We start from the raw sequence: 57,671 nt of genomic DNA, 5'->3' as shown, positions 1-57,671 counted from the left end.
CGTCCATCCTACGGGGGCGCACCGACTGCGAGGCACCGGTCACGGCCGCCCCCGCGGGGCCGCCTGCGCGCGGCCGTCCCCGCGGAGCGGCTCAGTACGCCGGGAGCGTGCGCGGGCCGAGGTCGTCGCGGGCGGGCGGCGGGGCCAGGCGCACGGAGGCGCCGAGCACGCTCAGGCCCTGCGGGGCGACCACCACCGGCTCCAGGGTGACCGCGACGACCTCGGGGTGGTCGTCGACCAGCCGGGACACGCGCAGCAGCAGCTCCTCCAGGGCGGGCGTGTCCACGGGCGTCGAACCGCGCCAGCCGAACAGCAGCGGCGCCGTCCGGATCGAGCGGACCAGCGCGGCCGCGTCCCGGTCCGTGACCGGGATCAGCCGGTGCGCCGTGTCCCCGAGCAGCTGCGAGGCGGCCCCGGCCAGCCCGAAGGAGAGCACGGCCCCGGCCGCCGGGTCGATGACGGCCCGTACGACGGTGTCGACGCCGCGCGGCGCCATCCTCTGCACCACCGGCCGCACCTCCTGCGGCCTGCCGAACAGATCGGTCAACTCGGCGTACGAACGCCGCAGTTGTTCCTCGTCGGTCAGGTCCAGGCGGACGCCGCCGAGGTCGGCGCGGTGCCGCAGGTGCGGGGCGGTGGCTTTGAGGGCGACGGGGTAGCCGAGGACGCGGGCGGCGGCCGCGGCGTCGTCGGGGGTGGGGGCGGGCAGGGCGCGGTGGACGTGGACGCCGTACCGGGCGAGCAGTTCGCAGGTCTCCTCCGTGCCGAGCGTGAGGCCCTGCCCGCGCGCGAGGAGTCCGCCGATCAGCGCCGCGGCCCCCTTCTCGTCGATGTCGTCGTACTCGGGCACCTTGCCGGGGTCGGCGGCCTCGCGGCGCCACTGGGCGTACCTGACGGCTTCGGCGAGGGCGCGGACGGCGCGTTCGGCGGCGGGGTAGGCGGGGATGAGGTGGGCCCCCTCGGGGGCCCGTACCGCGGCGGGCGGCCGCTCCCCGGGCCGGAACGGGTGGCCGGGCGGGGTACCGGGGGCGGGCTGGGGCGCGGTGCTCGCGGCGGCCGACAGGGCCTCGGCGAGCCCGCCTAGCTCCACGTGCACGACCAGGACCGGTTTGGCGGGGACCGCGGCGGCGGCCGACCGCAGGGCCTCCGCCAGCGCCGCGTCCTGGGCCGGGTCCTCCCCCACCGCGGGGATCGCGGTCACGACCACCGCGTCGCAGGCGTCGTCGGCGAGCGCGCGCGCGAGGGCCGCGCGGAAGTCCGCCGCCGAGGCCGCCGTGGTCAGGTCCAGCGGCGGGTGGGGGCGCAGGCCCTCGGCGAGGCAGGCGTCGTAGGTGAGCAGCCCGAGGGACTCGGAGTTGCCGAGGATCGCCACCCGGGGTCCGGCGGGCAGGGGCTGGCGGGCGAGCAGCAGGCCCGCGTCCACCAGTTCGGTGATGGTGTCCACCCGGATCACCCCGGCCTGCCGCAGCAGCGCGGAGACGGTGGCGTGCGGCAGCCGCGTCGCCCGTACGGTGTGGCCCTGGGGGGCGGTGCCGTGCCGCGCCCCCTGCACGACGACCAGCGGTTTCGCCGCCGCCGTGCGCCGCGCGAGGCGGGTGAACTTGCGCGGGTTGCCGATGGACTCCAGGTACATCAGCACGACGTCGGTGTCCGGGTCGTCGTACCAGTACTGGAGGACGTCGTTGCCGGACACGTCGGCCCGGTTGCCGGACGAGACGAAGGTCGACACGCCGGTGACGCCGGTGACCCCTCCCCCGCGCCGGTGCAGCCGGGACAGCAGGGCGATGCCGATGGCACCGGACTGGGCGAACAGCCCGATGCGTCCGGGGCGCGGCATCTCGGGGGCGAGGGAGGCGTTGAGCCGCACCCGCGGGGAGGTGTTGATGATCCCGAAGGCGTTGGGCCCGATGATCCGCATGCCGTACGCGCGCGCGTGCCGCACCAGGGCGCGCTGGCGCTCGCGCCCCTCGGGGCCGCTCTCGGCGTACCCGGCGGAGACCACGACGAGGCCCTGCACGCCGTGCTCGCCGCACTCGGCGACGACCGCGGGGACGTGCTCGGCCGGGACGGCGACCACCGCGAGGTCGACGGGCCCGTCGATGTCCCGCACCGAGCGGTGGGCGGGCACCCCGTCGAGTTCCTTCCACTCCTCGGGGAAGGCCCGGTTGACGGCGTACAGCCGGCCGGTGAAACCGGCGTCCCGGATGTTGCCGAGGATGCTGCGGCCCACGCCGCCGGGTGTGCGGCCGGCCCCGACGACGGCGACCGAGCCGGGCGTCAGCAGCCGCTGCACGGACCGCGCCTCGGCGCGCTGCTCGCGCGCGTACTGCACGGCCAGCGAGCGGCCGGTCGGTTCGAGGTCGAGCTCCAGGCGGACGACGCCGTCCTCGAAGCTGCGCTTCTGGGTGTACCCGGCGTCCGTGAACACCTTGATCATCTTGGTGTTGGCGGGCAGCACCTCGGCGGCGAAGCGGCGGATGCCGCGCTCCCGGGCGACGGCGGCGATGTGTTCGAGGAGGGCGGAGGCGACGCCGCGGCCCTGGTGGGCGTCCTGGACCAGGAAGGCGACCTCGGCCGTCTCGGACGGGGCGGGGCCGGCCGCGGACGGGTGGGCCGGGGCCGGCACGGCCGCGCCGTCGGCGCCGATCCGGTCGTAGCGTACGGTGGCGATGAACTCGCCGCCGACCGTGGCCGCGAGTCCCACCCGGTCCACGAAGTCGTGGTGCGTGAAGCGGTGGACGTCCTTGGCGGACAGGCGGGGGTAGGGCGCGAAGAAGCGGTAGTACTTCGACTCGTCCGACACCTGCTCGTAGAAGCTGACCAGCCGGTCCGCGTCGTCGACGGTGATGGGGCGGATGCGCGCGGTGCCGCCGTCGCGCAGCACCACGTCGGCCTCCCAGTGGGCGGGGTACTCGTGCCGGTCCGGCGAGGTCTGCATGGGCCCCAGCGTAAGGCTCGCGTCCGGCGACGGCGCGGGGCAGGCTGTGGGGGACGGAGGTTCGGGCCGAGGCCGCGGCCCGAACGCCGCCCCGGAGGGACGCGCGTCCCTCCGGGCATGCTTCACGATATGGGAAACTGGTCTAGACAACCCTGAACACCGAAGGGCAGCAACACATGGCTGAGCGCCGCGTCAACGTCGGCTGGGCCGAGGGCCTCCACGCCCGCCCCGCCTCCATCTTCGTCCGAGCCGCCACGGCCGCAGGCGTCCCGGTGACGATCGCCAAGGCAGGCGGCACCCCCGTCAACGCGGCCTCCATGCTGGCCGTCCTGAGCCTGGGCGCCCAGGGCGGCGAGGAGATCGTCCTCGCGTCGGACGCCGAGGGCGCCGACGCCGCCCTGGACCGGCTGGCGAAGCTGGTCTCCGAGGGCCTGGAGGAGCTCCCCGAGACCGTCTGACGCCCCTGCGCGGCTGAACCGGCGCGGTTTTCGCGGGGCCGGCCGCGCACGGTCGGATTTCCGGTCGGCGGCGGGGACGCCGTCGATTCCGGGACGCCGTCCCACACCCCCGAAGGGCTCGTCCGAATTACCGGGCGAGCCCTTCTGATTTTCCACTTCCGGGCAGCAGGAAAAATCCCCCCGGATTTCCTGCTCTTTGTATACGGCCTCCTTGTTAATGCCGCAGGCTCGGCATGTTTACGGGAGGTTGCGAATTCCTCACACGCTCCGGGCGGTCCGCGCCCGGGGCGAACCGCAGCCGGTGCGCGGCGGCCGCGCGCTCGTTGTGCAGCGCCGTCAGCGCCCGCGCGCGTTCGCTGTCGCCGCGCGCCACGGCGTCCACGATCGCCCCGTGCTCCGCCCAGGTCTCCACGGGGCCGGCGGGCGCCTGCACGGTGTACATCCAGGCGATCTTGTGGCGCAGCTGGGTCAGCGTCGCGGTCAGCGCGGGGCTGCCGGAAGCCTGGGCGAGCGTCTCGTGGAACCAGCCGCCCAGGGAGCGCAGGTCCTCGCCGCCGCCCCGGCGGGCGCGCTCCTGGCCGATCCTCACCAGGCCGCGCAGCACCTTCAGATGGGCCTCGGTGCGCCGCTGGGCGGCCCGGGAGGCGCCGAGCGGCTCCAGGAGCCCGCGCATCTCCAGCAGGTCGGCGGCCTCCTGCTCGGTGGGTTCCGCGACGCACGCGCCCGCGTGCCGCCGGGTCACCACGAAGCCCTCGGCCTCCAGGGTGCGCAGGGCCTCGCGCACGGGGACGCGCGAGACGCCGTAGCGGCGTGCGAGAACTTCCTCGGTGAGGCGGCTGCCGCGCTCGTGGACACCCGCGACGATGTCGTCCCGGATGGCCGTGCACACCGAGTGCGCCGGAATACGCATGACCGACCTCCGCCTTAATCCCCGTGAAACGCCGACGATGGACGCGTGTTCCGTGACTCTATTGCAATGAGCCGGAATTTCCGACGGCGGCCCGGAAATCATGGATATTTTTTGGACATCCGGCCGTACGGAACGCCGAAAGCCCCGGCTCGGGGAGCCGGGGCCGCGGGAGACGCAACCGTCCGCCGCCGGACGCCCACGGGAGCGTGCGGCGCCGGGCCTCGCGCGCGGGGCGGACCCCGTGCACGGGGGCGTGCGGCGTCAGAGGTCCACGCCGTGCGAGCGGAGGTAGGCGACCGGGTCGATGTCGGAGCCGTACCCGGCGGCCGTGCGGGCCTCGAAGTGCAGGTGCGGCCCGGTGACGTTGCCGGTCGCGCCGGACAGGCCGATCCGCTGGCCCGGGAGCACCGTCTGGCCCACCGAGACGCCGATGGACGACAGGTGGCCGTACTGGGTGTACGTGCCGTCGTGCATCCTGATCACGATCTGGTTGCCGTACGCGCCGCCCCAGCCGGCCTCGACGACGGTGCCGGCGCCGACCGCCTGGACGGGGGTGCCGCCGGCCGCGTGGAAGTCGACGCCGGTGTGGGTGCCGGAGGACCAGACGGCGCCGCCGGCCCGGTAGCCGGTGGAGACGTAGGAGCCGGCGATGGGCGGCACGTAGGTGTCCAGACGCTTGCGCTCGGCCTCGCGGGCGGCGCGCTCCTTGGCCTCGCGCGCCTTCTTCGCCGCCTCGGCCGCCTCCTTGCGCGCGATCTGGGCGGCCCGCTTCTCGGCGGCGGCCTCCTCGGCGGCCTGCTTCTGGGCGGCGGCCTGGGCCTCGATCTGGGCGGCCATGGAGTCCCCGAGGGCGAGGACGGGGGTGAGGCCGGTCTGCTCGGCGGCGGGCCCGGCGGCGAGGGCGGGGGCCGCGGCGGCGCCGATGACGCCGGTGGTGGTGAGGGCCGCGACGCCCGCCGCGCGGGCGGTGGTGCGGTGCGGCCGGCCGGAACGGCGGTGCCTCCCGGTGGCGCGGGTGAACGCCATGAAGTGCGCTGGTCCTTTCCTTCCCTCTCGCCTGCCGGGTTAGCTGACGGGTTCGGAGCAGGAAGGTCTCCTACGGGCCCCCTCGCGTTCGCGCGGGCGCCCGATTCACCCCGGGGGGACTGCTGGTCCCCTCCGGCCGCGGAGGCGGCGGGAGGAGGGTGGGTCCCCGGCTCCCCCGGCTCGCGCCGTACGGGGATTCGGCGATGGCTGCCCGCTGCCGCGGGTGCGGCGCACTGCCTGACGGACAGCCCGGAAGACGTTAAACGCGCCGGCTTCCGAACCCCAAACACGACGCGGGTTTTGTAGCGCATCCCACAGGCCGGACAGGCAACCTCCGCCCCGATCCGGACATATCCCTACATAAGGGAGCCCTGGTGACGTATCCGCCGCCAGGGCTCCCGCGCGCGCGTGCCGCTACTCGGCGGACACCACGGTGACCTCACCGATGCCGAGGGCCTCCACCGGCTCCTTGATCTGCGCCGCGTCGCCGACGAGGACGGTCACCAGGCGGTCCACCGGGAAGGCGTTCACGACCGCCGCGGTGGCCTCCACGGTGCCGGTCTCGGCGAGCCGGCGGTACAGCGCGGCCTGGTAGTCGTCGGGCAGGTGCTGCTCGACCTGGTCGGCCAGGGTGGCGGCGACGGCCGCCGCGGTCTCGTACTTCAGCGGCGCCACGCCCACCAGGTTCTGCACGGCGACGTCGCGCTCGGCGTCGGTGAGCCCCTCCTCGGCGAGCGTGCGCAGCACCGTCCACAGGTCCCGCAGGGCGGGCCCGGTGTTCGGGGTGTCCACGGAGCCGCTGATGGCGAGCATCGCGGCGCCGGTGCCCTCCGGGGAGGACCTGAGGACCTGCCCGAACGCCCGCACGCCGTAGGTGTAGCCCTTCTCCTCGCGCAGGACGCGGTCCAGGCGGGAGGTGAGGGTGCCGCCGAGGCAGTACGTGCCGAGCACCTGCGCGGGCCACACGCCATCGTGCCGGTCCGGGCCGGTGCGGCCGATCAGCAGCTGCGTCTGGACGGCGCCGGGGCGGTCCACGATGACGACCCGGCCGGTGTCGTCGGCGATCACCGGGGGCACCGGCCGCGGCTCGGCCGGGGAGCCGGTCCACGCGCCGAGCGTGTCGCCGAGCAGCGCGTCGAGGTCGATGCCGGTGAGGTCGCCGACGACCACGGCGGTGGCCGTGGCGGGGCGGACGTGCTTCTCGTAGAAGGCGCGGACGGCCGCGGAGTCGATGTTCGCGACCGTCTCCTCGGTGCCCTGGCGCGGGCGCGACATGCGCGAACTCGCCGGGAACAGCTCCCTGGAGAGCTCCTTGGCGGCCCGGCGGGCGGGGTTGGCCAGCTCGTGCGGGATCTCGTCGAGCCGGTTGCGCACCAGCCGCTCCACCTCGCCGTCCGCGAACGCGGGCGCCCTGAGGGCGTCGGCGACCAGCCCGAGCGCCTTGGCCAGGCGGGAGGCCGGCACCTCCAGGCTCAGGCGTACGCCGGGGTGGTCGGCGTGCGTGTCGAGGGTGGCGCCGCAGCGCTCCAGCTCGGCGGCGAACTCCTCGGCGGAGTGCTTGTCGGTGCCCTCGGCGAAGGCCCGCGCCATGATCGTGGCGACGCCGTCGAGGCCGGCCGGCTCGGCGTCCAGGGGGGCGTCGAGGAGGACCTCGACGGCGACGACCTGCTGGCCGGGGCGGTGGCAGCGCAGGACCGTCAGGCCGTTGCCGAGCGTCCCGCGCGTGGGGGCCGGGAACGCCCAGGGCCTGGGCTCGCCTCCCTCGGGCCGGGGGTGGAACTCCATCGTGGCGAGCTCGGTCACTTCGCCGCCTCCTCGTTGTCGTCGGTGGCCGCGGCGTCCGCTTCCCCGGCCTCGGTGGCGATCGGCTCGTAGACGAGCACCGCGCGGTTGTCGGGGCGCAGGCGGGCCTTGGCCACCTCCTGGACCTCCTCCGCCGTCACCTCCAGCACGCGCTGGACGGCGGTCAGGGCGAGCTGGGGGTCGCCGAAGAGGACCGCGTACCGGCACAGCTCGTCGGCGCGGCCCGCGACCGTGCCGAGCCGGTCCAGCCACTCGCGCTCCAGCTGGGCCTGGGCGCGCTCCATCTCCTCGGCCGTGGGGCCCTCCTCGGCGAACCGGGCGAGCTCCTCGTCGACGGCGGCCTCGATGACGGGCACCTCGACGTCACCGGACGTCTTCACGTCCAGCCAGCCCATCGAGGGCGCCCCGGCCAGCCGCAGCAGGCCGAACCCGGCGGCCACCGCCGTGCGGTCGCGCCGGACGAGCCGGTTGTACAGGCGGGAGGACTCGCCGCCGCCCAGGACGGTGAGCGCCAGGTCGGCCGCGTCGCACGCGCGCGTGCCGTCGTGCGGCAGGCGGTAGGCCGCCATCAGGGCGCGCGCCGGGACCTCCTCCTCGACGACCTCGCGCAGCTGCCGGCCGATGATGTCGGGCAGCGAGCCGTCCCGGGGCTCCGGCTTGCCGTCGTGGGCCGGGATGGAGCCGAAGTACTTCTCGACCCAGGCGAGCGTCTGCTCGGGGTCGATGTCGCCGACGACCGACAGCACCGCGTTGTTCGGCGCGTAGTACGTGCGGAAGAACTGGCGGGCGTCCTCCAGGGTCGCCGCGTCCAGGTCGGCCATCGAGCCGATCGGGGTGTGGTGGTAGGGGTGGCCCTCCGGGTAGGCCAGGGCGGTCAGCCGCTCGAAGGCCGTGCCGTAGGGGACGTTGTCGTAGCGCTGGCGGCGCTCGTTCTTGACGACGTCCCGCTGGTTCTCCATGGACTCCTCGTCCAGCGCGGCCAGCAGCGAGCCCATGCGGTCGGCCTCCAGCCAGAGGGCGAGCTCCAGCTGGTGGGCGGGCATGGTCTCGAAGTAGTTGGTCCGCTCGAAGCTGGTGGTGCCGTTCAGCGAGCCGCCCGCGCCCTGGACGAGTTCGAAGTGGCCGTTGCCCTTGACCTGGGCGGACCCCTGGAACATGAGGTGCTCGAAGAGGTGAGCCAGGCCGGTGCGTCCCTCGACCTCGTGGCGTGAGCCCACGTCGTACCAGAGGCACACCGCCGCGACCGGGGTCAGGTGGTCCTCGGAGAGCACCACGCGCAGGCCGTTGGCCAGGCGGTGCTCGGTCGCTGTCAGGCCCCCGGAGCCTGCCTGGGCTGTGGCCGTGTGACCCATGGGCATGTACGTCCCTTCGATCGCGGATGCGGTGGCTGAGACCGCGCCTTTCCTGCCGTCCTGCCACTGTATGCAAGCGTGCGGGCCGCCGGTGAAGTTCCCGGCCGCCGTACGCCGAGAGCGAGAACGGGGCGATCCGGCGCGAGGGCGTAGCCTGCGGGCAGCGCCGGGCCGGGCGCCCACCCCGGGTCCTGGTCCCGCGCTGTCAGTGCCGCGGTCCACAATGGTCCGCGTCAGACACCGTTCACGCTTCAGCAAGGAGCCGGCAGCGATGGCCCGCCGTAGCACGAAGACCCCACCGCCCGACGACTCGTACGAGGAGAAGATCCTCGACATCGACGTCGTCGACGAGATGCAGGGCTCCTTCCTTGAGTACGCGTACTCGGTGATCTACTCCCGGGCCCTGCCGGACGCCCGCGACGGCCTCAAGCCGGTGCACCGCCGCATCGTCTACCAGATGAACGAGATGGGTCTGCGCCCCGACCGCGGCTATGTGAAGTGCGCCCGCGTGGTCGGCGAGGTCATGGGCAAGCTGCACCCGCACGGCGACGCGTCGATCTACGACGCCCTGGTGCGCATGGCCCAGCCCTTCTCGATGCGCGTCCCGCTGGTCGACGGCCACGGCAACTTCGGCTCGCTGGGCAACGACGACCCGCCCGCCGCCATGCGGTACACCGAGTGCCGGATGGCCGAGGCCACGAGCCTGATGACGGAGTCCATCGACGAGGACACCGTCGACTTCCAGCCCAACTACGACGGCCAGGAGCGCGAGCCGGTGGCGCTGCCCGCCGCCTTCCCGAACCTGCTGGTCAACGGCGCCTCGGGCATCGCCGTCGGCATGGCCACGAACATGCCGCCGCACAACCTGCGCGAGGTGATCGCGGCCGCCCGCCACCTGATCCGGTACCCGAACGCCGACCTCGACGCCCTGATGAAGCACGTCCCGGGCCCCGACCTGCCCACCGGCGGCCGGATCGTCGGCCTGTCCGGCATCCGGGACGCCTACGAGACGGGCCGCGGCACGTTCAAGATCCGCGCCACGGTCTCGGTGGAGGACGTCACCGCGCGCCGCAAGGGCCTCGTCGTCACCGAACTGCCCTTCACGGTCGGCCCCGAGAAGGTCATCGCCAAGATCAAGGACCTGGTCGGCTCGAAGAAGCTCCAGGGCATCGCCGACGTCAAGGACCTCACCGACCGGGAGCACGGCCTGCGCCTGGTCATCGAGATCAAGAACGGCTTCGTGCCGGAGGCCGTCCTGGAGCAGCTCTACAAGCTGACTCCGATGGAGGAGTCCTTCGGCATCAACAACGTCGCCCTGGTGGACGGCCAGCCGCTCACGCTGGGCCTGAAGGAACTCCTGGAGGTCTACCTCGACCACCGCTTCGACGTCGTCCGCCGCCGCTCCGAGTTCCGCCGCGGCAAGAAGCGCGACCGCCTGCACCTGGTCCAGGGCCTGCTCACGGCCCTGGTGGACATCGACGAGGTCATCCGCCTCATCCGCTCCAGCGAGAACTCCGCGCAGGCCAAGCAGCGCCTGATGGAGCGCTTCTCACTGAGCGAGGTCCAGACCCAGTACATCCTGGACACGCCGCTGCGCCGCCTGACCAAGTACGACCGCGTCGAGCTGGAGGCGGAGCAGGACCGGCTCACCGAGGAGATCGAGGAACTGACCCGGATCCTCGAGTCCGACGCGGAGCTGCGCAAGCTGGTCTCCTCCGAACTGGCAGCGGTGGCCAAGAAGTTCGGCACCGACCGCCGTACGATGCTGCTGGAGTCGTCGGACACCCCGGTCGCCGTGCCGCTGCAGGTGGCGGACGACCCGTGCCGGGTGCTGCTGTCCTCCACGGGCCTGCTGGCCCGTACGGCGAACGCCGACCCCTTCCCGGCGGACGCCCGCGCCAAGCGCGTCAAGCACGACGTGATCGTCTCGGCGGTGCCGGCCACGGCCCGCGGCGAGATCGGCGTGGTGACCTCGGCCGGCCGTCTGCTCCGCCTGAACGTGATCGACCTCCCCCAGCTCCCGGAGACGACGGCGACGCCGAACCTCTCGGGCGGTGCGCCGCTCGCGGAGTTCGTCTCCCTCCAGGACGACGAGACGGTGGTCTGCCTGACCACGCTCGACGAGTCCTCGCCGGGCCTGGCCCTCGGCACCGAGCAGGGCGTGGTCAAGCGCGTGGTGCCCGACTACCCGGCCAACAAGGAGGAGCTGGAGGTCATCACGCTCAAGGAGGGCGACCGGATCGTCGGCGCGGTGGAACTGCGCACCGGCGAGGAGGACCTGGTCTTCATCACGGACGACGCGCAGCTGCTGCGCTTCCAGGCCTCGCAGGTGCGGCCCCAGGGCCGTCCGGCGGGCGGCGTGGCGGGCATCAAACTGACCGAGGGCGCGAAGGTGATCTCCTTCACGGCCGTCGACCCGGCCGCCGACGCGGTGGTGTTCACGGTCGCGGGCTCGCGCGGCACGCTGGACGACTCCGTGCAGACCACGGCCAAGCTGACCCCGTTCGACCAGTTCCCGCGCAAGGGCCGCGCCACCGGCGGCGTCCGCTGCCAGCGGTTCCTGAAGGGCGAGGACTGCCTGGCCCTGGCCTGGGCGGGCGCCGCCCCGGCCCGCGCCGCCCAGAAGAACGGCTCCCCGGCCGAGCTGCCGGAACTCGACCCGCGCCGCGACGGCTCGGGCGTGTCCCTGCCGAAGACGGTGGCGGTGGTGGCGGGGCCCGCCTGAGCCGGAGGGCTTCGCGGGGCCGGGGTTTCGGGCGCGGGCCCCGGTCGCCGGGAGCCCGGGCGCGGGTCCCGGGCGCGGGTCCCGGGCGCGGGTCCCGGTCGCGGGTCCCGGTCGCCGGGGGTCCCGGAGCCGGGGACCGGCCCGCCCTAGTGGCTCCGGTCGTCGGGATCCTCGTCGTAGGGGTCCAGGTCCTCGGGATCCCGCTCGTAGGGGTCCCACGCCCCGGGGTCCTGATGGCCGGGATCCTGTTCCCGCCCTTCGGGGTCCCGGTCCCGTTCGTGTTCCTCGGGATCCTGGACGAAGCGCAGGACGCCCCACATGCCGTGCTCGTCGGCGTGCGAGGTCTCGTTCCTGCACTCCTCCAGCTCCTTGCCGAGGGCCGGCGCGTCGATGCCGGAGCCGATGAGGACCAGCTGCGTGAGGCGTTCGCCGCCGGGCGCCCACGGCTCCGGGTAGAAGCGCAGGAACCGGCCCACGGCGTGGATCGCGTACCGGTTCCGGGGGTCGTGAGGACCGAAGTCGACGTACCCCTTGATCCGGTACAGACCCTCGGGCCGGCTGTCGAGGAACGCCATCAGCCGCCGCGGGTCGAGGGGCGCCGCGGAGACGAAGGACACGCTGTCGTAGGCGGTGTGCAGGTGCCCGGCGTGACCGTCCGCGCCCTCGTCCTGACCGTGGTCGTGCAGGTCGTCGAAGGACAGCTGCCCGACCCGCTCCTCGCTCGGCCTGCAGTCGAAGAGGAACTCGGGGTCGATGCGGCCGTAGGCGGCCGGCACCACGGCGGCCCGGTCGGCGAGGGACCGCACGAGGCCGAGCACGCGCTCGCCGTCCGCCGCCCGGTCGAGCTTGTTGACCACGACGAGGTCGGCCAGGGCGAGGTGCCGGTCGATCTCGGGGTGCTTCGCCCGGGTGTCGTCGAACTCCGCGGCGTCGACGACCTCGACGAGCCCGCCGTACACGACCCCCGGATGCTCGCTGGCGAGCACCATGCGCACGAGTTCCCGCGGCTCGGCGAGCCCGCTGGCCTCGATGACGATGACGTCGATGCCGGTGGCGGGCCGCGCGAGCCGCTCCAGGTACAGGTCGAGCTCACCGACGTCGACGGCGCAGCACAGGCAGCCGTTCCCCAGGGAGACGGTGGAGTCGCCGAGCGCGCCCGCCACCGCCATCGCGTCGATCTCGATGGCGCCGAAGTCGTTGACGACGACGCCGATCCGGCTGCCGCCGCTGTGGTGGAGGAGGTGGTTCAGCAGAGTCGTCTTCCCGGAGCCGAGGAATCCGGCGAGCACGACGACCGGGATCTGCCGCGGCCCCGGGTGTGCCCCCGTACCGGCACCGGCGCCCGGACCCGGTCCCGCGGCCGGATCCCCTGCCGGAGCCGGTCCCTCGTCCGGGCTCGGGGCCGGGCCTGGGCTCGGGCTCGGGCCGGCGCTCTGAGTCGGGCTCGGCTGGCTCACTGTGCGACCTCTCTCACGCCGTCGCGCACACCGGTGCGTGCCCGGCGTAGCTGGGGAACGGAATGCCGACCCAGGATACGAGCGGGGAGGGACCCCGTGACGTGGACGATCGCCGACGACGCTCGCGGGGCGCACGCCGCTGCCGTCCTGGCGCCCATCGCCTCGCCCCGTATGCCCCACGGTGAGCGAGACGGTCCCGCCGTCGCTCGTACGGCGGGCTGATCGCCCGCGCCCCGGAGGAGCACGGGGAGCGGCCGCTGCGCATGCGCCCGGGCATCCTGTACGCGGGGCCCGGCCCCCCGTTGCCCCTGCCGGAGCAGTGCCCGGGCGCGGCCGGAGAGCACCCGGGGCACATCAGGTTAGGCTCACCTTCGTGAGTACGTGCTCAACCGTCTCCCAGGACCTCGACGAGCCCCTCGCGGGAACCGCGGCCACCGCGCGGACCTGGCTGCTGCTGGAACAGCCCGGTCCCTGGGGCGCCAAGGCGCTCACCGCCAGCCACCTGGATCCCGTGCTGGGCCGCGCCCTGGAGGCGGCCGCGAAGGGCACGGGCGTACGCATCGCGCTCATCCGCCGCCCCGGACGGCACGCCGACTGCGGCGCGCCCGCCGAACGCCGGGTGTACGCGGCCCACACCGTCGCGGGAAACGCGTGGCTGCACGGCGCCACCGTCACCGACCCCGGGCGCCTGCTCGACCTCGACTTCGCCGCCCTCGGCAGCGGCGATCACCGCACCTTCGGCTCGGTGCTCCGCGGCGCGCCCCACACGGGCGATCCGCTCGCCCTCGTCTGCACCAACGGCAAGCGCGACCGCTGCTGCGCCCTCCTCGGCCGCCCCCTGGCGGCCGAACTCGCCGCCTCCGGGTTCCAGGGCGTCTGGGAGGTCACCCATCTGGGTGGTCACCGTTTCTCGCCGACGCTGCTCGTCCTGCCGTACGGATACGCCTACGGCCGGGTCGGGGCCCCGGCCGTCAAGGAGATCCTGCACGAAGTGCGGGAGGGGCGGATCGTCGTGGCGGGATGCCGCGGGAACTCGGCCTGGGAGCGCCCCGGCCAGGCGGCCGAACTGGCCGTGCGCACGGCCTCGGGCGAGGACGGGGCGGAGACGCTGGGCGTGGTGCGGACGGACGGCGCGGCCCCGCGCTGGGAGGTGACCGTCGCCCACACCGACGGGCGTCACTGGCGGGTCGTGGTGGCCCAGGGCCGGTCCCGGCCGCCCCGCCCGGAGAGCTGCGGCGCGTCGGTGCTGGGCTCACCGGCACGGATGGACGTGGTGGAGGTGCGCGAGCTCGCGGTGGCGACGGCGCTGGCGAGCTGACCGCGAGGCCTTCCCCGCCGGCCCGGCCTCCCCGCCCGCACCGCTTCCCCCTGCGTCTCCCAGGGCCGCTTCCCGCTCCCCCACCGCGGTTTCCCGCTCGCCCCGCCTCCCGGCCCGTCGACCGGGAAGGCGGCGGCCGGGAGATCCGCGCCACACCCCGTCACAGCGGCTGGACACCCCCACGTACCGTCATGGGTATGAGCCCCACTCCCCCCGCACGCCGCCTGCGCCTCGGCCTGCCGCGGCGGGTGTTCTCGCAGGTGCTGCTGATGCAGGTGGCGATCGCCGCGGGAGTCGCGGTGCTCGCGACCGGGTTGTTCCTCGCGCCGCTCGGTGACCAGCTGGACGACCAGGCGATGCGCCGGGCCCTGGCGATCGCGCAGACCACCGCGCAGCGGCCGCGGCTCGCGGAGGACCTGCGCAGCACCCCTCCGACGGCGTCCGGGCCGGTGCAACGGGAGGCGGAACGGATCCGGAGGGCCACCGGGGCGGAGTACGTCGTGGTCATGGACCGGCGGGGGGTGCGCTGGTCGCACACCGATCCGCGGCAGATCGGCGGCGTCGTGTCGACCGATCCCAGCCGGGCCCTGTCCGGCCGGGAGGTCATGGTCATCGACGACGGCACCCTGGGCCGCACCGCCCGCGGCAAGGTGCCGCTGCGCGACAGCACCGGCACCATCGTCGGGGCGGTGTCGGTCGGCATCGCGTACGACAGCGTCCGGGCCCGCCTGATCCACGCGATCCCCGAGCTCCTCGCATACGCCGGGGGCGCCCTGGCCGTCGGTGCGCTGGCCGCCTGGCTCGTCTCGCGCCGGGTCCAGCGGCAGACCCGCGACCTGGCCTTCTCCGACATCGCGGCGCTGCTCGCGGAGCGCGAGGCGATGCTGCACGGCATCCGGGAGGGCGTCGTCGCCCTCGACCGCGCCGGCCGCATCCGCCTCCTCAACGACGAGGCGCAGCGCCTGCTGGGTCTGGGGGACGAGGCCCTCGGCCGGTCCCCGGACGAGGCGCTCGGCGGGGGGCGCACGGCCGACGTCCTGGCCGGCCGGGTGACGGGCACCGATCTGCTCATGGTCCGCGGCCAGCGCGTCCTGGTCGCCAACCGGATGCCCACCGGTGACGGCGGCGCCGTCGCCACCCTGCGCGACCGTACCGAGCTGGAGCAGCTCGGCCGGGAGCTGGACTCGACGCGCGGCCTGATCGACGCCCTGCGCGCCCAGGACCACGAGCACGCCAACCGCATGCACACGCTGCTGGGGCTGCTCGAACTGGAGATGTACGACGACGCGGCGGAATTCGTCGGGGAGGTGGTCGGCGACCACCGGGCCACCGCCGAACAGATCACCGAGAGGATCCAGGACCCGCTTCTCGCCGCGCTGCTGGTGGGCAAGGCCACGGTCGCGGCCGAGCGCGGCGTCGCCCTGCGCGTCTCGGACCGGACCCGGCTCCCGGACCTCCTGATCGACTCCAGGGGGCTCGTCACGATCGTCGGCAACCTCGTGGACAACGCGCTCGACGCCGCCGCGGGCACGCCGCACGCGCGCGTGGAGGTCGAATTGCGTGCCGAGGGGCGGACCGCGATCCTCCGGGTGCGCGACACAGGACCCGGAATTCCGGTGGACCGGCGCGAGTTGGTCTTCACGGAGGGGTGGTCCACCAAGACGCCGCCCGCACACCGCCGGCGCGGCCTCGGGCTCTCCCTGGTGCGCAGGCTCGCCGAGCGGCAGGGCGGCAGCGCGACGGCCGGCGAGGCGCACGGCGGGGGCGCGGAGTTCACCGTCGTCCTGCCGGAGGCGCTGACCGAGCCGGACCCGGTACCCGCCCCCGCCGTGCCGCCGGCCGCGCGGGCCGTCACCGAGGAGGAGTCGCGATGATCGAGGTCCTGGTCGTGGACGACGACACCCGGGTCGCCCGGGTCAACACGGCCTACGTCGAGAAGGTGCCGGGTTTCCACGTCGCCGCCGAGGCCCACAGCGCGGCGGAGGCGCTGCACAGGCTGGAGACGCTGCCCGGCCTGGACCTGGTCCTCATGGATCACTACCTGCCCGACGAGACGGGGCTGGCGGTCGTCCAGGAGATGCGCCGGCGCGGCCACCAGGCCGACGTGATCATGGTGACGGCGGCGCGGGACGTGTCCACCGTCCAGGCGGCGATGCGGCACGGTGCTCTGCAGTACCTGGTCAAGCCGTTCGCCTTCGCGGGTCTGCGCGCCAAGCTGGAGGCGTACGCGGAGTTGCGCCGCACCCTCGACGGCGGCGGCGAGGCCGAACAGGCCGAGGTGGACCGCATCTTCGGCGCCCTGTCCACGCCGTCGGAACCGGAGCTGCCCAAGGGGCACTCCCCCACCACGGCGGAGCTGGTGCGGCAGTCCCTGTTGAGCGCCGACGGCCCGCTGTCCGCCCAGGAGATCGCCGAGCGGACCGGGGTGAGCCGTCAGACCGCCCAGCGCTATCTGAAGCTCCTGGAGCGCACGGGACGGGCCAGGCTGACCCTCAAGTACGGCGAAGCGGGCCGCCCGGAGCACCGTTACGTGTGGGCGACCCGCGCCTGAGGCACGGCCCGTGGAGGCGGGGGGAAGGGACCGTTCCCGGGCTCTTCGTACGGGCGCCTGCCGCCTGCGGCTCCGCGGCCCCCGCCGTGTACGGCTCACCCGGTCCGGCCCCGACCCCACGATGCCGGAGCTGAGCACCTCGAGCGCCCGCGCCGGGATCCCGGCGCGGGCGCTCGAGGCGTCACGCCAGGCCCGCGGCCCCGGCCCGTACCGGCCGCCGCCCGAACCCGGTGCGGCGCCTACGCGTCGATGCGCGACCGGTCCAGCGTCGCCGCCGAATTGGAGATGAACTCCTTGCGGGGAGCGACCTCGTTGCCCATCAACAGGTCGAAGATCTGCTCCGCGGCTTCCAGGTCGGTGAGGTTGATCCGGCGCAGCGTGCGGTGGCGCGGGTCCATGGTCGTCTCGGCCAGCTGGTCGGCGTCCATCTCCCCGAGGCCCTTGTAGCGCTGGATGGAGTCCTTGTAACGGATGCCCTTGCTCTGGAACTCCATGAGCTTGTCCCGCAGCTCACGGTCCGAGTACGTGTAGACGTACTTGTCCTGCCCCCTCTTCGGCTGGACGATCTCGATGCGGTGCAGCGGCGGGACCGCGGCGAACACCCGGCCCGCCTCGACCATGGGCCGCATGTAGCGGTGGAACAGCGTCAGCAGCAGCGTACGGATGTGGGAGCCGTCCACGTCGGCGTCGGTCATCATGATGATCTTGCCGTAGCGGGCCTGGTCGATGTCGAAGGTCCGGCCGGATCCGGCTCCTATGACCTGGATGATCGCGCCGCACTCGGCGTTCTTCAGCATGTCCGTCACGGACGACTTCTGGACGTTGAGGATCTTGCCGCGGATCGGCAGCAGCGCCTGGAACTCGGAGTTCCGGGCGAGCTTCGCCGTACCCAGCGCGGAGTCGCCCTCGACGATGAACAGTTCGCTGCGCTCGACGTCGTCGCTACGGCAGTCGGCGAGCTTGGCGGGCAGCGAGGAGGACTCCAGGGCCGTCTTGCGGCGCTGCGCGTCCTTGTGCTGACGGGCGGCGATGCGGGTGCGGGCCGCGGCGACGGCCTTCTCCAGGACGACGCGGGCCTGCTGGGCGGCGTCGCGCTTGGTGGACGTCAGGAACGCCTTGAGTTCCTTGGTGACGACGTTGTTCACGATGCGGCGGGCAGCCGAGGTGCCGAGGACCTCCTTGGTCTGGCCCTCGAACTGCGGCTCGGCGAGGCGGACCGTGACGACGGCGGTGAGGCCTTCCAGGGCGTCGTCCTTGACGATGTCGTCCTCGGCGACACGCAGCATCTTCTTGGCGCGCAGCACCTCGTTCATCGTCTTCGTGACGGCCTGCTCGAAGCCCGCGACGTGGGTGCCGCCCTTGGGGGTGGCGATGATGTTGACGAAGGACCGGACCGTCGTGTCGTAGCCGGTCCCCCAGCGCAGCGCGACGTCGACGCCGAGCTCGCGCGTGACCTCGGTGGGCGTCATCTGGCCGCGCTCGTCCAGGACGGGGACCGTCTCCTTGAAGCTGCCCTGCCCGGTGAAGCGCAGGACGTCGCAGATGGGCCGGTCGCTCGCCAGGAACTCGCAGAACTCGCTGATGCCGCCGTCGAAGCGGAAGGACTCCTCACCCTTGCTGCCGCCCTCGCCGAGACCGAACTCGTCACGGACGACGATGGTCAGCCCGGGCACCAGGAACGCGGTCTGGCGGGCGCGCTGGTGCAGCGTCTCCAGGGAGAGCTTGGCGTCCTTGAGGAAGATCTGGCGGTCGGCCCAGTACCGCACGCGCGTGCCGGTGCGGTTCTTCGGGATCTTCTTGGTCCTGCGCAGCCCGCTCTTGGCCTCGAACCTGGCGTCCGGGCCCAGCGCGGCGAAGGCGCCGGGGACGCCGCGCCGGAAGCTGATGGCGTGGGTGTGGCCGCCGCGGTCCACCTCGACGTCCAGCCGGGCGGAGAGGGCGTTCACCACGGAGGCGCCGACGCCGTGCAGACCGCCGGAGGCGGCGTACGAGCCGCCGCCGAACTTGCCGCCGGCGTGCAGCTTGGTCATGACGACCTCGACGCCGGACAGGCCGGTCTTGGGCTCGACGTCGACCGGGATGCCACGGCCGTTGTCCCGGACCTCGACCGATCCGTCGTCGTGCAGGATCACCTCGATGTGATCGCAGTAGCCGCCGAGGGCCTCGTCCACGGAGTTGTCGATGATCTCCCAGAGGCAGTGCATCAGACCGCGGCTGTCGGTCGAGCCGATGTACATGCCCGGGCGCTTCCGCACGGCCTCGAGCCCTTCGAGGACGAGCAGGTGCCGCGCGGTGTAGTTGGAACCGTCCCGGTCTGCTCCTGCCAGCAGCGCTGTGGACGGCACGGACGTATCGGCGGTCACGCGGTTCGCTCCTCGCTGAATTTCAGATGGGGCCCCTGTGGGTAAGGGCGCGGCGTCGTTCACCGGTCAGAGGGTACCGAGGCCTGGTAGAGCCGTTGTAACGCCACCCTCGACGGGAACTCAGACTAGTCCAGGATCGCATACCTGTTCGATCCCTCGACGGGGTGAAGCACACATCACGTTCCTTTCGAGGCATGAACCATTTAGGCTCCGGGCACGTCCTCATGAACAACCGGCAACCCGGCCGGGAGGACCGACCACTGACCGAACGCGCGAACCCGTACGACACAGAGACACGCAATACGGCACATTCGCCGCCAACCGGCAGCGCCCAGCCGCCTCGTGAAGATTTTTTCAAGGAAAAGCCTCGAGCGGGAACGTTTTGGGGCTGGTTGGATGTTGACCCTGGTACGACAGCTCGTCGAGCTAGAGAAGAGGCGACGTGACTACTGTTCTGACTTCCGCAAGCCCGCTGACGGCCGCTGATCGCTGCGACCGCTGCGGCGCCCAGGCATACCTGCGCGTCGTCCTGCCGAGCGGCGGAGAACTGCTCTTCTGCGCCCACCACGGCCGCAAGTTCGAGCCGGAACTCAAGAAGATCGCCGCTGAGATACAGGACGAGACGGAGCGGCTGACGTCCGTTCCCGGCATCGCCTCCGACGAAGAGCGCTGACCCTTCCCGTAGGACGACGAGCCAGCCCGGCACAGGCCGGTGGACGGGCGGCCGCCTCCATTGCCCGGAGGCGGCCGCCCGCACTCGTCCTCCCTCGCCGGATCCCTCAGGCTCCGTCGGACGTGCTCCCGCCGCCCTGTACAGCGGCCTCCCACCCCAGCGTCCGCACGATGGCGGACACACGCGTATACACCCCGGGGCTGTCCGGCCGTCCGCAGCCGTTGCCCCAGGAGACGAGTCCGATCAGCTTCCCCCGGGCGACGAGCGGCCCGCCGCTGTCCCCCTGGCAGGCATCGCTGCCGCCGGCCTCCTCCCCGGCGCACACCATGGTGTCGGCGCGGTACGCGCCGTCAGCACTGTCCGGATACGCCTTCTCGCAGAACGCGTCGGGCAGCACGCGCACATGTGCCGCGCGCAGGCCGTCCGGGTAGTCGTCGGCGCCCGTGACATCCCCCCATCCGTAGACGACGGCCTGCGTCCCGGGCTGATAGGCGGCATCGCCCGCGGCCGCCATCTCGATGACCGAGCCGGACGGCAGCGGCCCGGCGAGGGTGAGCACGGCGAAGTCCCCGTCGTTGCTGACGTCGTCGTAGGACGGGTTCACCCAGACGGAACGTACGGGGATCTCCTGGCCCTGGTCCGAGGACAGATCCGTACGGCCCGCGACGACCACGAGATCGCGCACTTGCTCCAGCCGGGCCCCCAGGGCTTTCTCACCGAGGCAGTGGGCCGCGGTGAGCACGGTGGTCGGCCCGACGGCCACCCCGCCGCAGAACTGCCCCGCCCGGGTACCCCCGAACTGGCTACGGCTGGACAGCGCCACGGTCCAGGGACTTCGGGACACGTCCACCGGGAAACCCCCGACGACGAGGCTGTCGGCGGGTGCGGCGGCGGACGTGAGCGGTATCACGGCCGACACGGCCGCCAGGACCAGCGGCCGGGCCAGGGCCCGGGCAAGGACGCGACGCATACGGGCTCCTCACACTGAGATGGTCGTCGACAACCCAGCGTGATTCCGCCCGGCACACTCCGCATCTGCGCGGCGGCACGAGGGCCCGCCCCCTGACGCCTTCCGTTCCCGTCGCGGCATCCCGGTCCGGGAATGCCGCGACGGCCCTCGGGATCCGCGAGGTCCGGACGGCGGCTTCGGGGCCGGAGAGGCTGCCGCGTGAGCGGGACGCGTACTCCCGGCTCATGCAGCGGAGCGGCCGGCGAAGAGGCGTACCGGATGGCCTGCGTCGAGGGGAGACGCGGGCCGGCGACGCGTGACGGCCGCGAGCCGGCCCGTGCCCCGCACACCGGTCGCGGCGCTCCCTCCCGGTGATCGCGTCCGGCGCGCGGCCCGCCGAGGACCGGGCCCCGCGCCGGACGCGGGAAGGGTGGCCTCTCCGCCGGCAAGCACGAGAAGTCGGCCATCGCCCCCGGTCGAGGACGCGACCCGTTACGCCGTGCTCCTGCACCTGGGCGGCGATCGCGGCGCCCGGAGGCGTCCGGAACGCGCACTGGTCACCGCGGTCGGACTCCGCCGCCCCCTCTCAGGCGCTCCCCGGCCCGGGGCCGTGGGGAGGAGGGATGGGCGCTCATGGCATGTCCACCGTCACCATCGGCGTCCCCGTCCCCTTCCGCGATTCGGCCGGCCCTGGCAGCGCGGTTCGCGCGAGAACGCCGACGGCCCGCTCCGGCGGTCCTTCCCCGAGGGCGTCGGCTCGCCGGTCCGCCCTGGGGCATCCGGACGTCGTCGCCGACCCCGACGGCCGCTCACGCGAAATGCCCGGCCGGGAGATCCCGGCCGGGCATTTCGCGTGAACCTCTCGCGGCCCGAGCGACACGGCCATGCGCTGCGCCGGCCTCGGGAACGCCCACCGGGGGGCGAACCTTCCCGGCCGGTACGGCCGGGACCTAGTCGAGGTAGTCGCGCAGCACCTGGGAACGCGACGGGTGGCGCAGTTTCGACATGGTCTTGGACTCGATCTGGCGGATGCGCTCGCGCGTGACGCCGTACACCTTGCCGATCTCGTCGAGGGTCTTCGGCTGACCGTCGGTGAGGCCGAAACGCATGGAGACGACGCCCGCCTCGCGCTCGGAGAGCGTGTCGAGGACGGAGTGCAGCTGCTCCTGCAGCAGCGTGAAGCTGACCGCGTCGGCCGGAACGACCGCCTCGGAGTCCTCGATGAGGTCACCGAACTCGCTGTCGCCGTCCTCACCCAGCGGGGTGTGCAGCGAGATGGGCTCCCGACCGTACTTCTGGACCTCGATGACCTTCTCCGGGGTCATGTCGAGCTCCTTGGCCAGCTCCTCCGGGGTGGGCTCGCGGCCCAGGTCCTGGAGCATCTGGCGCTGCACGCGCGCGAGCTTGTTGATGACCTCGACCATGTGCACCGGGATGCGGATGGTGCGGGCCTGGTCGGCCATTGCGCGGGTGATCGCCTGACGGATCCACCAGGTGGCGTAGGTGGAGAACTTGTAGCCCTTGGTGTAGTCGAACTTCTCGACCGCGCGGATCAGGCCGAGGTTGCCCTCCTGGATGAGGTCCAGGAAGAGCATGCCGCGGCCGGTGTAGCGCTTGGCCAGGGAGACCACCAGGCGGAGGTTGGCCTCCAGGAGGTGGTTCTTGGCCCGGCGGCCGTCCTCGGCGATGATCTCCAGCTCGCGCTTGAGCTTCGGCGCCAGCTTGTCGGAGTTGGCCAGCTTGTCCTCGGCGAACAGGCCCGCCTCGATGCGCTTGGCCAGCTCGACCTCCTGCTCGGCGTTGAGCAGGGGGACCTTGCCGATCTGCTTGAGGTAGTCCTTGACCGGGTCGGCGGTGGCTCCGGCCGCGGCGACCTGCTGGGCGGGCGCGTCGTCCTCGTCCTCGTCGGACAGCACGAAGCCGGCGCTCTCGGCGCCCTCGGGCTCGTCCACGACCTTGGCGTCCTCGAGGACCTCGTCGTCGAGCAGCTCGACGTCGTCCTTCTTGGCGGTGGTCTTCTTGGCCGCCGTCTTCTTGGTCGCGGTGGTCTTCTTCGCTGCCGTCTTCTTGGCGGTGGTCTTCTTGGCCGCCGCCTTCTTGGCAGGCGCCTCTTCCTCGGCGGCGGCAGCGGTGCCGGCGGCAGGCGCCGGGGTGGCGGTGGCGGTGGCCTTCCTGGTGGTCACCGTCTTCGCCGCGACCGTCTTGGCGGCGGTGCGCTTCGCGGGGCTCTTCGCTGCGACGCTCTTGCGGGTGCGCTTGGGCTCTGCGGCACTGACCATCAGCGTCACACCCTCTTCCTCGAGGATCTGATTGAGGCTGCGCAGTACGTTCTTCCACTGAGTGGCCGGAATCTGGTCAGCTTCGAAGGCCCGACGCACGTCATCGCCGGCGATCTGCCCCTCAGCCTTTCCCCGCTCGATGAGCGCCATGACAGAGACGGACTCGGCGATCTCCGGCGGGAGCGTACGGGATGTGCTGGCCGACACGAACAACCTCTCGGAACGTTGGAAAACGGCTTCCGGCCCCATCCAGGACGGACAGGAGCCGACCGCCGGCTTGGGGATGGGCCGACGGCGCGGGCGGGGGCCGGGAGATCCACAGCGCCATGAACGGCGTCCGTATTCCCTCCGCGGCTGTCACCTCTTAGGTCATCGCGTTGTTCCCACGAGCGTTACGCCTAATCTTCGTGGCCCGAGTCACACCCCGTAAGCGTTCAAAATTGGTCAGATACGGGCAGACACGGTCATCGACAGCTACGGCCGTCCCACCTCGACAGTCCTACGATCTTGCGATCGCGCCGTGTCGCCGGGCCCCGCGGGATCCGTCGCGATCCCGCGGGGCCCGGCAGAGGACGGCCGTCGGGCGAGTGCGGCCACGGGAGGGGGCCGGCGCACTCGGTCGCGCCGCCCGCGGAACGCGGTCAGTGCTCCCGCGGGGCGGGCACCACGCGTTCCACCTCGGGGTGGACCGTGAGCAGTTGGCGCATGGCCGCCTCGGCCGCCCCGCCGTCGCCGGCGGCGAGGGCCTCGACGATCCGGCCGTGGTGCGCCAGCGAGGCGTCGCTCGCCCGGTCACAACCCGTGACCGGGCCGCCGGAGACCTGGAGGGCGGCGGACACGATGCCGGAGAGGTGCTCCAGCATGCGGTTGCCCGCGATCTGGATCAGCAGCGCGTGGAACTCCATGTCGGCGCGCGAGAAGGTGAGCGCGTCGCCCTGACCCATGGCGTGACCCATGATCTCGACCATGTCGGCGAGGCGCTGCTGGACGTCCTCACGTCCGTGCCCCGCGGCGAGGCGCGCGGCGAGCGGCTCGATCGTCCAGCGCAGCTCGCTCAGCTCACGGCGCTGGTCGTCACGCTGCGGCCCGAAGGCCCGCCACTCGATGATGTCGGGATCGAGAAGGTTCCAGTCACTGACGGGCCGCACCCGCGTACCGACGTTCGGGCGGGCGCTGACCAGCCCTTTGGCTTCCAGGACGCGGAGCGACTCGCGGACGACGGTGCGGGACACCTCGAAGCGCTGTCCGATCTCTTCGGGCACCAGCGGCCGGTCGGCGCCCAGGTCACCGGAAACGATCATTTGACCGAGCTGCTGTACGAGTTGGCCGTGCAGCCCGCGTCCGCGGTTGCCCGCGGCACGTCGGCCCACACGGCCCAGCTCGGGGTCCGCGCCCTCCCAGGCGGGGGGTCCGACGCGGTCGGCGACGGACGCCTCGGCGTAGGGGTAGCGGTCGAGTTCGCCCGGGCTCGCGAGGCCGGAGTCTGCGGAGCGGGCGGCGGTCATCATGGTGTGCGCAAGGGTACTCACGGATCCTTTGTCGGCGTCGTCCCCAATTCCCTTGAGTTCTTTGGTGAAAAGCACACGAAAGGGTGATCGCTCACCTCGTCGCAATTGACGCCTTATCGGAAAGAAATGAGTCTCCCGTCGGGGAGTTGTGATCACTTAAAGGCAACAAAGCGACACAGAGGGTCATCAGTGACCCCTGTTGCGCAGAGTGGTGAGCAAATACGCACAGAACAGTGCGGCCAATGACAACATCAGCGCACTGCCCATGGGTTGGGCGATCATCCGCAGCGCGGCGGACAGATAGCGCTCCCCCCCGAAGGGCCACTGCGCCAGGAACACTTCCCGCAGCCGCACCGGAAACCCGGCCGCGGTCCGCACCGACGGCCCCTCCCAGACCCTGTGCACCAGGGGGACGACGAGCACGGGAACGGCCACCACCGCCGCGAGACCGGCCGTGGTCGACCGGAAGACACCCGCCGCCAGGACGCCGGCCCAGGCGCATCCGATCACCAGGCCGACCCAACCCGCGCCCAGGGAAAGCCAGTCGGCGGGAACCCTCACGAGTTCCGGCCCGTAGAAGAGGTAGAGCACTTCGGCGTCGCAGCCCACCGTGAGGACGGCCAACACCGCGGCGGTGGCCGCGGAGACGAGAAGCTTGGCGGTCAGCAGCCCCAGCCGACGGGGCACGGTGCCGCGGTCCGCCGCCAGGGCGGGATGGCGGAACTCGTCGCCGAAGGAGAGCGCGCCGAGCAGTCCCGCGCCGAGCGCCGCGGGCGGCAGGGGGGCTTCCCGCGGCCACGCGGCGAACAGGAGCGGCTGCGGTGTGTGACCGGCGCGGCCCAGGATCACGGCGGTGACGGCGGACACGACCAGCACGGCGGCCGAGGTGAGGAATCCCGTGCCGATACCGGTGGCGCGGCGGAACTCGTAGCGCAGGGGGCGGAGCGGGCCGGGAGCGGAGCGCACGGAGACGGGCGGCGGGAGGAAGGACGAGGGCCGGGCCTCGAGGGCGTGCGGGGCCGGGGCCCGCCCGGGACGGGCGGCCGGCAGGTGCGGGTCGCCGGGCGCCCGGGCGCCGTCGGAGGCGGGTGTTTCCGGGACGCCCCGTGGCTCGCCGTCGACGGGCCGGGCCTCATCGGCGGACGGGCGGGGTCCGCCGGCCGAGGGGCCCGGAGCCCGGGGGGACGGTCGTGGGTCGCCGGGCGGCGGCTCCTGGACCCCGGCGGACGGGCGCGGTGTGCCGAGCGGCAGCGCCTGTCTTCCGGCGGGCAGGCCCGGATCGCCGGTGCCCGGCCTCCGCTCCCCGGTGGACGGGCACGGTGCGCCGGGGAGCGGATCCCGTTCCGCGGCGGACGGGTCCGCTTCACCGGTGAGTGGCTCCGGGCCCCCGGTGGAGACGTGCCGCACGCCGGTCGCCCGACGCGCGCCGACGGCCTCCCCCGGCTCCTCGGCCGGCGTACGGCGTGTGCCGGCCGTCCGCCGCGGCTCGGGCGACCGGCCGCCCTCCGCATCGGCGGGCGGCGGTTCCACGGGCGGCGCCCCCGCGCCCGGCCCCATGTCCCCGACCTCGTCGGCCAATCGATGGACGAGAATGCCGTGGCGGAACGCGGCCTCCCCGACGTCGGCGCAGGTACTGCCGTACACGGAGAGGCGGTTGCCGCTCTCTCGTACGACTTCGACGGAGCGCTGGGCGGCGCGCGCCTCCTTGGCGAGGAGAGCGGCGAGGCGTGCGGCGTGCGGGCTGCGCACGGCGACGCGGGGACGCAGCCGGGTACGGGCGAAGTCCGCCGCCTCCTGGTCGGCGACGAGCCTGCCGTGGTCCAGCGTGACGACGCGGTCCGCGGTGCGCGCCGCCTCCCTGGGGTCGGCGGTGGTGAACAGGACCGTGCCGCCCTGGGCCGCGTACGCGCGCAGCATGTCGTGCAGCCAGCGGGCCTCGCGGGCCGAGAGCCCGTCGGCCGGATCGTCGAGCACGAGGGTGTGCGGGTCGGCCAGCAGGGCACAGGCCAGGCCGAGGCGGCGGTCCATGCCGCGCGAGAGGGTGCCGAGGCGTTCCTCGCACAGGCTCACCAGGCCGACCGCTTCCAGGACTTCGTCGGCACGCCGGACCGGAACGCCGACGGCGGCGCACAACAGGCGCAGATGACCGCGTACCGTGCGGGCCGGGTGTCCCGGTAGATCGCCCAGCAGCACGCCGACTTCGCGCGCGGGATGGGCGATGCGGTGCAGGGGACGGCCCCTGAAGTGGGTGACGCCACGGCCCTGTTGGAGTTCGAGCATGAGTCTGAGCGCCGTCGTCTTGCCCGCGCCCGGTGCTCCGAGCAGTGCGGTGACGCGGCCCGCGCGCGCCTCGAAGGAGACGTCGTCGACGGCGGGAGGAAGCTCTTTGCGGGGGTTGCTGGTCAGTCCGAAGGCCTGGATCATTCGCAGCAAGATAGCGTGCTATGTCCGGTTTTTCGGTCACGCGAGGCCCGCTTCGCGCTGGACGACCGGCCATGTCGGGCCCCTGCGCCGTTCGCCTTCCGGGGCGGGTCACGCCGTACGCGGACGTCGGCGCCGGTGGGTGCGCACGGCCGCGCTCGCGCCGCCCGAGTCCCGTACCGGAAGCAGCCTCCCCGGCCCCGGGACGCAGGCCCGGCGTCACACCTCGGGGCGCAGCATCGGGGGGTTGAGCAGCGTGGCGCCACCGGCGCGGAAGAGCTGAGCGGGACGGCCGCCCTGACGGGTGGTCGTACCGCCGGTGGGGACGAGGAAGCCCGGCGTGCCCGTCACCTTGCGGTGGAAGTTGCGCGGGTCGAGGGCGACACCCCATACCGCCTCGTAGACGCGGCGCAGCTCGCCGACGGTGAATTCGGGCGGGCAGAACGCCGTGGCCAGCGACGAGTACTCGATCTTGGACCGGGCCCGCTCCACCCCGTCGGCCAGGATCCGGGCGTGGTCGAAGGCGAGCGGCGCCACCGGCTCGCCGTCGCGCCCGTACCCGCCCTGCTGCAGCAGTTCCTCGACCGGCGCCCAGCGCGCGTTGCTGGCGTCGCCGCCGGCCCGTGGGGCGGGCAGGTCGGGGGCGAGGACGAGGTGGGCGACGCTGACCACGCGCATCCGGGGATCGCGTCCGGGGTCGCCGTACGTCGCCAGCTGCTCCAGGTGGGCACCGTTGTCCTGGGCGGGTACGGACGGGTCGTGGACGCTCAGCCCGGTCTCCTCGGCCAGCTCGCGCGCCGCCGCCTGCGCCAGGTCCTCGTCGGCCCGGACGAAACCACCGGGCAGAGCCCAGCGCCCCTGGAACGGCGGTTCGCCCCTGCGGACCGCCAGCGCGCACAGGGAATGGCGGCGTACGGTCAGCACGACCAGGTCCACGGTGACGGCGAAGGGCGGAAAGGCTGACGGGTCGTAGGGCATGCGGCGATCATAGTCGTCTGCCTGACGATAAACACTCCCTTCGCCGGCCGCATCGGCAGTTGATCGATTTCGGTCGGGAAGGGGTCTCATCACCTGCTTCCGTTTGTCATGCGATGCCGTGTTCCGCCAGGTCATCCGCCCAATTGCAGTCCGTCGGCCGCCTCCTCGACCAGTGCGAGGCCGAGGCGGCTGACCCGGACGGAGAGGGGGGCTTCCGCGACGCGCAGCCCGGTGAGGGCGATCTCGCCCAGGGGGGCGCTGCGCACGGGCCGCAGTGCGACTGTCCCGGAAGGGACGTCGGGGCGGATCCCCGCGAGGGTGGTGACCAGCAGGACGGCGGCGGCCGCCGCCGTGGCCGCGGGACGGCAGGCCGCCGGGTGCGGCAGGGGCGCGCTCCCCTCCGCGCGCTGTTCCCCCGCGTACATCTCGGGCAGCCGGTGGCCGAAGGTCCCGGCCGCCGCCAGTACGCCCCGCAGCAGCGCGCTCGCCTCCTTCTCGTAGCCGGCTCCGCCCAGGCCCGCGACGGCGATCGCCGTCTCATGGACCCGTACGGCGCCGGCGCGGTGGCCGAAAGGGTTGTATCCGGCTTCCCCGGCGCCGAGTCCGCGCAGGCCCCAGCCCGAGTCCATGACCGGACTTCCGAGGAGCCGGGCCAGTTGTCCGGTCCGCGCCTCGTCGAGGAGCCCGGGCGCCCGCGTGCCCCCGCCCAGCAGGCCGGTGTCGAGGAGGTGGACCGCGGCCGCGCCCAGGTACGGGACGAGGCGCCCGTCCGGGGTCCGGGCAGCCGCGGGCCGGCCGCCTCCCGGACCGTCGATCCAGAGCTCCTCCCGGAACGCCGTCCGCAGTTCCTCGGCCCACTCCCTCAGCGCGGCGCCGCCCGGCCTGCCGCAGGCGTCGAGCAGATCGGCGCCGAGCAGTGCGGCACGGTGGGCGTGGGCCTGGGTCTCGCAGCGGAGGGGGCCGCCGGGCTGCGGGTCCGGCAGATACGTCCCCTTGCCCACGGCCGTCCGCAGCCAGACCAGACAGCGCTCCGCCGCCGGCAGCAGCTGCTCCGTCTCGTGCTCGGGGAGCCCCCAGCGGCGGGCCTCCGCGAGGAGCGCGGGAAAGAGCAGGGTGGCCTCCGTGCCGGTGCAGCCCGGCGGCAGGTGCGGGCCCGCGTCCCGGCGCGGCCCGGGGATCATGCCGAACCGCGGTCCGGGATCGCGGAGTTGGACACGGGCCAGGGTGCGCAGGGTGCCCGCGGCCAGGCGGGTGCCGAGGGGCAGCGCCATCCGGGCCGCGGCGAGCGCCTCGGCGGGTGCCAGGCCGCACCGCCAGGGCGCCCCTGCCGCGAGGTGGGTGTCGGCGGGATGTGCGGGATCGCGCAGCAGGAGGGACCGGAGGTCCTCGATGCTGGTCCGCAGCAGCGCGGCGACTGCGGGGTCGTCGCCCGTCGCGCGTGCGGCGGCGAGAGGGCCGGTCGCCGCGTGGCCCGCGGCCCGGAGGCGGCCCGCGCCGTCCAGCCGTACGCGCAACTCCACGCTCGCGCTGCCGCCGGGAGGTATCTCGAACTCCCACCGCAGGAGGCCGGCGGAGGCCAGCGCGTCGGCGGGCGGCGGGTCGGCCGTCACGGACGAGCTGCCGGTGGGGCCGGACCAGCGCAGGCCAAAGGCGTGGACGTCGGCGGACAGTTCGGGCCCCGCGGCGCCGGACGCGATCGCGCCCAGTTCGGCCAGGTCCGTGCCGAGTGCCACCTCGACCGGCAGGCGCAGCGGGCGGGGTGCCGAGCTGCGCAGCGTGATCCGTTCCGTGCCGTCCGCGTGCCGGGTTCGCTCGACGACGACGTCCGGATCCGGTCCCGCCGGGGAGGACGCCCGGAGGGTCGCCACGAAGCGGACGCTGTCGGCGGCGACCATCCTCGCCTGGACCACGAGCGGTTCCCGGCCGGCCACGCGAAGCCGGCACCGGGAGAGCAGACGCCGGCCTGCCCGGTAGAAGCCCTCCAGTCCCCGCCCGGTCAGCTGACCGTGTTCCGCCGAGATGGCCAGGCCCGGAAGGGCGACGCAGATCATGGCGGTGTGGGTGGACGGCAGGTCGCCGGAGCGGCGGGGCGACGGGAGGGCGGCACCCCGGGGCGGGACGCCGTCGGGAGCGGCGCGGAGCGGACGCGGGGCCCGGTCGGCGGCCGGAGGCAGGACGGCGCTCGGGCCGGGGGACCGCGCGGGTCCGCGTGCCGCGGGGTGGCCGGCCGTGGAGGGCGGAGTCGGCTGGTGCATGGGAGTGCTTCCTTCGTGCTCGGTACGCCCCCGGCATGGGCGACGCCAGCCGGGAGCCCCGGCGGGACGTGGGCGGTGCGGTGTCACGGCCCGTCCAGGCGTTCCACCACTCAGGTGAACGGAACCGGCCTCCTTCGGGTAACGCCCGCAGCCGTGCGAGCGGTCCGGCTGGTCGTTGCGGTACGGTTCGCCGCCGTCGGTTCGCGCAGGCCTCCCGCCGCCCGGGTCCTGGCCGGACAGCGGCGGAGTCGCGGGCGGGTCCCGGTGGACCGGGGACGCGTTGCTCGCCGCCGTGCGGCGGCCCGTGTCGGCGGCGTCGGCTCCGGAGCCGCTCATTCCTCTCCCGCGGTGCCGTGACCTCCCGCGGGGACTCCCCCCGGACCGGAGCCGCGTCGGCGCACGATCCCCTCCGCGCGCCGACGACCACGACCGGGACGAGTGCCGCCGGCGGGCGTGCGCGGACGGGAGGCGGTGGTGCCGCGCTCGCGGCCCTGCGGCTGCGCACGGCGAGGACGGCCGTCGGCGGTTCCGCTGGAACGCGTACCGCTGGGGCGGCGGGGAGGGGTCTCCTGCCCGGGTCCGGCCGCCCCGTGTTCCACCGGATCCACGGCGTCCTCCCTCCGATCGGGTCCGTCGCTTCCCGCGCGCTCGCGGCCCGCGCCCTCCGCGGATCCGCGGCCCCCGCTTTCCGCGCGCCCGCGATCCTCGCGTTCCGTGCGCAGGCAGCGGCGGACCGACTCCGGGTCGAGGCCCTCGTTGCAGGCCTGGTGCAGGAGCCGGGCGAAGAGGTAGTCGGGGTCCGCGGCCAGGGCCATGGCGAGGGCTTCCCGGGCCTCCAGCTCGTCGCCGGTGGACCAGGCGACCCAGCCGGCGAGGGTGAGGGGCGCCGCGGCGTGTTCGCCGTAGGGTCCGACGCAGCGACGGGCCAGCGCCCGCCAGAGACGGAGGGCGGGACCGGCCTCGTCGCCCTCCATCCACTCCGCCGCGCGGTCGCGGGTGGTGCGGTCCTGCAGGCCGAAGATCAGGGCCGCGGCCTCGTCGTGTCCGATCAGTTCGTCGTCGCGGAGGTCGGCCGTGAGCGTGCCGGAGACGGGCGGCGCCCCGGCGAGGCGGTCCATGATCCGCTCGGCGAGCGCCAGCGTCTCGCCGGCCACCCCCGCGCGGCTCGCTTCGTCGAGGATCCTGGGGACCAGCGCCATGCCGGCCGTGTCCAGGGCCGCCTCCTGTTCGAGGGCGGCGGAGGTCTCCCAGGGGAGCAGCCTGACGCGCAGCTCCCGCAGGGTGCCGCGCACCTGGATCCCGGCGTAGGTGGCGGCGGCCGCCAGCACGGAGGTGCCGGGCAGCCCCATCGGCGTTCCCTCGGCCGGGCAGCACGACTCGTTCTCGCAGCAGTACGACCACAGGCGTCCGTCGGAGACGCACAGCGCCTCGACCACCGGCACGTCCAGTGCCCCGCATTCGACGCGCAGCTTCTGGGCCAGGGGCCGCAGTCGTTCCATGACCTGCCGGCCCGACTCGCCCTCGGACGGTTCCTGGCAGACATAGGCGACCATCTGCTCGGGCCGGGCGCCTCTGCGCTCGCTGCCGGTCACCAGGCCGTGGGCCAGCTGCCGGGCCGCGAAGGCCCAGTCGTCGGCGTTGGCGGGGATGCCCAGCCGGGCCCGGCCCCCGAACCTGCCCCGCCCGCCCCTGTCGTGCAGGGCGACCAGGACGATGCTGTCCTCGGGCCGGTATCCGAGCAGGTAGGGCAGGGCGTCGGCGAGTTCGGCCGGGGTGCGCAGGGTGACCTGGTGCTCGGCGCCGTGGCCGTCGTAGGTGGTGCAGGCGAGGTGGTCCGCGGGTCGGATGCGCTGGTCGTACCGGGCCGGCGCGTCCCGCTCGCCGGGCGTGGCGGCGCCCGGGGGCACCTCGGGTCCGGCGGGCCTGTCGCGGAGGCCGGGTCCCTCGTGCCGCTCCGGCCCCCCGCGCCCGGTGATGTCGCCGCTGTCGGCGGGTCCGGTCGTTTCGCTGTGGTTCGTCATGCGCCGACGATCTCGCGGATCGCGAAGTTCCGCTTGACCTGTGGACAACTCCGATCAGGGACACGTCACCCTCGGCCGGCCTCGGGTCGCCCGCGGGGCCACGGGTGCCGCGGCCGCCACGGCCGGTCCCGGCGAAGCCCGGGCGTCGAAGCCTTGGAACCGACGGCCGGCGGAGCCAGGACGCCCGGCCCTCGCTGCCCGGCGCCGCCCGGACCGTCCCGCACCGCTGCCCGCGCTGTCAGTGCCGTCCTGTTGTATGGAACGCATGGAGCACACGAGCAACGCGGATCTCCGGACAGCCGCCGACGCGGTCCTCGCCCGTCTCGTCGGAGACGACACGGCCCGGCTGCGCGAGGACCAGTGGCGGGCCATCGAGGCGCTGGTCGCCGAGCGGCGCCGGGCGCTGGTCGTGCAGCGCACGGGCTGGGGCAAGTCCGCGGTCTACTTCGTGGCGACGTCGTTGCTGCGGGCCCGGGGCAGCGGCCCGACCGTGATCGTCTCGCCGTTGCTCGCGCTGATGCGCAACCAGGTCGGCGCGGCGGCCCGGGCCGGCATCCACGCGCGGACCATCAACTCCTCCAACACCGAGGAGTGGGACGCCGTCCAGGCCGAGGTCGCCGCGGGCGAGGTCGACGTCCTGCTGGTGAGCCCCGAGCGGCTGAACAACCCGGACTTCCGCGACCAGGTGCTGCCCAAGCTCGCCGCGGCGACCGGACTCCTGGTCGTGGACGAGGCCCACTGCATCTCCGACTGGGGCCACGACTTCCGCCCGGACTACCGGCGGCTGCGCACCATGCTCTCGGACCTCCCGCCCGGTGTGCCCGTGCTCGCCACCACCGCCACCGCCAACGCGCGCGTGACCGCCGACGTCGCCGAGCAGCTCGGCACCGGGGGCACGTCGGACGCCCTGGTGCTGCGCGGCCCGCTGGACCGGGAGAGCCTGAGCCTGGGCGTGCTGCGGCTGCCGGACGCCGCCCACCGGTTGGCCTGGCTCGCCGACCACCTCGGCGAGCTGCCGGGTTCCGGGATCGTCTACACGCTCACGGTGGCCGCCGCCGAGGAGGTCACGGCCTTCCTGCGGCGGCGTGGGCACGCCGTCGCCTCCTACACCGGGAAGACCGAGAACGCCGACCGGCAGCAGGCCGAGGACGACCTGCTCGCCAACAGGGTCAAGGCCCTGGTCGCCACCTCCGCCCTCGGCATGGGCTTCGACAAGCCCGACCTGGGCTTCGTCGTGCATCTCGGCTCGCCGTCCTCCCCCATCGCCTACTACCAGCAGGTCGGCCGCGCCGGGCGCGGTGTCGAGCACGCGGAGGTGCTCCTGCTGCCGGGGAAGGAGGACGAGGCGATCTGGGACTACTTCGCCTCGCTGGCCTTCCCCGCGGAGGACCTGGTGCGCCGCACGCTCGACATCCTCGCGCGCGCGGAGGGACCCGTGTCGCTGCCGGCCCTGGAACCCCTGGTGGAACTGCGCCGTTCCCGGCTGGAGACCATGCTCAAGGTCCTCGACGTGGACGGAGCGGTCAAGCGGGTCAAGGGCGGCTGGATCGCCACCGGGCAGCCGTGGACGTACGACGCGGAGCGGTACGACTGGGTCGCGCGGCAGCGGAAGGCCGAACAGGAGGCGATGCGCGCGTACGCGGCGACGACGGGCTGCCGGATGGAGTTCCTGCGGCGGCAGCTCGACGACGAGAGCGCCGGTCCCTGTGGTCGCTGCGACAACTGCGCGGGTCCGCGCTTCACCGCCGACACGTCCGTCGGCGCACTCGACGCCGCGCGCGTCGATCTGGGCAGGGCCGGCGTCGAGGTGGAGCCCCGCCGTATGTGGCCGACCGGGCTCCCGGCCGTCGGCGTCGCTCTGAAGGGCCGCATCCCGGCCGGTGAGCAGGCCGCGCCCGGGCGGGCGCTGGGACGCCTGTCGGACATCGGCTGGGGCAACCGGCTGCGGCCGATGCTCGCGCCCCAGGCACCGGACGAGCCGGTGCCCGACGATGTGGCGAGGGCGGTGGTGGACGTACTGGCCGACTGGGCCAAGGGCCCCGGCGGCTGGGCCTGCGGGGCCGCGGACGCCCCGCCTCGTCCGGTCGGCGTGGTCACCCTCGCCTCGCGCACCCGGCCGCGGCTGATCCGCTCCCTCGGAGCGCGCATCGCGGAGGTCGGCCGGCTGCCGCTGCTGGGCTCCGTCGAGTACGCGGGCGACGCGCCCCGGGCCTCCCGGAGCAACAGCGCCCAGCGGCTGAAGGCGCTCGACGGGGCGCTCACCGTGCCGCCCGCCCTGGCCTCCGCTCTCGCCGAGCGCCACGGGCCGGTTCTCCTCGTGGACGACTACACCGAGACCGGCTGGACCCTCGCGGTGGCGGCCCGCCTGCTCCGCCGCGCCGGCGCCCAGGGGGTGTTGCCGCTGGTGCTGGCCGTACAGGGGTGATCACGTGCCGGTGCCGCAGTCGGTTCCCCGCACCCGCGACGGCCGAAAGGCCCCGTCCGTGCCGCCCGTCACCACGTGCGGGGGCGAGGCCCTCGGACGGCCGGCACTTCCGTGACGCGCGGGCATGCCGGGCGTGCGGGTCCCGTGCGTCAGCCGCGGACCCCCGAGCAGGGATATAAGACGCGCATCATCCGATAACGGTAGACGGCAGCAATTGCTCGTTGCCGCAATCACGTTCGACAGGAAGAATTGAAGTCCGCTCCCCGCACGACTCGTCCATGATCCGGTAGGGCTTCGCTGCGGTGCGCCCCCGAATCCGATCCCGCCCGCAGTGGGCGCGTAGCCGAAGGGAGGAACGTGACCTTCGGATTCGCTCCGTCCTCGGCGGCATCATTGTCGTCGTCCGCCGCTTCCGCCACCCGTGTGCTCGAACCGGCGGAGTGGGCCGCCGCCGGCATCCCGCTGCTGCGCAACCCCCGGGAAGTCGTCAGCGGGCTGCACTCCCGGCACCGGCCCAAGCCGCCGGCCGTGATCGTGGCCGTGCTCGACCCCGACGAACGGCTGCGCGCCAGCGCCTCGTTCACTCCCCGCCCGGCCTCGGCCGACGGTTGGCTGTTCCGCAACGTACTGCTCGCCCAACTGCGCCGGATCATCCCGCACGACCTGCGGCGCCGCACCCCCGTGCGCACCGCCGTGCTGCTCCGCTGCCGTGAGGGCGACGCGCGTTGGACGGAGGAGGACGGCGCGTGGATGTGGGGTCTGCGGGACGCCTGCACGCTGCACGGGCTGCGCTGCGGGGCGTACATCACGCTGACCCGGGACGGATGGCAGGTCCTCGGCGAGGGCCGCGGCGGCCGTCATCCCCACGCGGATTCGGCGCCTGAGCCGTTCGCCGTCTCCGAGGTACCGCCCCCACCGCGCACCGGCGGGGCCGCCTCCGAGATACTGCGCCGCGTGGCGGCCCGCTGAGCAGGGTCCCGCCCACCCGCCCCGGCGGCACGTACGGGAACGCGCACGCCCCTTCCGTGCGGCGGCGCGTACGACCCGTCCGTACGGCGGCCGGAGCACCCGAGACGGCGGCGGCCGCCTTCGGGCCCGATCGCCTCCGCCCGCGCGGGCATGCCGAAGTCGCCACCGTGCGGATGCCGGCACGGCGGCGCCCACCCGCTCCGGGCGTCCGGCCGGACGCGACGACGTCGGCTCAGACCCCCGCGCCCAGCGCCGAGTTGATGCGCTGCGGATCACCGCAGACGATCAGCAGGGAGCCGGCCCGGGAGCGGGCCAGGGAGAGGGCGGCGGCGGCAGCGGCTTCGGATCCGCCGTTGACGGCGACCACGACCACGGGGCGGGAGGCGGCACGGTCCGCGACGGCGGCGTCCGCGTAGAAGACGTCGTCGCCCGCGTCGTGCTGGGCCCAGTAGGAGTCCTCGCCGAAGGACAGTTCGTGGGCGGCCCACGGATGCGGCTCGCCGGTGGTGATCACCAGCACGTCACCGGGGGCGCGCCCCGAGTCCAGGAGCAGGTCCACGGCTTCCTCGGCGGCGTCGAGCGCGCCTTCGGCGGAGGCCGGGATCAGCTGGATCTGCGGAGCGGCCGACACGGCGGCGGGGGCGGCCGGACCGGACGGTCCGGGCTTGGCCGCCTCGCGCGGCGTACGCTGCACCGGAGGCGTGGGCCGGAGCGGGCCGGGACGGCCGGGGCGCGACGGAGCCGCGGGACGGGGACCGGGTACGGGACGGGGGGTCGGCGCGGTACGGCCGCTGGCCGGCGTGGCGCGGGGACCCTGGGCACTCTCGTGAATCTGAGGCTCCTCGGGAATGAGAGGCATGAGCTGATGTTTATCAAACGTTGGTACGGCTCGCGTCGGCGGGTGGCACATGAGTGCGAGCGGAACCGTCAGAAATCGAAGCCAAGCTGACCCTCGATGTTCGGAACGCTTCCTTCCGCCGGGTTGCGGACCTTCTTGAGGTGCCGCCACCGGGGCAGCGCATCAAGATACGCCCACGACAACCGGTGATACGGGGTGGGGCCCCGCACCTCCAGTGCGGCCTTGTGCACGGGCGACGGATACCCGGCGTTGTCCGCAAAACCGAAGTCTGCATGGTCGATACCCAGTTCGGCCATCATTTTGTCGCGCTGGACCTTGGCGATCACCGAGGCCGCCGCGACCGCCACGCAGGACCGGTCGCCCTTGACCACCGTGCGGACTTTCCAGGGCGTCCCCAGATAGTCGTGCTTGCCGTCGAGGATCACCGCGTCGGGGCGGACCGGCAGAGCCTCCAGGGCGCGCACCGCCGCCAGCCGCAGCGCGGCGGTCATCCCCAGGTCGTCGATCTCCTCCGGGGAGGCGTGCCCCAGGGCGAACGACGTCACCCACTTCTGCAGTTCCTCCGCGAGCTCGGTGCGCCGCTTGGCGGTGAGCAGTTTGGAGTCGGTGAGTCCTTCGGGGGGTCGGCGCAGTCCGGTGACCGCCGCGCAGACGGTGACGGGGCCGGCCCACGCGCCGCGCCCCACCTCGTCGACACCGGCAATGACCTTCGCCCCGGTCGTGGCGCGAAGAGAGCGCTCGACGGTGTGAGTGGGTGGTTCGTACGGCATGGCGCCCTTAGCGTACGCCGCCCGGAACCCGGCACGACACCCCGGCTTCCCCGAGCGGCGCCACGACCGGAACACCCCGGCTCGGGCACCCGCCGGCCGGAGCGGCGGAGCCGCCGGATCGTCGACCATCTCTTCCAGACTTCGATCCGGACATTCGCAGACGCACATTTCGAAGCAGCGCATCACCGCAGCCGGGACGGCACTGCGGACACGCCCGTTCGTCGCGCCGAACCACGCTTCATCTGCCAGTGAGCGTGGGAAGGTTGCCTTTCGGAGTGTTCCGGCGATCCATCCGAAGCCCTCTTCGAGAGCGACCCCACGGAAGCGCACCGGTCGAACGTTGTCGCATTCGTGAATCGCCGCGCGAAGATCAGAACCGGGGTGGGGGGAACGTCGTGTCGCGCGCCCCGCGGCACGGCGCCCCATGCCCCCTCCTTCGGCACTCGCGTCCGGCTCACGTGCGCACCCCTGCGCCTCACGCGGCGGGCGTCACCCCCAACGAGCCTCTGGTCACGGAGAGTTACCAGCATGCGCGGGGAGTGCCCGGGCGACTGCCGGGACGCCCGGGAAACCGCGTCCGGAACGTCCGCCCGTACTGTGACCGCACGGGTCCGCCGAGTTGCCGTTGATCAGGAGTCGGCGGGGGGTATCCGCTGCAATGGGCCTGCCGGTGTTCCTCAGCGGTAGCCGGCCAGGCCGTCGGCAAGTTCCTCCTCGTCGCCGTCACGGACCGCGTGGAGGGCCTGCTGCAGGGCGAAGGTGCCGCGGATCGCGGCGATGCGGCTGCGGAGTCCGTGGTCCGACCAGCTGCCCAGGGCGAGCACCCGCTCCAGGAACTCGCGGCCGTAGCCGGCGCCGACGGCCGCGAGGTCCTCGGCCGGGTCGCCGACTGCGACATCGTCCCAGTCGAGTACTCCGGAGAGGCGCGGCAGGCCGTGCGTCCACTCCCACAGGACGTTTTCCGCACCGAGGTCGCCATGCACCACTGCCCGGGTGAGGTGGGGAAGGCTGTCGAGTGCTGCGAGTTCCCGCTCGGCCCGTAGGCGCCCGCTGTCGGACATGAGCCGGAACAGCTCCGCGCGCACGTCCTGCGCGAACCGCCGCCACCGGCCTTCCGGCGCTCGGGGGAGAGCTGCTCGTACCGCCGCGTCGGCGCCGGCCCGGGTCAGCGCGGACAGCAGCGTGGCGTACTGCGCCGCCACGGTGCCGGCCACTCGGGCATCGTCGAGCGCGTCGGTCCGCAGCGGTTCCCCGGGGATGCGGCCGAGTACCAGGAACGGCACCTCGCCGGTGCCGTGGGCGTCGTGCTGGAACAGCGGCTCAGGCGTGCGGAAGCCGAGATCGAGCCCGGCGAGTGCGTGCAGTGCGGCCGCCCGCCCGGGCAGCCGGGCGGCCGCTGCCCGGGTGCGAGGCAGGCACACGACGCGGTCCGAACCGATGACCACGATGTGGAACTGCCCCTGACGCACTGTGAGATCGTCCGGTTCGTCGTCGGGCAGCAGACGGCTCAGCAGAGCGCGATGCGTCGTACGAATGCTCATGAGTGTGACCTCTGGATCCTTCGGCGGGTCGGAGGCGGTGTGCGCGAAGTGCTTGCTGTCAGGCCGCGCCGGCGAGCGGGCGTCCGCCCCGGCGCATGCCCTTCCGCGGCGGATGCGGGCCCGTTCGCCACCGCCCATCCAACCGTCGCGGCCACCGTCCCGGCGAACGCCCCGGAAGCACTGATCACCGACGACACCGGTCTCCCCGAGGACGGGGACGGCCGGGCCCGGCGCCCCGGAACCGCCCGAGCGGTGCCGGCCGGCCGAGCGGCCCGCCGGCCCCCGCGGCGCACCCGCGCCGACACGGACCCGGCCAGGCCCCGCTAGGCCGGCCCCGGCACCCAGTCCGGCAGCGGCTCCGTCCGCCGCACCCACTCGGCGGGCGGCGTCCCCGCCCGCCCGGCGGCCAGCACCCCGCCCACGATGGCGCAGGTGGTGTCCACGTCCCCGCCGGCCTGCGCGGTCGTCCAGAAGGCCCGCTCGTAGTCGCCGAGAGCCCGCGCCGCCGACCAGAGCGCGAAGGGCACGGTGTCGTGGGCGGCCGTACGCCGCCCGCAGCCCAGCACGGCCGCGACCGTGGTCGCGTCGGCGTAGTCGAGCAGGTCCCGGGCACGCCGCAGCCCGGCGCCGACCGCGCTCCTCCCCGGCACCAGCGCGATCACCCCGTCGAGCAGCGCCTGCGCGCTCGGCGGACCCTCGGGGGCCGCGGCCAGTGCGGCGGCCGCGGCCACGGCCATGGCACCGACCACGGCCTCGCGGTGCTGATGGGTGGGGTACGCGGAGATCTCGGCCTGGTGGGTCGCCTGCTCGGGATCGTCCCCGTACCAGGCGCCCAGCGGTGCGATCCGCATCGCGGCGCCGTTGCCCCAGGAACCCCGGCCGTCGAAGAGCGCGGCGGCCAGCTCCCGCCAGTCACCGCCCTCCCGGACCAGTCGCAGCAGACGGCCCGCCGCGGGACCGTACCCCCGGTCGAAGTCGTGGTGCTCGGCGAAGGACCGCGCCAGGGCGTCCTGGTCGATGCGGTGGTGGGCGGCCAGGACGGCGACCACGGAGCAGGCCATCTCCGTGTCGTCCGTCCACTGCCAGAAACCGGGCGGCAGTTCGCGGCGCTTCAGCAGCGGACGGTTCACCGGAACGAAGAACTGCGAGCCCAGCGCGTCCCCCACCGACAGTCCGCGCAGGCTGGCCAGGGCGCGGTCCAGGCGCCCGTCGAAGGAGGAGTCGGTGGTCATCGCCCCGCCACTCTATCCGGTGATCCCGTAGGGTTCCGGGTCCCGCCAGCGCTCGAAGGGCCGGTCGAGGGTGTACCTGCCGTCCTCCCCGAGAACGAGCATGCGGATCTCGCCGTTCCCCGGATTCGACAGCGACTCGAACTCCGCGACCGTCCAGTGGAACCACCGCATGCAGAACAGCCGCATGGCGAGGCCGTGGGTCACGATGAGGACGTTCGGCGGGTGGTCGGGGGCCTCGAAGCTGCGGAACAGGCTCTCCAGGAAGCCGCCGACCCGGTCGTAGACGTCGGCGCCGGACTCGCCCTGCGCGAAGCGGTAGAAGAAGTGGCCGTAGGCGTCCCGGTAGGCCTTCTGCAGCCGCACGTCCTCACGGTCCTGCCAGTTGCCCCAGTCCTGCTCGCGCAGCCGGGGCTCCTCCCGCACGCGTATCAGCTCGGGGTCGAGGTGGAAGGCGCGCAGCGTCTCGTGGGTGCGCCGGTAGGGGGAGACGTACACGCTGACGCGTTCACGGCCGAACAGTTCGCGCAGCCGCCTGCCCGTCTCCTCCGCCTGGCGCCGGCCGCGCTCGGTCAGGGCCAGCGCGTGGTCCGGTTCGCGCTCGTACACCGAATCGTCGACGTTTCCCGTTGATTCGCCGTGCCGGACAAGAACGATGCGCTGTGGTCGTGCCATGCCAAAACCCTAGATCGGGCCGAGGACCGCCGAGCACTCGTACGGCCCTCGTACAGCGTAGGTCACACGGTTCCCGCACCACGGGCCGCGCAAGGGGCGGGGGCGACGGGGCCGGTGATCAAACGGTCCAGGCGGGTTCCAGGTCCACGATGTCCCCCGTCAGAGCCGCGATGTCGGCCTCCGTCTGGGCCCGCAGGGCGAGCCGTTCGACGCGCTCGGTGCGGTACTTGCCGTGCTCGGCGGCGGACCGCCACATGGACAGCACCAGGAACTCGTTCCCGGGCGCCTCGCCGAACAGGCCGCGGATCATGCCGGGTGAGCCGGCCATCGCGGGGTTCCAGACCTTCTCCTGCATCAGCACGAAGTGCTCGGCCCGCTCCTCGTGCACGCGGCAGAGCGCCACCCGCAGCAGGTCGGCGTCCGTGAACCGCGGTTCGAAGCCGGTCTTCACGTCGAAGCGGTGGTCGAAGAGCCTGACCTGGGCGTCCTTGAAGGTGCCCGACTGGGCCGCGGCGAGCCGGTCGTGGGAGCGCGCCATGAAGGAGTCGTAGAAGGCGCGGCTCTCCCAGAAGGCGAAGACGTGCGCCACCTCCGGCCGCGCCCTGCTCCACCCGCCGCCCTGTCCGCGAAAACCCGGCTCCCCCAGAAGCCCCGCCCATTTCCGCTGCCCCCGCTCGAAACCGCGGCGGTCCACCACGGTGCAGCGAATCCACTTGACCAGCACCGCGCCATGGTAAGGCCACGGGACGTGGCGCCGGTCACGCTCGGACGGACGACTGCCCCGCACCCGCCCCCGCGCGTGGCAGGATGGACAACCGGCTGTGACCGTCCGGCAGTTGGGGTGGACGGGCGGAACGGCGACCGGGGAAGGGGAAGGGGAAGTCTGTGAACGGCCTCAACAAGGGGATCCGCAAGGTCGAGATCGCACTGCGGTGGGACCCGAATCCGGCGGGGCAGCCGCCCGCCGATCTCGACATCGTCGCCGCGACGTACCCGGCGAGTGATCCGTACGGCGATCCCGCCTACGTGGTGCACTTCGACAGCCGCTCCCCCGACGGCACCATCTATCTCAACCGGGACAGCCGGGACGGCAAGGGCTTCGGCTACGACGAGGTCATGACACTGGAGCTGGACCGGCTGGCCCCCCGCTACGCGCGCGTGGTGGTCGGCGTCGTCATCCAGCAGCGCCCGGCGGAGCGGACGTTCGTCAGCGTGATCAACCCGGGACTGCGCATCCGCGAGGACCACACGGTCCTGGCGGAGGACGACTTCGGCGGTGTCCTCGGGGCGACGGCGGCGACGGTCGCGGAGTTCGTCCGGGACGGCTCCGGCGTGTGGGACTTCCACCCCGGCGTGCACGGCTTCGACGGCGACCCCACGACGTTCACGAGGACCATGGGAGCCGCGCGCCGCTCCTGAGCCGCGAAGCGCCGCGACCGCGCACGGCCCACGCGGGCCAGGCCTCGGAGCAGGAGAGGGCGCCGGTCCGGAACCGGCGCCCTTCGCCGTGCGGGGGGAGGGCCGCGGGCTCACGGCACCGGCGTGACCGAGGCGGCCGAGGTGCTCGCCGCGGCGGACGGGCGCACGGACGCCACGGGAGCCGGCGGCCGGTTCACGCGGCGGGCCGGCCGGGGCGGCGGCACCGGTGAACCGGCACCGCCGCCCCGGCCGGAAGGCTCCCGCCCCCCTGGGGCGCGGGATCAGCTGCAGCCGCTGGTCGAGCCGCAGCCCTCGCAGATGTAGCAGGAGCCGGCGCGCTGCATCTTCGTACCGCAGGAGAAGCACAGCGGGGCGTCGGCCTGGATGCCGAGCTGCATCTCCACCAGTTCGGCACTGGTGTGGGCCTGCTTCGGAGCGGGCTTGACCGCCTCGGTCTCGGCCTTCGGCGTGGCGACCGCCTTCAGCTCCTGGGCGCGCGGCGCCGACTGGGCCAGACCCTCGACGTCGACCTCGTCGTCCTCGATGACCTGCTCGTACGAACCCGTCTCCAGGTGACGCTGGCGCTCCTCGGCGGAGTGGATGCCGAGCGCGGAGCGCGTCTCGAAGGGCAGGAAGTCCAGCGCCAGGCGGCGGAAGATGTAGTCGACGATCGACTGCGCCATCCGCACGTCCGGGTCGTCGGTCATACCGGCCGGCTCGAAGCGCATGTTGGTGAACTTCGAGACGTACGTCTCCAGCGGAACGCCGTACTGGAGGCCGACCGAGACCGCGATGGAGAAGGCGTCCATCATGCCCGCGAGGGTCGAGCCCTGCTTGGACATCTTCAGGAAGACCTCGCCGAGACCGTCGTCCGGGTAGGAGTTGGCGGTCATGTAACCCTCGGCGCCGCCGACGGTGAACGACGTGGTGATGCCGGGACGTCCCTTCGGGAGGCGCTTGCGGACCGGGCGGTACTCGACGACCTTCTCGACCTTGGGCTGCGGTTCCTGGGCGGCCTCGGTCTTCTTCTCGCCCGCGGAGTCCTTCTTCTTGGCGGAGAGCGGCTGGCCGACCTTGCAGTTGTCGCGGTAGATGGCGAGCGCCTTGACGCCCATCTTCCAGGCCTCGAAGTAGATCTCCTCGACCTCCTCGACGGTCGCCGTCTCCGGCATGTTGACCGTCTTGGAGATGGCGCCGGAGATCCACGGCTGGATCGCGGCCATCATGCGGACGTGGCCCATCGGGGAGATGGCCCGCTCGCCCATGGCGCAGTCGAACACCTCGTAGTGCTCGTGCTTGAGGCCGGGGGCGTCGATCACGTTGCCGTGCTCGGCGATGTGGGCGACGATCGCCTCGATCTGCTCCTCCTGGTAGCCCAGGCGGCGCAGGGCCTGCGGGACGGTGCCGTTGACGATCTGCATCGAACCGCCGCCGACCAGCTTCTTGAACTTCACCAGCGCGAGGTCGGGCTCGACACCGGTGGTGTCGCAGCCCATGGCGAGGCCGATGGTGCCGGTCGGGGCGAGCACGGACGCCTGGGAGTTGCGGAAACCGTTCCGCTCGCCGAGGCTCAGCACGTCCTGCCAGGCCTCGGTGGCGGCGTCCCACACCGGGGTGTCCAGGTCGTCCATGCGGACGGCTGCGCCGTTGGCGTCGGCGTGCTGCTTCATGACGCGCTTGTGGGCGTCGGCGTTGCGGGCGTAGCCGTCGTACGGGCCCACGATCGCGGCGAGTTCCGCGGAGCGGCGGTAGGCCGTGCCGGTCATCAGGGAGGTGATGGCGCCGGCGAGGGCGCGGCCGCCGTCGGAGTCGTAGGCGTGGCCGGTGGCCATCAGCAGGGCGCCGAGGTTGGCGTAGCCGATGCCGAGCTGGCGGAACGCGCGCGTGTTCTCGCCGATCTTCTGGGTCGGGAAGTCCGCGAAGCAGATCGAGATGTCCATCGCGGTGATGACCAGCTCGACGACCTTCTGGAAGCGCTCGGTCTCGAAGGACTGGTTGCCCTTGCCGTCGTCCTGCAGGAACTTCATCAGGTTCAGCGAGGCCAGGTTGCAGGACGTGTTGTCCAGGTGCATGTACTCGCTGCACGGGTTCGACGCGGTGATCCGGCCGGACTCGGGGCAGGTGTGCCAGTTGTTGATGGTGTCGTCGTACTGGATGCCGGGGTCGGCGCAGGCCCAGGCGGCCTCGGCGATCTTGCGGAACAGCTGCTTGGCGTCGACCTCCTCGATGACCTCGCCGGTCATGCGGGCGCGCAGGCCGAACTTGCCGCCGTTCTCGACCGCCTTCATGAACTCGTCGTTCACGCGGACCGAGTTGTTGGCGTTCTGGTACTGGACGGAGGTGATGTCGTCCCCGCCCAGGTCCATGTCGAAGCCGGCGTCGCGCAGGACGCGGATCTTCTCCTCTTCCTTGACCTTGGTCTCGATGAAGTCCTCGATGTCCGGGTGGTCCACGTCGAGGACGACCATCTTGGCGGCGCGGCGGGTGGCGCCACCGGACTTGATCGTGCCGGCGGAGGCGTCCGCGCCGCGCATGAAGGAGACCGGGCCGGAGGCGTTGCCGCCGGAGGACAGCAGCTCCTTGGAGGAGCGGATCCGGGAGAGGTTCAGGCCGGCGCCGGAGCCGCCCTTGAAGATCATGCCCTCTTCCTTGTACCAGTCGAGGATCGACTCCATGGAGTCGTCGACGGACAGGATGAAGCAGGCGGAGACCTGCTGGGGCTGGGCCGTGCCGACGTTGAACCAGACGGGGCTGTTGAAGCTGAAGATCTGGTGCAGGAGGGCGTACGCCAGCTCGTGCTCGAAGATCTCGGCGTCGGCGGGCGAGGCGAAGTACTTGTGGTCCTCACCGGCCTTCCGGTACGTCTTCACGATGCGGTCGATCAGCTGCTTGAGGCTGGTCTCGCGCTGCGGGGTGCCCACGGCACCGCGGAAGTACTTGCTGGTGACGATGTTGACCGAGTTCACCGACCAGAAGTCGGGGAATTCCACGCCGCGCTGCTCGAAGTTGACCGAGCCGTCGCGCCAGTTGGTCATGACGACGTCACGGCGCTCCCAGGTCACCTCGTCATAGGGGTGGACCCCGGGGGTGGTGTGGATGCGCTCGACACGCAGTCCCTTGCCCGCCTTGGCGCTCTTGGCGCGGGAACTCCGTGCCGGACCGCTCGCCGTCTCTGTCATGCCGCCTCCCTGATACGGGCAAAACGCCCTGAAGTGCCCCGTTTGTTCCCGTGGCACGTGTTCTGTCTGATGTCGCGGGCGTTCACTCGCATCGCCCGCAACAGGTCTTCTCGTCGCCGCCGACCGGCCGGCCCCGCACCGACGTCCGGGGCCGGCCCTCCGGTCAGTCGGCGGCGGCTGCGGGTTCGGGGACCTGCGCAGTCCCTCCGGGCCCGCGGTCGCCCTCCCGGCTCCCCGCACCCGTTTCCTCGCGGTCGCCTTCGTCCGCGCCGGTGCGTCCCGTCTGCTCCCTGAGTTCCGCGATGGCGGCCTCGAAGTCCTCGAGCGAGTCGAACGCCCGATAGACGGAGGCGAACCGCAGATAGGCGACGAGGTCGAGCTCCTGCAGCGGGCCGAGGATGGCCAGCCCCACGTCGTGGGTGGTCAGCTCGGCGCTCCCGGTGGCCCGTACCGCCTCCTCGACCCGCTGGCCCAGCTGGGCCAGCGCGTCCTCGGTGACGGGCCGCCCCTGGCACGCCTTGCGCACACCGTTGATGATCTTGGTGCGGCTGAAGGGTTCGGTGACCCCGGACCGCTTGATCACCATCAGTGAGCACGTCTCCACGGTCGTGAAACGACGGGAGCAGTCAGGGCACTGGCGGCGCCTGCGGATCGACGTGCCGTCGTCGGTCGTACGACTGTCGACGACACGGCTGTCGGGGTGCCTGCAGAAGGGGCAGTGCACGGACTCCAACCCTCCTCACAGCAGACTCAATAGCCTCGTCGGCCTCACGGGCCCCTCGAAGCAGCCCTAAGCATAGGCGATCACCGAGGGCCCGAAGACCGGGGGGACCACAACTTGTGGGCCGCTGTTGCAATCCAACCACTAGATGTGGGGATTGGCTCATACATACACGCCGTACCCGCATGTCACGCTTGAAAAAGCGCGGACCGTGCGTTCCACCGCGTCGCGCCGGACACGGCCGGCCCCGCACGCCCCACCGGGCACAGCCGTACACACCGCGTGTTCCACGATTCCCCGCCGGACACGGGCCCCGCTCCACGAGCCCCACGGCGCCGCGCCGGACACGGCCGCGCCTCGCGTACCCCACGGCGCCGCGCCGGACACGGCCGCGCCGCCGCGCATGCGGAGATACCGTGGGCGCCCCGAGGAGGGCGGGTGCGGCTCCCGTACAGGCGGGAGTCGGTACCCGCCGACGGGCGGGACGGGTGGCAGACTGGGCGGCGACCCACGAGGCGGCGACCCCGGCGGTGAAGAGTACAACAATGAGTTCTTTCGCCCGCCGGGAACAGCGGTGGCCATACACCTGGAAATGCGATCGCGTCAGTTAATCCGCGCTTTTTCACTCGAACGTGTGTTTGGCGCAACCTTTCGAAAGCAACTACCGTTGTCCAGCAGGGAGACCATCGAGAGGGGCCGACGTGACCACCACCGCAGACAGCGCCGCCATCACCGCCCAGGACCGCTCCCAGGGCCGAATCGAGCCGGTGCACGCGATGAACGAAGCCACGAACCCAGAGGGGCACAAGCGCTCCCTGCCGGGCCGACCCCCAGGCATCCGGGCGGACAGCTCGGGACTCACCGACCGGCAGCGCCGGGTGATCGAGGTCATCCGGGACTCCGTGCAGCGTCGCGGCTACCCGCCGTCGATGCGGGAGATCGGCCAGGCGGTCGGCCTCTCCAGCACCTCCTCCGTCGCACACCAGCTGATGGCACTGGAGCGGAAGGGCTTCCTGCGCCGCGACCCGCACCGCCCGCGCGCGTACGAGGTGCGCGGCTCGGACCAGGCCGCCCCCATGCAGCCCACCGACACCGCGGGCAAGCCCGCCGCGTCGTACGTCCCGCTCGTCGGCCGGATCGCCGCCGGCGGGCCCATCCTCGCCGAGGAATCGGTCGAGGACGTCTTCCCGCTCCCCCGCCAGCTGGTCGGCGACGGTGAGCTGTTCGTCCTGAAGGTCGTCGGCGACTCGATGATCGAGGCCGCCATCTGCGACGGCGACTGGGTCACGGTCCGCCGCCAGCCGGTCGCCGAGAACGGCGACATCGTCGCCGCGATGCTCGACGGCGAGGCCACCGTCAAGCGCTTCAAGCGCGAGGACGGCCACGTCTGGCTCCTCCCGCACAACTCGGCGTACGAGCCGATCCCCGGCGACGACGCGACCATCCTCGGCAAGGTGGTGGCCGTACTGCGCCGCGTCTGAGCACACCGACGGACGGGTCGCCGCGCCGATCCGCCGTCTCCTGACCGGGCCCCGGGACCTCTGCGCCGGTTCCGGGGCCCTGTGCTGCCCGCCCCGGTGACGGGCGGGTGTGAACCCGGGGGTGGCCTGTCGCAAAGCCGCGACAGGCCGCCCCCGGTCACGCGCTCTCCGCCTGCTTCGCGGCCGCGTCGATCGCGGCGAGCGACTTCCGTACCTGATTACGGTCCGTGGTGTACCAGAAGTCGGGCAGTGATGCCTTGAGATAACTGCCGTACCGGGCCGTGGCCAGCCTCGGATCGAGTACGGCGACCACCCCGCGGTCGCCCGACGCCCGCACCAGACGACCGGCGCCCTGAGCCATCAGCAGCGCGGCATGCGTGGCGGCGACCGCCATGAAGCCGTTGCCGCCGGCCTCCTCCACCGCCTTCTGGCGGGCGCTCATCAGCGGATCGTCCGGACGCGGGAACGGAATCTTGTCCATCACCACCAGCTGGCAGCTGGGGCCGGGGACGTCGACGCCCTGCCAGAGCGAGAGCGTGCCGAAGAGGCAGGTCTCCGGATCGGCCGCGAAGTTCTTGATCAGCTCCCCCAGGGTCTCCTCGCCCTGGAGCAGGATGGGGAACTCCGGGATGCGGGAGCGCAGCTCCTCGGCGGCCAGCTGGGCCGCCCGCATGGAGGAGAACAACCCCAGGGTGCGACCGCCGGCCGCCTGGATCAGCTCCGTCAGCTCGTCGAGCATGTCGGCGCGGTCGCCGTCCCGGGCGGGGCGTGCCAGGTGCTTGGCGACGTACAGGATCCCCTGCCTGGGGTAGTCGAAGGGCGAGCCGACGTCGACGCCCCTCCACTGCGGGACGTCGTCGCCCTCCGTGCCCTCGGGAGCGAGCCCCAGGGAGGCGCCGACGCCGTTGAAGTCGCCGCCGAGCTTCAGGGTCGCCGAGGTCAGGATGACCGAACGGTCCGCGAAGAGCTTCTCCCTGAGCAGGCCCGACACCGACATCGGGGCGACACGCAGGGAAGCGCCGAAGCGGTCGTGCCGCTCGTACCAGACGACGTCCCACTCGGAGCCGTTGACGATCCGCTCCGCCACGTCGTGCACGTTCTCCACGGAGGCCAGCGCCTGCTTGCGGACCGCGTCCTCGTCCTGGACCGACTTGTCGCGCGTCGCGCCGATCGCCGAGATGACCGTGCGGCAGGCGTCGCGCAGCGCCATGAGCGCGTAGCCGAGATCCTCCGGGACCTCCTCCAGACGGCCCGGCAGCGCCAGCTCCATCAGCCGCTCGAAACCCTCGGCGGCGGTCTGGAGCTGGTCGGCGGCCTTCTCGTTGACCAGCTTGGCGGCGCGGCGCACCGCGCGGTTGACCTGCCCCGGGGTGAGCTCGCCGGTGGCGACCCCGGTGACCCGGGAGACCAGTTCGTGCGCCTCGTCGACGATCAGCACCTCGTGCTGCGGGAGCACCGGGGCGCCCTCGATGGCGTCGATCGCGAGCAGCGCGTGGTTGGTGACGACCACATCGGCGAGCTTGGCCTGCTCACGGGCCATCTCGGCGAAGCACTCCGCGCCGTACGCGCACTTCGAGGCGCCCAGGCACTCCCGGGAGGACACCGACACCTGGGCCCAGGCGCGGTCCGAGACGCCGGGCGTGAGATCGTCCCGGTCGCCGCTCTCGGTCTCGTCCGCCCAGTCGCACAGCCGCAGCAGGTCCTGGCCCAGCCTGCTGGTGGGGGCGGCCGCCTCGAACTGGTCGAAGAGCCCCTCCTCCTCGTCCTGCGGGACGCCCTCGTGGAGCCGGTGCAGGCACAGGTAGTTCGACCGGCCCTTGAGCATCGCGAACTCCGGGCGGCGGCGCAGCAGCGAATGCAGCGCCTCGACCGTGCGCGGCAGGTCCCGCTCCACGAGCTGGCGCTGCAGCGCCAGGGTGGCGGTCGCCACGACGACCCGCTCCCCGTGCGCGAGCGCGGGCACCAGATAGCCCAGCGACTTGCCGGTGCCGGTACCCGCCTGGACCAGCAGATGCGAACCGTCGTCGATCGCCTCCGCGACGGCTTCGGCCATGGCCACCTGGCCGGGACGCTCCGTGCCGCCGACGGCGGCGACGGCGGCGTGCAGGAGTTCTGGGAGTGAGGGCTTCGTCATAGCGCGACCACCCTACGGCCCGGCACTGACAAACGGGTGATCAAGGTGGGGACGAAGGAGGGGATCAAGACCGTGGGCTCCTTGGCGGAGAGGAGGGCGAGCAGCGGGCGGTGCGCCCGGAGGGGACGGGTGACGCCGCGACGCGGCGCTACGGCAGCCCGCGCGGGGACCGCTCCCGGACCATGAGGGCGGCCCGCTTGGCCGGCAGATCGACCTCGGCGGAGAACCGGAAGCCGGCGTTCAGGAAGGCGGCGACGGACGGGACGTTGCGGAGGTCGGGTTCCGCGACGACGCGGGCGCAGGTGCGCCGCCTGTCCAGCACGAGGTCGGCGACGGCCCTGAGCAGGGTGCTGCCCAGCCCTCGCGCACGGTCGGCGGCCTGCCCGATGAGGAGGTGGATCCCGGTGTCGTGCGGCCGGGCGGGATAGTGCCGGGCCAGCGGATCGAGGTCGGCCCGGTAGATCTCCCAGTAGCTCATCGGCCTGCCGTCCAGCACGCCCACGCAGGGAACGCTGCGTCCGTCGCCGTCGAGCTGGGCCCGCACGTGCTGCTCGATCACGCTCCGTGGTGCGGCCAGCTCCCAGAACGCGGCGACGGCGGGGTCGTGCATCCAGCGGCCGATGAGCGGGAGGTCCCGTTCGACGCGGACGGGGACGAGGTGGAACAGGCCCGCGGCGGTGCCGACCGGGCCCCAGTCGGCGACGTGGTCGAGCAGGTCGCCGCCGGCCGGGAACCCGAAGGGCGCGGCGGGCACCGCCGGCCCGTGGGGGACGCGCGGTGCTCCGGGCACGTGAGGCAGGGGGGCGGCGCCGGCCGTGGTGGCGCCGGTGTCACGGACGGCGAGGACGGGGGCGGGCCGCGCCGTCCCCGCGGCCCGCCCCGGCCCGCCCGGGCCGGCGTCCGCCTCCTGCTGTGCGCACAGCGCGCCGAGTCCGTCGGGCAGCCGCAGGTCCAGCGTGTCCTCGCCGTCCGTGCCGGTACCGGTCCCGCCGGTGTCCGGGTTCGTGTCGGTGCCGGCGGTCGGGGCCGAACCGGCGTCGGCGGTCGCGTCGGTGGGGGGCACGGCGGCGCTCCTCTCGGGAGTCGGGGCGGGGCCCCCGGGACCGGGGGCGGTGCGGGAGGGGGGTTCCTCGTGGCCGGAAGCGGAACGTGCGCGGGGATCAGGAGTGCAGGGGGTTGGCGACGGTGACGTAGACGGACTGGGTGCCGACCGGGCCGACGAGTTCGTCGAGGCCGTGCAGCCGGGTCAGCAGGTTGGCCTTGCAGCGCAGGACGGGTGAGTCGAGCAGGCGGGCGGGCAGCGGGGTGCGCAGCGCGGCCGGGCCGGAGGCGGCGCCGGCGAGGAAGCGCCGGAAGGCGGCGAGGAGCAGCCGCTCGTCGGCGAGGCGCTGGGAGCCGAAGGCGCCGATGAGGCCGAACACGTTGTTGACGGCGAGGTAGTACGCGAACCGTTCGTCGGCGACCTCGTCGGGGACGAAGGTGTCGCTGCGTCCGCCGATGCCGGGCAGCCGGGCGTCGAGTTCCGCCCGCCGGGACTCACGGAAGTAGTAGCCCTGGTTGTCGCGGTAGCGGCCGCCCGCGGGCCAGCCGGCGGCGTCCAGCAGGACCAGCGTGTTCTGCTGGTGCGCCTCCAGGGCGACGCCGGCCTCCGCGTCCAGCCACAGCACGGGCCGTACCACCTGCTCCAGGTAGCGCAGGAACCATTCGACGGCGACGGCCCCGCGGGGGCGTCCGGTCCGCTCGGCGAGGTGCGTGAGGAGTTCGGCGAGGCGGGAGGGCGGGGCCGGCGGACCGTACTCCTCCGGCCGGGCCGCCGGCGCACCGGGCAGGGCGGGGGCTGCGGTGCCGGACCGGGGCGCGACGAGTCCGGCGACGCAGGAGACGTCGTCCGAAGGGCTGAACGGATTGTGCCGGATCATCACGTCGAGTCCGGGCACGGGTGCGCCGTCCGGCCCGTCGACGGCGAGCCAGGCGGGGTCGCGGACGATGTCGAAGCCCGGGTGCGCGGCCCTCCACCGCGGGGACAGCCCGCTGCGCAGCAGGCGGTGGACCTCGACGCCGCGGTGGAGTTCCTTGCGGAGGTTCTCGCGGCGGGAGTTGGTGATGCACAGGCCGAGCGACAGCTTGAGCATGGCGGGCGCGCCGGGGCGGTAGACGGTCCGCACCGAGGAGGTGGGGTGCCAGAGGCCGCCGTGGGCGCCGAGGTCCCGGAGCAGTCCGGCCTCCAGCAGGGCCGCGGTCCCGGCCCGGTGGCGCACCTCGCGCAGCTGCCAGGGGTGCAGGGGCAGGGCCGCGTACCCGTCCGGCAGCTCGAGCCCGTCTCCGGCGAGGCGTGCGGTGAGCCGGGCCGCGGCGACGCGACGGCCGCGCTCGGTCCAGGCGGAGTCGGTGGCGAGCACCCGGGGGGACACCGCCAGCCAGTGGAGCGGGAAGGAGCCGCGCAGCTCGGGTGAGTACGGCCGCGCTTCGGCCTCGGAGAGCCCCTCGCGGCTCTTGGGCGCCGGATGCAGCGGGTGTCCGAGCACCAGGGCTTGTTCGGCGGTGAGGAAGAGGTCGCAGGGTCCGAGGGGGCGTTCCCGGCGGTCGCCGATGAAGGTGGCGGTCCGGCGGACGGAGTCGGCGACACGGGCGACGAGTCCGGCGCCGTCGCCGGGGGCGAAGGCCGTGGGGGGCGCCGCGGGGCTGTGGGGGCCGGTGCTCGCGCCGGGGGCGCCGGGTGCGGGCCGGCCGCCGGGGGTCTCCCTGGCGAGCAGGGCGGCGACCGTGACCGCGTCGGCCGGTGGGGCCGGTTCGGGGGCGCCGGCCAGGCGCGGAAGGCCGAAGCGGTGCCAGCCCGTCGGGGACCAGTAGTGGACCGGCACGAGCAGGGCCGTGCCGCTGGCGGGCAGGGGGATGCGCAGGAGGCCGTCGCCGGGCGCGCGCAGGCCGGTCTCGCGCACCCAGCAGCGCAGCAGGTTCTCCACGCCGGCGGCCTGGGCGGCGGTGTGGGGGTCGGGGTGTCCCAGGAGGTCGGCGGGAGCGCCGGACGGCCGTGCGGCGACCCGCCCCCCGCTCTGCTGACGCGGGACCGCCGCGGCCGCGGGCGGGCGCGGCGCCCGGGGCGAGCCGGCGGCCCGCACCCGGCCGTCCTCGGCGCCTTTCGCGGCGGCCCCCACGGACGTGCCGGTTCTCCCGGACGCGCCTGTCCCGGTCCCCTCGGACGCGCGCTCCCCACGCGCGGACGCAGACTCGGCCACGGTTCCCAGATCCTCCCGTCGTCCACGGGCGAGTCGACGGCTCGCATCGCCACGGGCACGGGGCCGCCCGCGGACGGCGGGCCCCGCCGCTACCAACCCCGGACGGTCCCCCGGGTTACGGCCTGGTCCGCAATCCCTGCCGCGGGAACGTCCCGCGGCCGCCGACGGGATCGGGGACGGAAGGACGCCGATCGGCTGATCCGCGGACGACGGCCAGGTCAGACGGCTTGTAGCCGAACCGTTGCGGTTCCTTCGGAACTCCCCCGCCGCGAGCGCATAGGGTGTGATGCCGTTCCACGACGCCGCGCGGCCGGGCCGGACCCGGCCGGGGACCGGCAGGAGTTCACGGCACCGGCGTCCTGTACGTCCACATCAGGGGGAGTCACCACCATGCGATCCATACGGCCGTCGTCCACCGTTCGCCGGCGCAGGGGCGGGCGCCGCGCCGTCTTCCCCGGGCCGGCCGCCGTCGCGCTCGCCTCGGTGCTCGCGCTCACCGCCACCGCCTGCGACTCCGGCGGCGCCGGGGCGGGCGGCGACGCGTCGGCCTCCGCGTCGGCCGCCGACGACGGCCGGATCAGGATCCCGGACCACCTCAGGGACAAGCTCAAGGAGCACGGGATCGACCTCGACCAGTGGGAGAACGGCGCCTGGCGGAACTGGGACCGGGACGACTGGCTGCGCGAGGCCCAGGACTTCGTCAACCCGATCATCGAGGACCTGTGGGACCCGGACCGGATGCGCAAGGCCGAGGAGCCCGACACGGGCGTCGTCGACGGCGACCTCTCCGGCGACCGGGGCGTCACCGACCCCACGCCCCGGCCCGTGGAGGCGGTGGCCGTACCGCCCGCGTACCACGCCAACGCCGCCACCGCCGGAAAGGTGTTCTTCGACTCCCCCGAGGGCACGATGGTCTGCTCGGCGACGGTGGTGCAGGACCCGGCCCACCCCGGCAAGTCCAACCTGGTCTGGACGGCGGGCCACTGCGTGCACGCCGGGAAGAAGGGCGGCTGGTACCGCAACATCGCGTTCGTGCCGTCGTACAACGACGCGGGCAGGTCGGCCGGGGAACTGCAGAACGCCGCCAAGGAGGAGGTCGCTCCCTACGGTGTCTGGTGGGGCGACTGGGCGCAGACCTCGGACCAGTGGATCGAACAGGGCGGCGCGACGGGCGGCGACGGCGCCTCGTACGACTTCGCCGTCATCCATGTGACGCCGGAGAAGGGCAGCGGCGGCAAGTCGCTGGAGGAGACGGTCGGCTCGGCGCTGCCGGTGGACTTCGACGCGCCGGCCGTGCCGCGGACGCGGAGCGTCACGGCGGTCGGCTACCCGGCCGCGCCGCCGTACGACGGGCAGAGGCTGTACCGGTGCCAGGACAGGCCGGGCCGGCTGTCGCTCAACGCCTCCGACCCGACGATGTACCGCATCGGCTGCACGATGACCGCCGGTTCGTCCGGCGGCGGCTGGATCGGGACGGGCTCCGACGGCGAGCCGGCGCTGGTGTCCAACACCTCGATCGGCCCGGTGACGTCGGGCTGGCTGGCCGGTCCGCGGCTGGGCGCGGAGGCCAGGGACGTGTACGACGCGGTGAGCGAGAAGTTCGCCGGCCGGTGAGGGAGCGGCACCTGGCCCGCGCCCCGGCCGGGCGGCCGGGGCGCCGCACCGGAACGTGAGCGGGACGTGCGGCGGCCGGTGACTCGCCCACGAGGAAGGCCCGCCCCCTGGAGAGCTGCTGTCAGGGGGCGGGCCTTGGGTCGTTCACGGGCCTCAGGCGACCGGCGCCGGCACGTAGGGTGCGAGGTCCGCCGCCAGTTCCTCGTGCACCCGCAGCTTCAGCAGGGTGCCCTCCGCGGTGTGCTCCTCGGAGATCACCTCGCCCTCGGTGTGGGCGCGGGCGACGAGCTTGCCGTGGGTGTACGGCACGAGCACCTCGATCTCGACCGAGGGGCGCGGCAGCTCGCTGTCGATCAGCGCGAGCAGCTCGTCGATGCCCTGGCCGGTGCGGGCCGAGACGGCGATGGACCGCTTCTCGACGCGCAGCAGCCGCTGCAGCACCAGCGGATCGGCCAGGTCGGCCTTGTTGATCACGACGATCTCGGGCACGTCGGTGGCGCCGACGTCCCTGATCACCTCGCGCACCGCGGCGAGCTGCTCCTCCGGAGCCGGGTGCGAACCGTCGACCACGTGCAGGATCAGGTCGGAGTCGCCGACCTCCTCCATCGTGGAGCGGAACGCCTCGACCAGGTGGTGCGGCAGGTGTCGCACGAAGCCGACAGTGTCGGCCAGCGTGTACAGCCGCCCGCTCGGGGTCTCCGCCCGGCGCACGGTCGGGTCGAGGGTCGCGAACAGCGCGTTCTCGACCAGCACGCCCGCGCCGGTGAGGCGGTTGAGCAGGGAGGACTTGCCGGCGTTGGTGTAGCCCGCGATGGCGACGGACGGCACCTTGTTGCGGCGGCGCTCCCGGCGCTTGATGTCGCGGCCGGTCTTCATCTCCGCGATCTCCCGGCGCATCTTCGCCATCTTCTCGCGGATCCGGCGCCGGTCCGTCTCGATCTTGGTCTCACCGGGACCGCGGGTCGCGAGACCGCCGCGGCCACCACCCATCTGCCGGGACAGCGACTGGCCCCAGCCGCGCAGCCTCGGCAGCATGTACTGCATCTGCGCGAGCGCGACCTGCGCCTTGCCCTCCCGGGACTTGGCGTGCTGGGCGAAGATGTCCAGGATCAGGGCCGTGCGGTCGATGACCTTGACCTTGACGACGTCTTCGAGGTGGATCAGCTGGCCCGGGCTGAGCTCACCGTCGCAGACGACGGTGTCCGCGCCCGTCTCGAGGACGATGTCCCGCAGCTCCTCGGCCTTGCCGGAGCCGATGTAGGTCGCCGCGTCGGGCTTGTCGCGACGCTGGATGACACCGTCGAGCACGAGCGCGCCCGCGGTCTCCGCGAGGGCGGCGAGCTCGGCGAGGGAGTTCTCCGCGTCCCGCACGGTGCCCGAGGTCCAGACGCCGACGAGGACGACCCGCTCCAGGCGGAGCTGGCGGTACTCGACCTCGGTGACGTCCTCCAGCTCGGTGGAGAGGCCGGCGACGCGGCGCAGCGCCGCGCGCTCGGAGCGGTCGAACTGGTCGCCGTCCCACTCTCCGTCGATCTCGTGGCTCCAGGCGACGTCCTCTTCCATCAGGGCATCGGCCCGAAGACCCTCGGGGTAGGCGTGCGCGAGGCGCTTGGTGTCCTGGGAAGGGGAAGAAGAGGAGGTCATTGGGTCCTTACGTAGCTGGGAAATGGATGAGGATCCGTTTGCGTCGACGGAGCGGAACCGGTTTCCGGCCCGTCCCGGAGGACGGTCCGGAGGACATCCGCCCTTCGGAGCCGGCCCGTCACTGTTCACAACGCACGAGTACCCCGAGGGATTCCCGTGACCCGTGCCGCGCCGGTCCGAAGATGGTCGCACGGCACGAGCCGTCTCGTCACCGCCTTTTCCCGGCCGTCGGCCGCGTCCCGCCGGTCTCCTGCACAGGCGTCCGCCGGCCCCTCCGGCCGGCCGGGCGTCGCGGGGACCCGGTGCGCGTGGGGGGGGTGAGCAGCAGGGTCCGCCGCTGCCGGCGCACGCGTACGGCACGGGAGACGACGCCCGCCCGGCGCACCCGAACGGGGACCGGGGCGCCCGCCGGGCACGGACTCGACGCCCCGGCGCGGGCTCACGCCCCGGTCGGCACGCTCACGCCCCCGACGTCTGCGGCTGTGCCCGGCACACGTCGTACACGCCGGCCACGTTGCGCATGGCGCGCATCAGGGCGGGCAGGTGGGCGGCGTCCGGGAGCTGGACGGTGTACGTGTGGCGCACCCGCTGCTGGGCCGGGGGTTCGACCGTCGCGGAGACGATCTCGGCGCCCTCGAGGGCCATGGCTTCGGTGAGGTCCGCGAGGAGATGGGGGCGGACGAACGATTCGGCGAGCAGGGTGACCCGGCATTCGGTGGTGTCTCCCCAGCGCACGCCGACCTCCGCGCGTCCCGCGCTCTTCATCCGCGCCACCGCGGCGCACTCGACACGGTGCACGGTCACCGCTCCCCCGCGGACGGCGAAGCCGGTCACCCGGTCGGGCGGTACGGGGGTGCAGCAGCCGGCCAGCCGTACGGTCGCGTCGGGCAGGTCCACGAGGACGTTGTCGGTGACGGGGCGGGGGGCCGGGCCCTCCGGGACGGGCCGCGCGGCCGCCCGGGCCCGGCCGGCGGAACGGGTGGCGGCCCCTTCGCCGGCCGGGCGGAGAGCCGCGGGGGGGACGGCCCCCTCCTCCCGCGCCTCGTCCCGCGGGTCGTCCCCGTGCGACGGATGGGCCGCCAGCCACCGCTGGATGGCGATGCGGGCGGCGGGGGTGTGCGCGTGCTCCAGCCATTCCCGGGAGGGCTCGGAGGCCGGGTCCTGTCCCATGAGGAGCTGGACCGTGTCGCCGTCCCGCAGGACGGTGCTCAGCGTCGCCAGGCGGCCGTTGACGCGGGCGCCGATGCACGCGTGCGCGTCCTCGCCGTACTGGGCGTATGCGGCGTCCACGCAGGTCGCGCCCTCGGGCAGGCCCAGCGTGCCGCCGTCGGGCCGGAAGACGGTGATCTCGCGGTCCTGGGCGAGGTCCTCGCGGAGGGTGGACCAGAAGGTGTCGGGGTCGGGCGCGGCCCGCTGCCACTCCAGGAGGCGGGAGAGCCAGCCGGGACGGGTGGGGTCGACGCGTTCGCCGTCGGCGGGATCGTCGGAGGCCGGCGCGTAGGGGTTGCCGAGAGCGACGACACCGGCCTCGGCGACCTTGTGCATCTGGTGGGTGCGGATCAGGACTTCGACGACCTGGCCGTCCGGGCGCGCCACCGCGGTGTGCAGCGACTGGTACAGGTTGAACTTGGGGACGGCGATGAAGTCCTTGAACTCCGAGACGACGGGCGTCATGCAGGTGTGCAGTTCGCCGAGCACCGCGTAGCAGTCGGCGTCCTCGTTGACGAGCACCAGCAGCCGGCCGAAGTCGGCGCCGCGCAGCCGGCCGCGTTTGCGGGAGACGCGGTGCA

At 73.4% G+C, this 57,671-nt stretch carries 38 protein-coding genes and 1 riboswitch (1 of these 39 only partly in view); of the genes, 11 read left to right on the top strand and 27 right to left on the bottom strand.

The window, feature by feature from the left end; all coding sequences use genetic code 11:
* Positions 1-91 precede the first annotated feature (91 nt).
* Positions 92-2,938: a GNAT family N-acetyltransferase gene (locus ACIBAI_RS14585; RefSeq protein ID WP_399034132.1), complete on the bottom strand. Its 2,847-nt coding sequence runs from the start codon at positions 2,936-2,938 to the stop codon at positions 92-94.
* Between the two features lie 176 nt (positions 2,939-3,114).
* Here ACIBAI_RS14585 and ACIBAI_RS14580 point away from each other — a divergent pair, with 176 nt between their 5' ends.
* The gene (locus tag ACIBAI_RS14580) at positions 3,115-3,396 is read left to right on the top strand and encodes an HPr family phosphocarrier protein (RefSeq protein ID WP_399034131.1); all 282 of its coding nucleotides are present in this window, start codon (positions 3,115-3,117) and stop codon (positions 3,394-3,396) included.
* A 214-nt stretch (positions 3,397-3,610) separates the two neighbouring features.
* On the opposite strand, the gene ACIBAI_RS14575 is transcribed toward ACIBAI_RS14580, so the two are convergent.
* From ACIBAI_RS14575 to ACIBAI_RS14560, 4 genes are all read right to left on the bottom strand, one after another.
* Entirely contained in the window at positions 3,611-4,306 is a 696-nt protein-coding gene (locus ACIBAI_RS14575) for a GntR family transcriptional regulator (protein WP_399034130.1), read from the bottom strand.
* A 261-nt stretch (positions 4,307-4,567) separates the two neighbouring features.
* Positions 4,568-5,332 carry a M23 family metallopeptidase gene (locus ACIBAI_RS14570; protein WP_399034128.1) on the bottom strand — a complete coding sequence of 255 codons (765 nt, stop codon included), beginning with the start codon at positions 5,330-5,332 and terminating at the stop codon, positions 4,568-4,570.
* A 13-nt stretch (positions 5,333-5,345) separates the two neighbouring features.
* Positions 5,346-5,545: riboswitch (cyclic di-AMP (ydaO/yuaA leader) on the bottom strand.
* A 201-nt stretch (positions 5,546-5,746) separates the two neighbouring features.
* Entirely contained in the window at positions 5,747-7,135 is a 1,389-nt protein-coding gene (locus ACIBAI_RS14565; RefSeq protein WP_399034126.1) for a M16 family metallopeptidase, read from the bottom strand.
* Positions 7,132-8,493, bottom strand: a complete 1,362-nt coding sequence (locus ACIBAI_RS14560; protein ID WP_399034124.1) for a M16 family metallopeptidase — start codon at positions 8,491-8,493, stop codon at positions 7,132-7,134. Before ACIBAI_RS14560 ends, ACIBAI_RS14565 begins: the two co-directional genes overlap by 4 nt.
* Before the next feature lie 265 nt (positions 8,494-8,758).
* Here ACIBAI_RS14560 and ACIBAI_RS14555 point away from each other — a divergent pair, with 265 nt between their 5' ends.
* Positions 8,759-11,212: a DNA topoisomerase (ATP-hydrolyzing) subunit A gene (locus ACIBAI_RS14555; RefSeq protein WP_399034122.1), complete on the top strand. Its 2,454-nt coding sequence runs from the start codon at positions 8,759-8,761 to the stop codon at positions 11,210-11,212.
* A 146-nt stretch (positions 11,213-11,358) separates the two neighbouring features.
* Here ACIBAI_RS14555 and ACIBAI_RS14550 read toward each other — a convergent pair whose 3' ends face one another.
* Complete coding sequence (locus ACIBAI_RS14550; protein ID WP_399034120.1) at positions 11,359-12,501, bottom strand: CobW family GTP-binding protein; 1,143 nt, start codon at positions 12,499-12,501, stop codon at positions 11,359-11,361.
* A gap of 541 nt (positions 12,502-13,042) precedes the next feature.
* Between ACIBAI_RS14550 and ACIBAI_RS14545 the strand changes: the two genes are divergently transcribed.
* From ACIBAI_RS14545 to ACIBAI_RS14535, 3 genes are all read left to right on the top strand, one after another.
* Positions 13,043-13,987: a sucrase ferredoxin gene (locus ACIBAI_RS14545; RefSeq protein WP_399034118.1), complete on the top strand. Its 945-nt coding sequence runs from the start codon at positions 13,043-13,045 to the stop codon at positions 13,985-13,987.
* Positions 13,988-14,184: 197 nt separating this feature from the next.
* Positions 14,185-15,861: an ATP-binding protein gene (locus ACIBAI_RS14540; protein ID WP_399034116.1), complete on the top strand. Its 1,677-nt coding sequence runs from the start codon at positions 14,185-14,187 to the stop codon at positions 15,859-15,861.
* Positions 15,858-16,538, top strand: a complete 681-nt coding sequence (locus tag ACIBAI_RS14535) for a response regulator (RefSeq protein ID WP_399034114.1) — start codon at positions 15,858-15,860, stop codon at positions 16,536-16,538. Before ACIBAI_RS14540 ends, ACIBAI_RS14535 begins: the two co-directional genes overlap by 4 nt.
* A gap of 239 nt (positions 16,539-16,777) precedes the next feature.
* On the opposite strand, the gene ACIBAI_RS14530 is transcribed toward ACIBAI_RS14535, so the two are convergent.
* Entirely contained in the window at positions 16,778-18,901 is a 2,124-nt protein-coding gene (locus ACIBAI_RS14530) for a type IIA DNA topoisomerase subunit B (protein WP_399034112.1), read from the bottom strand.
* A gap of 442 nt (positions 18,902-19,343) precedes the next feature.
* Between ACIBAI_RS14530 and ACIBAI_RS14525 the strand changes: the two genes are divergently transcribed.
* A complete protein-coding gene (locus ACIBAI_RS14525) occupies positions 19,344-19,574 on the top strand; it encodes a hypothetical protein (protein ID WP_399034111.1) in 231 nt (76 codons plus the stop codon).
* A gap of 106 nt (positions 19,575-19,680) precedes the next feature.
* On the opposite strand, the gene ACIBAI_RS14520 is transcribed toward ACIBAI_RS14525, so the two are convergent.
* From ACIBAI_RS14520 to ACIBAI_RS14490, 7 genes are all read right to left on the bottom strand, one after another.
* Positions 19,681-20,544 carry a serine protease gene (locus ACIBAI_RS14520; RefSeq protein ID WP_399034109.1) on the bottom strand — a complete coding sequence of 288 codons (864 nt, stop codon included), beginning with the start codon at positions 20,542-20,544 and terminating at the stop codon, positions 19,681-19,683.
* Positions 20,545-21,473: 929 nt separating this feature from the next.
* On the bottom strand, positions 21,474-23,009 hold the full coding sequence (locus ACIBAI_RS14515; protein WP_399034106.1) for an RNA polymerase sigma factor: 1,536 nt from the start codon (positions 23,007-23,009) through the stop codon (positions 21,474-21,476).
* Positions 23,010-23,443: 434 nt separating this feature from the next.
* Positions 23,444-24,331: a FadR/GntR family transcriptional regulator gene (locus ACIBAI_RS14510; protein WP_399034105.1), complete on the bottom strand. Its 888-nt coding sequence runs from the start codon at positions 24,329-24,331 to the stop codon at positions 23,444-23,446.
* Between the two features lie 165 nt (positions 24,332-24,496).
* Entirely contained in the window at positions 24,497-26,734 is a 2,238-nt protein-coding gene (locus ACIBAI_RS14505) for an ATP-binding cassette domain-containing protein (protein ID WP_399034103.1), read from the bottom strand.
* Positions 26,735-26,950: 216 nt separating this feature from the next.
* Positions 26,951-27,709, bottom strand: coding sequence for an NUDIX hydrolase (locus ACIBAI_RS14500; protein WP_344602398.1), 759 nt, complete (start codon positions 27,707-27,709; stop codon positions 26,951-26,953).
* 131 nt (positions 27,710-27,840) lie between these two features.
* Positions 27,841-29,760, bottom strand: a complete 1,920-nt coding sequence (locus tag ACIBAI_RS14495; protein ID WP_399034419.1) for a glycogen debranching N-terminal domain-containing protein — start codon at positions 29,758-29,760, stop codon at positions 27,841-27,843.
* A gap of 536 nt (positions 29,761-30,296) precedes the next feature.
* A complete protein-coding gene (locus ACIBAI_RS14490) occupies positions 30,297-31,985 on the bottom strand; it encodes a DUF4192 domain-containing protein (RefSeq protein ID WP_399034100.1) in 1,689 nt (562 codons plus the stop codon).
* A gap of 265 nt (positions 31,986-32,250) precedes the next feature.
* Here ACIBAI_RS14490 and ACIBAI_RS14485 point away from each other — a divergent pair, with 265 nt between their 5' ends.
* Both ACIBAI_RS14485 and ACIBAI_RS14480 read left to right on the top strand, forming a co-directional pair.
* Positions 32,251-34,410: a RecQ family ATP-dependent DNA helicase gene (locus tag ACIBAI_RS14485; protein ID WP_399034098.1), complete on the top strand. Its 2,160-nt coding sequence runs from the start codon at positions 32,251-32,253 to the stop codon at positions 34,408-34,410.
* A 357-nt stretch (positions 34,411-34,767) separates the two neighbouring features.
* Positions 34,768-35,379, top strand: a complete 612-nt coding sequence (locus ACIBAI_RS14480; protein ID WP_399034096.1) for a hypothetical protein — start codon at positions 34,768-34,770, stop codon at positions 35,377-35,379.
* Between the two features lie 232 nt (positions 35,380-35,611).
* Here ACIBAI_RS14480 and ACIBAI_RS14475 read toward each other — a convergent pair whose 3' ends face one another.
* The 6 genes from ACIBAI_RS14475 to ACIBAI_RS14450 all read right to left on the bottom strand — a co-directional run bounded on the left by ACIBAI_RS14475 (position 35,612) and on the right by ACIBAI_RS14450 (position 41,177).
* The gene (locus ACIBAI_RS14475) at positions 35,612-36,238 is read right to left on the bottom strand and encodes a hypothetical protein (RefSeq protein WP_399034094.1); all 627 of its coding nucleotides are present in this window, start codon (positions 36,236-36,238) and stop codon (positions 35,612-35,614) included.
* Between the two features lie 68 nt (positions 36,239-36,306).
* Positions 36,307-37,008 carry a ribonuclease HII gene (locus tag ACIBAI_RS14470; protein WP_399034092.1) on the bottom strand — a complete coding sequence of 234 codons (702 nt, stop codon included), beginning with the start codon at positions 37,006-37,008 and terminating at the stop codon, positions 36,307-36,309.
* A gap of 677 nt (positions 37,009-37,685) precedes the next feature.
* Complete coding sequence (vph, locus tag ACIBAI_RS14465; RefSeq protein ID WP_399034091.1) at positions 37,686-38,549, bottom strand: viomycin phosphotransferase; 864 nt, start codon at positions 38,547-38,549, stop codon at positions 37,686-37,688.
* Between the two features lie 323 nt (positions 38,550-38,872).
* Positions 38,873-39,781, bottom strand: coding sequence for an ADP-ribosylglycohydrolase family protein (locus ACIBAI_RS14460; RefSeq protein WP_399034089.1), 909 nt, complete (start codon positions 39,779-39,781; stop codon positions 38,873-38,875).
* A gap of 12 nt (positions 39,782-39,793) precedes the next feature.
* Complete coding sequence (locus ACIBAI_RS14455; protein WP_399034087.1) at positions 39,794-40,453, bottom strand: histidine phosphatase family protein; 660 nt, start codon at positions 40,451-40,453, stop codon at positions 39,794-39,796.
* 118 nt (positions 40,454-40,571) lie between these two features.
* Positions 40,572-41,177, bottom strand: a complete 606-nt coding sequence (locus ACIBAI_RS14450) for a YdbC family protein (protein ID WP_399034086.1) — start codon at positions 41,175-41,177, stop codon at positions 40,572-40,574.
* A gap of 161 nt (positions 41,178-41,338) precedes the next feature.
* Between ACIBAI_RS14450 and ACIBAI_RS14445 the strand changes: the two genes are divergently transcribed.
* The gene (locus tag ACIBAI_RS14445) at positions 41,339-41,872 is read left to right on the top strand and encodes a TerD family protein (protein ID WP_399034084.1); all 534 of its coding nucleotides are present in this window, start codon (positions 41,339-41,341) and stop codon (positions 41,870-41,872) included.
* A gap of 281 nt (positions 41,873-42,153) precedes the next feature.
* Here the strand turns inward: ACIBAI_RS14445 and ACIBAI_RS14440 are convergent, their stop codons facing one another.
* Both ACIBAI_RS14440 and nrdR read right to left on the bottom strand, forming a co-directional pair.
* A complete protein-coding gene (locus ACIBAI_RS14440) occupies positions 42,154-45,051 on the bottom strand; it encodes a vitamin B12-dependent ribonucleotide reductase (protein WP_399034082.1) in 2,898 nt (965 codons plus the stop codon).
* Positions 45,052-45,214: 163 nt separating this feature from the next.
* The gene (gene nrdR, locus ACIBAI_RS14435; RefSeq protein ID WP_399034080.1) at positions 45,215-45,775 is read right to left on the bottom strand and encodes a transcriptional regulator NrdR; all 561 of its coding nucleotides are present in this window, start codon (positions 45,773-45,775) and stop codon (positions 45,215-45,217) included.
* A gap of 698 nt (positions 45,776-46,473) precedes the next feature.
* Between nrdR and lexA the strand changes: the two genes are divergently transcribed.
* Positions 46,474-47,253, top strand: coding sequence for a transcriptional repressor LexA (lexA, locus tag ACIBAI_RS14430; protein ID WP_399034078.1), 780 nt, complete (start codon positions 46,474-46,476; stop codon positions 47,251-47,253).
* A gap of 157 nt (positions 47,254-47,410) precedes the next feature.
* Here the strand turns inward: lexA and ACIBAI_RS14425 are convergent, their stop codons facing one another.
* The 3 genes from ACIBAI_RS14425 to ACIBAI_RS14415 form a co-directional block, all read right to left on the bottom strand.
* Entirely contained in the window at positions 47,411-49,387 is a 1,977-nt protein-coding gene (locus ACIBAI_RS14425; RefSeq protein WP_399034077.1) for an ATP-dependent DNA helicase, read from the bottom strand.
* A 148-nt stretch (positions 49,388-49,535) separates the two neighbouring features.
* Complete coding sequence (locus ACIBAI_RS14420; RefSeq protein WP_399034075.1) at positions 49,536-50,450, bottom strand: GNAT family N-acetyltransferase; 915 nt, start codon at positions 50,448-50,450, stop codon at positions 49,536-49,538.
* Positions 50,451-50,547: 97 nt separating this feature from the next.
* The gene (locus ACIBAI_RS14415) at positions 50,548-52,506 is read right to left on the bottom strand and encodes an IucA/IucC family protein (RefSeq protein ID WP_399034418.1); all 1,959 of its coding nucleotides are present in this window, start codon (positions 52,504-52,506) and stop codon (positions 50,548-50,550) included.
* Between the two features lie 507 nt (positions 52,507-53,013).
* Between ACIBAI_RS14415 and ACIBAI_RS14410 the strand changes: the two genes are divergently transcribed.
* Complete coding sequence (locus ACIBAI_RS14410; protein ID WP_399034074.1) at positions 53,014-54,237, top strand: trypsin-like serine peptidase; 1,224 nt, start codon at positions 53,014-53,016, stop codon at positions 54,235-54,237.
* Positions 54,238-54,390: 153 nt separating this feature from the next.
* Here the strand turns inward: ACIBAI_RS14410 and hflX are convergent, their stop codons facing one another.
* The gene (gene hflX / locus ACIBAI_RS14405; RefSeq protein WP_399034072.1) at positions 54,391-55,881 is read right to left on the bottom strand and encodes a GTPase HflX; all 1,491 of its coding nucleotides are present in this window, start codon (positions 55,879-55,881) and stop codon (positions 54,391-54,393) included.
* Between the two features lie 459 nt (positions 55,882-56,340).
* Positions 56,341-57,671 carry the 3' portion of a RelA/SpoT family protein gene (locus ACIBAI_RS14400; protein ID WP_399034070.1) on the bottom strand. 904 nt of this gene lie beyond the right edge of the window, so only the last 1,331 of its 2,235 coding nucleotides appear in the window; the start codon falls outside the window, past its right edge — the gene reads right to left on this strand; it ends in the stop codon at positions 56,341-56,343.

Origin of the sequence: Streptomyces sp. NPDC051041 (genome assembly GCF_044456065.1) — a bacterium.
GTDB classification, from domain to species: Bacteria; Actinomycetota; Actinomycetes; order Streptomycetales; family Streptomycetaceae; genus Streptomyces; species Streptomyces glaucus.
The sequence above is the reverse complement of the archived record's forward strand: the minus strand, read 5'-3'. Positions and strand labels throughout refer to the sequence as shown.

What these genes read in the sequence shown, in the direction of transcription:
- ACIBAI_RS14585 (WP_399034132.1), bottom strand. Translation starts at nt 2,938, where the DNA reads ATGCAGACCTCGCCGGACCGGCACGAGTACCCCGCCCACTGGGAGGCC.
- ACIBAI_RS14580 (WP_399034131.1), top strand. Translation starts at nt 3,115, where the DNA reads ATGGCTGAGCGCCGCGTCAACGTCGGCTGGGCCGAGGGCCTCCACGCC.
- ACIBAI_RS14575 (WP_399034130.1), bottom strand. Translation starts at nt 4,306, where the DNA reads ATGCGTATTCCGGCGCACTCGGTGTGCACGGCCATCCGGGACGACATC.
- ACIBAI_RS14570 (WP_399034128.1), bottom strand. Translation starts at nt 5,332, where the DNA reads ATGGCGTTCACCCGCGCCACCGGGAGGCACCGCCGTTCCGGCCGGCCG.
- ACIBAI_RS14560 (WP_399034124.1), bottom strand. Translation starts at nt 8,493, where the DNA reads ATGCCCATGGGTCACACGGCCACAGCCCAGGCAGGCTCCGGGGGCCTG.
- ACIBAI_RS14555 (WP_399034122.1), top strand. Translation starts at nt 8,759, where the DNA reads ATGGCCCGCCGTAGCACGAAGACCCCACCGCCCGACGACTCGTACGAG.
- ACIBAI_RS14540 (WP_399034116.1), top strand. Translation starts at nt 14,185, where the DNA reads ATGAGCCCCACTCCCCCCGCACGCCGCCTGCGCCTCGGCCTGCCGCGG.
- ACIBAI_RS14535 (WP_399034114.1), top strand. Translation starts at nt 15,858, where the DNA reads ATGATCGAGGTCCTGGTCGTGGACGACGACACCCGGGTCGCCCGGGTC.
- ACIBAI_RS14520 (WP_399034109.1), bottom strand. Translation starts at nt 20,544, where the DNA reads ATGCGTCGCGTCCTTGCCCGGGCCCTGGCCCGGCCGCTGGTCCTGGCG.
- ACIBAI_RS14505 (WP_399034103.1), bottom strand. Translation starts at nt 26,734, where the DNA reads ATGATCCAGGCCTTCGGACTGACCAGCAACCCCCGCAAAGAGCTTCCT.
- ACIBAI_RS14500 (WP_344602398.1), bottom strand. Translation starts at nt 27,709, where the DNA reads ATGCCCTACGACCCGTCAGCCTTTCCGCCCTTCGCCGTCACCGTGGAC.
- ACIBAI_RS14495 (WP_399034419.1), bottom strand. Translation starts at nt 29,760, where the DNA reads ATGATCTGCGTCGCCCTTCCGGGCCTGGCCATCTCGGCGGAACACGGT.
- ACIBAI_RS14490 (WP_399034100.1), bottom strand. Translation starts at nt 31,985, where the DNA reads ATGACGAACCACAGCGAAACGACCGGACCCGCCGACAGCGGCGACATC.
- ACIBAI_RS14485 (WP_399034098.1), top strand. Translation starts at nt 32,251, where the DNA reads ATGGAGCACACGAGCAACGCGGATCTCCGGACAGCCGCCGACGCGGTC.
- ACIBAI_RS14475 (WP_399034094.1), bottom strand. Translation starts at nt 36,238, where the DNA reads ATGCCTCTCATTCCCGAGGAGCCTCAGATTCACGAGAGTGCCCAGGGT.
- ACIBAI_RS14470 (WP_399034092.1), bottom strand. Translation starts at nt 37,008, where the DNA reads ATGCCGTACGAACCACCCACTCACACCGTCGAGCGCTCTCTTCGCGCC.
- vph (WP_399034091.1), bottom strand. Translation starts at nt 38,549, where the DNA reads ATGAGCATTCGTACGACGCATCGCGCTCTGCTGAGCCGTCTGCTGCCC.
- ACIBAI_RS14460 (WP_399034089.1), bottom strand. Translation starts at nt 39,781, where the DNA reads ATGACCACCGACTCCTCCTTCGACGGGCGCCTGGACCGCGCCCTGGCC.
- ACIBAI_RS14455 (WP_399034087.1), bottom strand. Translation starts at nt 40,453, where the DNA reads ATGGCACGACCACAGCGCATCGTTCTTGTCCGGCACGGCGAATCAACG.
- ACIBAI_RS14440 (WP_399034082.1), bottom strand. Translation starts at nt 45,051, where the DNA reads ATGACAGAGACGGCGAGCGGTCCGGCACGGAGTTCCCGCGCCAAGAGC.
- ACIBAI_RS14425 (WP_399034077.1), bottom strand. Translation starts at nt 49,387, where the DNA reads ATGACGAAGCCCTCACTCCCAGAACTCCTGCACGCCGCCGTCGCCGCC.
- ACIBAI_RS14410 (WP_399034074.1), top strand. Translation starts at nt 53,014, where the DNA reads ATGCGATCCATACGGCCGTCGTCCACCGTTCGCCGGCGCAGGGGCGGG.
- hflX (WP_399034072.1), bottom strand. Translation starts at nt 55,881, where the DNA reads ATGACCTCCTCTTCTTCCCCTTCCCAGGACACCAAGCGCCTCGCGCAC.